This is a genomic window from Silvimonas amylolytica (genome assembly GCF_014645555.1).
Lineage (GTDB): Bacteria > Pseudomonadota > Gammaproteobacteria > Burkholderiales > Chitinibacteraceae > Silvimonas > Silvimonas amylolytica.
Window position 1 is genome coordinate 1 of sequence record NZ_BMLY01000007.1, and the last position, 57,671, is coordinate 57,671.

53 protein-coding genes (1 of these 53 running past the window's edge) are annotated in these 57,671 nt (G+C 58.5%); 29 read left to right on the forward strand and 24 right to left on the reverse strand.

Annotated features, from left to right (window positions below; all coding sequences use genetic code 11):
• The first annotated feature begins 241 nt into the window (after positions 1–241).
• A complete protein-coding gene (grxC, locus tag IEX44_RS17205) occupies positions 242–523 on the forward strand; it encodes a glutaredoxin 3 (protein WP_188696924.1) in 282 nt (93 codons plus the stop codon).
• Between the two features lie 98 nt (positions 524–621).
• On the opposite strand, the gene IEX44_RS17210 is transcribed toward grxC, so the two are convergent.
• Positions 622–1,044 (reverse strand): hypothetical protein, encoded by a 423-nt coding sequence (locus tag IEX44_RS17210; protein ID WP_188696927.1) that lies wholly within the window; start codon positions 1,042–1,044, stop codon positions 622–624.
• 393 nt (positions 1,045–1,437) lie between these two features.
• On the opposite strand from IEX44_RS17210, the gene secB reads away from it, so the two are divergent.
• From secB to IEX44_RS17230, 4 genes are all read left to right on the forward strand, one after another.
• The gene (gene secB / locus IEX44_RS17215; protein WP_188696930.1) at positions 1,438–1,917 is read left to right on the forward strand and encodes a protein-export chaperone SecB; all 480 of its coding nucleotides are present in this window, start codon (positions 1,438–1,440) and stop codon (positions 1,915–1,917) included.
• 10 nt (positions 1,918–1,927) lie between these two features.
• Positions 1,928–2,350 carry an SH3 domain-containing protein gene (locus IEX44_RS17220; protein ID WP_188696933.1) on the forward strand — a complete coding sequence of 141 codons (423 nt, stop codon included), beginning with the start codon at positions 1,928–1,930 and terminating at the stop codon, positions 2,348–2,350.
• A complete protein-coding gene (locus IEX44_RS17225) occupies positions 2,347–3,339 on the forward strand; it encodes an NAD(P)H-dependent glycerol-3-phosphate dehydrogenase (RefSeq protein WP_188696936.1) in 993 nt (330 codons plus the stop codon). Before IEX44_RS17220 ends, IEX44_RS17225 begins: the two co-directional genes overlap by 4 nt.
• A 164-nt stretch (positions 3,340–3,503) precedes the next feature.
• Entirely contained in the window at positions 3,504–5,123 is a 1,620-nt protein-coding gene (locus tag IEX44_RS17230; protein WP_188696939.1) for an inorganic phosphate transporter, read from the forward strand.
• 61 nt (positions 5,124–5,184) lie between these two features.
• On the opposite strand, the gene bioH is transcribed toward IEX44_RS17230, so the two are convergent.
• The 4 genes from bioH to IEX44_RS17250 are packed head-to-tail and all read right to left on the reverse strand — an operon-like array spanning position 5,185 to position 8,177.
• Positions 5,185–5,952 (reverse strand): pimeloyl-ACP methyl ester esterase BioH, encoded by a 768-nt coding sequence (gene bioH, locus IEX44_RS17235; protein WP_188696942.1) that lies wholly within the window; start codon positions 5,950–5,952, stop codon positions 5,185–5,187.
• Positions 5,949–7,127 (reverse strand): 8-amino-7-oxononanoate synthase, encoded by a 1,179-nt coding sequence (gene bioF / locus IEX44_RS17240; RefSeq protein WP_188696945.1) that lies wholly within the window; start codon positions 7,125–7,127, stop codon positions 5,949–5,951. The genes bioH and bioF overlap by 4 nt, the downstream gene beginning before the upstream one ends.
• A gap of 10 nt (positions 7,128–7,137) precedes the next feature.
• Positions 7,138–7,449: an AzlD domain-containing protein gene (locus tag IEX44_RS17245; protein WP_229679260.1), complete on the reverse strand. Its 312-nt coding sequence runs from the start codon at positions 7,447–7,449 to the stop codon at positions 7,138–7,140.
• Positions 7,446–8,177: an AzlC family ABC transporter permease gene (locus tag IEX44_RS17250; protein ID WP_229679262.1), complete on the reverse strand. Its 732-nt coding sequence runs from the start codon at positions 8,175–8,177 to the stop codon at positions 7,446–7,448. Before IEX44_RS17250 ends, IEX44_RS17245 begins: the two co-directional genes overlap by 4 nt.
• Positions 8,178–8,294: 117 nt before the next feature.
• On the opposite strand from IEX44_RS17250, the gene IEX44_RS17255 reads away from it, so the two are divergent.
• Positions 8,295–8,849 (forward strand): chorismate--pyruvate lyase family protein, encoded by a 555-nt coding sequence (locus tag IEX44_RS17255; protein WP_188696948.1) that lies wholly within the window; start codon positions 8,295–8,297, stop codon positions 8,847–8,849.
• Between the two features lie 63 nt (positions 8,850–8,912).
• Here IEX44_RS17255 and IEX44_RS17260 read toward each other — a convergent pair whose 3' ends face one another.
• Positions 8,913–10,130 carry a beta propeller repeat protein gene (locus IEX44_RS17260; RefSeq protein ID WP_188696951.1) on the reverse strand — a complete coding sequence of 406 codons (1,218 nt, stop codon included), beginning with the start codon at positions 10,128–10,130 and terminating at the stop codon, positions 8,913–8,915.
• Positions 10,131–10,358: 228 nt separating this feature from the next.
• On the opposite strand from IEX44_RS17260, the gene ubiA reads away from it, so the two are divergent.
• From ubiA to IEX44_RS17315, 11 genes are all read left to right on the forward strand, one after another.
• Entirely contained in the window at positions 10,359–11,234 is an 876-nt protein-coding gene (gene ubiA / locus IEX44_RS17265; RefSeq protein ID WP_188696954.1) for a 4-hydroxybenzoate octaprenyltransferase, read from the forward strand.
• 1 nt (position 11,235) lies between these two features.
• Entirely contained in the window at positions 11,236–12,066 is an 831-nt protein-coding gene (locus IEX44_RS17270) for a hypothetical protein (protein ID WP_188696957.1), read from the forward strand.
• Between the two features lie 80 nt (positions 12,067–12,146).
• On the forward strand, positions 12,147–12,878 hold the full coding sequence (locus tag IEX44_RS17275) for a YebC/PmpR family DNA-binding transcriptional regulator (RefSeq protein ID WP_188696960.1): 732 nt from the start codon (positions 12,147–12,149) through the stop codon (positions 12,876–12,878).
• A gap of 165 nt (positions 12,879–13,043) precedes the next feature.
• Complete coding sequence (locus tag IEX44_RS17280; protein WP_188696963.1) at positions 13,044–13,592, forward strand: YbhB/YbcL family Raf kinase inhibitor-like protein; 549 nt, start codon at positions 13,044–13,046, stop codon at positions 13,590–13,592.
• Between the two features lie 55 nt (positions 13,593–13,647).
• A complete protein-coding gene (locus IEX44_RS17285; RefSeq protein ID WP_188696966.1) occupies positions 13,648–14,490 on the forward strand; it encodes a helix-turn-helix transcriptional regulator in 843 nt (280 codons plus the stop codon).
• Between the two features lie 60 nt (positions 14,491–14,550).
• Positions 14,551–16,374, forward strand: coding sequence for an adenylate/guanylate cyclase domain-containing protein (locus tag IEX44_RS17290; RefSeq protein ID WP_188696968.1), 1,824 nt, complete (start codon positions 14,551–14,553; stop codon positions 16,372–16,374).
• Positions 16,371–16,925 (forward strand): SH3 domain-containing protein, encoded by a 555-nt coding sequence (locus IEX44_RS17295; RefSeq protein ID WP_188696971.1) that lies wholly within the window; start codon positions 16,371–16,373, stop codon positions 16,923–16,925. The genes IEX44_RS17290 and IEX44_RS17295 overlap by 4 nt, the downstream gene beginning before the upstream one ends.
• Positions 16,922–17,827, forward strand: a complete 906-nt coding sequence (locus IEX44_RS17300) for a M48 family metalloprotease (RefSeq protein ID WP_188696974.1) — start codon at positions 16,922–16,924, stop codon at positions 17,825–17,827. The genes IEX44_RS17295 and IEX44_RS17300 overlap by 4 nt, the downstream gene beginning before the upstream one ends.
• Before the next feature lie 106 nt (positions 17,828–17,933).
• Positions 17,934–18,470: a MarR family winged helix-turn-helix transcriptional regulator gene (locus IEX44_RS17305; protein WP_188696976.1), complete on the forward strand. Its 537-nt coding sequence runs from the start codon at positions 17,934–17,936 to the stop codon at positions 18,468–18,470.
• The gene (locus IEX44_RS17310) at positions 18,467–19,633 is read left to right on the forward strand and encodes an MFS transporter (protein ID WP_188696979.1); all 1,167 of its coding nucleotides are present in this window, start codon (positions 18,467–18,469) and stop codon (positions 19,631–19,633) included. Before IEX44_RS17305 ends, IEX44_RS17310 begins: the two co-directional genes overlap by 4 nt.
• Before the next feature lie 263 nt (positions 19,634–19,896).
• Positions 19,897–21,219 carry a methyl-accepting chemotaxis protein gene (locus IEX44_RS17315; RefSeq protein WP_229679264.1) on the forward strand — a complete coding sequence of 441 codons (1,323 nt, stop codon included), beginning with the start codon at positions 19,897–19,899 and terminating at the stop codon, positions 21,217–21,219.
• A gap of 57 nt (positions 21,220–21,276) precedes the next feature.
• Here IEX44_RS17315 and IEX44_RS17320 read toward each other — a convergent pair whose 3' ends face one another.
• The 3 genes from IEX44_RS17320 to IEX44_RS17330 all read right to left on the reverse strand — a co-directional run bounded on the left by IEX44_RS17320 (position 21,277) and on the right by IEX44_RS17330 (position 24,339).
• Complete coding sequence (locus IEX44_RS17320) at positions 21,277–22,659, reverse strand: MFS transporter (RefSeq protein WP_188696982.1); 1,383 nt, start codon at positions 22,657–22,659, stop codon at positions 21,277–21,279.
• Between the two features lie 119 nt (positions 22,660–22,778).
• Positions 22,779–23,741 carry a VTT domain-containing protein gene (locus IEX44_RS17325; RefSeq protein ID WP_188696984.1) on the reverse strand — a complete coding sequence of 321 codons (963 nt, stop codon included), beginning with the start codon at positions 23,739–23,741 and terminating at the stop codon, positions 22,779–22,781.
• A gap of 232 nt (positions 23,742–23,973) precedes the next feature.
• Positions 23,974–24,339 (reverse strand): hypothetical protein, encoded by a 366-nt coding sequence (locus tag IEX44_RS17330; protein WP_188696987.1) that lies wholly within the window; start codon positions 24,337–24,339, stop codon positions 23,974–23,976.
• 178 nt (positions 24,340–24,517) lie between these two features.
• Here IEX44_RS17330 and IEX44_RS17335 point away from each other — a divergent pair, with 178 nt between their 5' ends.
• The gene (locus IEX44_RS17335) at positions 24,518–25,975 is read left to right on the forward strand and encodes an aminotransferase-like domain-containing protein (RefSeq protein WP_188696990.1); all 1,458 of its coding nucleotides are present in this window, start codon (positions 24,518–24,520) and stop codon (positions 25,973–25,975) included.
• Here IEX44_RS17335 and IEX44_RS17340 read toward each other — a convergent pair.
• From IEX44_RS17340 to IEX44_RS17350, 3 genes are all read right to left on the reverse strand, one after another.
• Complete coding sequence (locus IEX44_RS17340; RefSeq protein WP_188696992.1) at positions 25,964–27,169, reverse strand: winged helix-turn-helix domain-containing protein; 1,206 nt, start codon at positions 27,167–27,169, stop codon at positions 25,964–25,966. The genes IEX44_RS17335 and IEX44_RS17340 overlap by 12 nt on opposite strands.
• A gap of 81 nt (positions 27,170–27,250) precedes the next feature.
• Positions 27,251–27,889 (reverse strand): trimeric intracellular cation channel family protein, encoded by a 639-nt coding sequence (locus IEX44_RS17345; protein WP_229679266.1) that lies wholly within the window; start codon positions 27,887–27,889, stop codon positions 27,251–27,253.
• The gene (locus tag IEX44_RS17350) at positions 27,879–30,224 is read right to left on the reverse strand and encodes a penicillin-binding protein 1A (protein ID WP_188696995.1); all 2,346 of its coding nucleotides are present in this window, start codon (positions 30,222–30,224) and stop codon (positions 27,879–27,881) included. Before IEX44_RS17350 ends, IEX44_RS17345 begins: the two co-directional genes overlap by 11 nt.
• Positions 30,225–30,363: 139 nt before the next feature.
• Here IEX44_RS17350 and IEX44_RS17355 point away from each other — a divergent pair, with 139 nt between their 5' ends.
• The gene (locus IEX44_RS17355) at positions 30,364–31,257 is read left to right on the forward strand and encodes an HTH-type transcriptional regulator ArgP (protein WP_188696998.1); all 894 of its coding nucleotides are present in this window, start codon (positions 30,364–30,366) and stop codon (positions 31,255–31,257) included.
• Position 31,258: 1 nt separating this feature from the next.
• Here the strand turns inward: IEX44_RS17355 and IEX44_RS17360 are convergent, their stop codons facing one another.
• Positions 31,259–31,498 carry a hypothetical protein gene (locus IEX44_RS17360; protein ID WP_229679268.1) on the reverse strand — a complete coding sequence of 80 codons (240 nt, stop codon included), beginning with the start codon at positions 31,496–31,498 and terminating at the stop codon, positions 31,259–31,261.
• The gene (locus IEX44_RS17365; RefSeq protein WP_188697004.1) at positions 31,498–31,731 is read right to left on the reverse strand and encodes a hypothetical protein; all 234 of its coding nucleotides are present in this window, start codon (positions 31,729–31,731) and stop codon (positions 31,498–31,500) included. The genes IEX44_RS17360 and IEX44_RS17365 overlap by 1 nt, the downstream gene beginning before the upstream one ends.
• Positions 31,732–32,041: 310 nt before the next feature.
• Here IEX44_RS17365 and IEX44_RS17370 point away from each other — a divergent pair, with 310 nt between their 5' ends.
• The 6 genes from IEX44_RS17370 to IEX44_RS17395 all read left to right on the forward strand — a co-directional run bounded on the left by IEX44_RS17370 (position 32,042) and on the right by IEX44_RS17395 (position 38,931).
• Entirely contained in the window at positions 32,042–34,108 is a 2,067-nt protein-coding gene (locus tag IEX44_RS17370) for a S46 family peptidase (protein ID WP_229679270.1), read from the forward strand.
• A gap of 207 nt (positions 34,109–34,315) precedes the next feature.
• Complete coding sequence (locus tag IEX44_RS17375; RefSeq protein WP_188697010.1) at positions 34,316–34,933, forward strand: hypothetical protein; 618 nt, start codon at positions 34,316–34,318, stop codon at positions 34,931–34,933.
• A gap of 403 nt (positions 34,934–35,336) precedes the next feature.
• Positions 35,337–36,728: a GntP family permease gene (locus IEX44_RS17380; RefSeq protein WP_188697014.1), complete on the forward strand. Its 1,392-nt coding sequence runs from the start codon at positions 35,337–35,339 to the stop codon at positions 36,726–36,728.
• Positions 36,729–36,761: 33 nt separating this feature from the next.
• Entirely contained in the window at positions 36,762–37,538 is a 777-nt protein-coding gene (locus IEX44_RS17385) for a 3-hydroxybutyrate dehydrogenase (RefSeq protein ID WP_188697017.1), read from the forward strand.
• Between the two features lie 38 nt (positions 37,539–37,576).
• Positions 37,577–38,284 carry a CoA transferase subunit A gene (locus IEX44_RS17390; protein ID WP_188697020.1) on the forward strand — a complete coding sequence of 236 codons (708 nt, stop codon included), beginning with the start codon at positions 37,577–37,579 and terminating at the stop codon, positions 38,282–38,284.
• Positions 38,285–38,286: 2 nt separating this feature from the next.
• Positions 38,287–38,931 carry a 3-oxoacid CoA-transferase subunit B gene (locus IEX44_RS17395; protein ID WP_188697023.1) on the forward strand — a complete coding sequence of 215 codons (645 nt, stop codon included), beginning with the start codon at positions 38,287–38,289 and terminating at the stop codon, positions 38,929–38,931.
• A 56-nt stretch (positions 38,932–38,987) separates the two neighbouring features.
• On the opposite strand, the gene IEX44_RS17400 is transcribed toward IEX44_RS17395, so the two are convergent.
• The 7 genes from IEX44_RS17400 to IEX44_RS17430 all read right to left on the reverse strand — a co-directional run bounded on the left by IEX44_RS17400 (position 38,988) and on the right by IEX44_RS17430 (position 46,121).
• A complete protein-coding gene (locus IEX44_RS17400; protein ID WP_188697025.1) occupies positions 38,988–40,166 on the reverse strand; it encodes an FAD-dependent monooxygenase in 1,179 nt (392 codons plus the stop codon).
• Positions 40,167–40,201: 35 nt separating this feature from the next.
• Positions 40,202–41,518: a Xaa-Pro aminopeptidase gene (pepP, locus tag IEX44_RS17405; protein WP_188697028.1), complete on the reverse strand. Its 1,317-nt coding sequence runs from the start codon at positions 41,516–41,518 to the stop codon at positions 40,202–40,204.
• Positions 41,519–41,609: 91 nt separating this feature from the next.
• Positions 41,610–42,104, reverse strand: coding sequence for an ureidoglycolate lyase (locus IEX44_RS17410; RefSeq protein WP_188697031.1), 495 nt, complete (start codon positions 42,102–42,104; stop codon positions 41,610–41,612).
• On the reverse strand, positions 42,101–43,108 hold the full coding sequence (gene alc, locus IEX44_RS17415) for an allantoicase (protein ID WP_188697033.1): 1,008 nt from the start codon (positions 43,106–43,108) through the stop codon (positions 42,101–42,103). The genes IEX44_RS17410 and alc overlap by 4 nt, the downstream gene beginning before the upstream one ends.
• A 493-nt stretch (positions 43,109–43,601) precedes the next feature.
• Positions 43,602–44,525, reverse strand: a complete 924-nt coding sequence (gene puuE, locus IEX44_RS17420; RefSeq protein WP_188697036.1) for an allantoinase PuuE — start codon at positions 44,523–44,525, stop codon at positions 43,602–43,604.
• 17 nt (positions 44,526–44,542) lie between these two features.
• Positions 44,543–45,274 (reverse strand): aspartate/glutamate racemase family protein, encoded by a 732-nt coding sequence (locus IEX44_RS17425; protein ID WP_188697039.1) that lies wholly within the window; start codon positions 45,272–45,274, stop codon positions 44,543–44,545.
• Between the two features lie 145 nt (positions 45,275–45,419).
• Complete coding sequence (locus tag IEX44_RS17430; RefSeq protein WP_188697042.1) at positions 45,420–46,121, reverse strand: GntR family transcriptional regulator; 702 nt, start codon at positions 46,119–46,121, stop codon at positions 45,420–45,422.
• Positions 46,122–46,448: 327 nt separating this feature from the next.
• On the opposite strand from IEX44_RS17430, the gene IEX44_RS17435 reads away from it, so the two are divergent.
• Positions 46,449–47,888 carry an NCS1 family nucleobase:cation symporter-1 gene (locus IEX44_RS17435; protein WP_188697045.1) on the forward strand — a complete coding sequence of 480 codons (1,440 nt, stop codon included), beginning with the start codon at positions 46,449–46,451 and terminating at the stop codon, positions 47,886–47,888.
• A gap of 70 nt (positions 47,889–47,958) precedes the next feature.
• Here IEX44_RS17435 and IEX44_RS17440 read toward each other — a convergent pair whose 3' ends face one another.
• Together IEX44_RS17440 and metE are read right to left on the reverse strand one after the other, a co-directional pair.
• Complete coding sequence (locus tag IEX44_RS17440) at positions 47,959–48,369, reverse strand: PilZ domain-containing protein (RefSeq protein ID WP_188697048.1); 411 nt, start codon at positions 48,367–48,369, stop codon at positions 47,959–47,961.
• 249 nt (positions 48,370–48,618) lie between these two features.
• Entirely contained in the window at positions 48,619–50,964 is a 2,346-nt protein-coding gene (gene metE / locus IEX44_RS17445; protein WP_188697053.1) for a 5-methyltetrahydropteroyltriglutamate--homocysteine S-methyltransferase, read from the reverse strand.
• A 96-nt stretch (positions 50,965–51,060) separates the two neighbouring features.
• On the opposite strand from metE, the gene IEX44_RS17450 reads away from it, so the two are divergent.
• Both IEX44_RS17450 and IEX44_RS17455 read left to right on the forward strand, forming a co-directional pair.
• Complete coding sequence (locus IEX44_RS17450; protein WP_188697056.1) at positions 51,061–51,981, forward strand: LysR family transcriptional regulator; 921 nt, start codon at positions 51,061–51,063, stop codon at positions 51,979–51,981.
• 172 nt (positions 51,982–52,153) lie between these two features.
• Positions 52,154–52,981, forward strand: coding sequence for a ferritin-like domain-containing protein (locus IEX44_RS17455; RefSeq protein WP_188697059.1), 828 nt, complete (start codon positions 52,154–52,156; stop codon positions 52,979–52,981).
• A 72-nt stretch (positions 52,982–53,053) separates the two neighbouring features.
• On the opposite strand, the gene IEX44_RS17460 is transcribed toward IEX44_RS17455, so the two are convergent.
• Positions 53,054–56,743, reverse strand: coding sequence for a DUF748 domain-containing protein (locus tag IEX44_RS17460; protein WP_444544665.1), 3,690 nt, complete (start codon positions 56,741–56,743; stop codon positions 53,054–53,056).
• A gap of 442 nt (positions 56,744–57,185) precedes the next feature.
• Between IEX44_RS17460 and IEX44_RS17465 the strand changes: the two genes are divergently transcribed.
• A protein-coding gene (locus tag IEX44_RS17465) for an STAS domain-containing protein (RefSeq protein ID WP_188697064.1) crosses the window boundary here: on the forward strand, positions 57,186–57,671 show its 5' portion. It continues 819 nt past the right edge of the window; only the first 486 of its 1,305 coding nucleotides appear in the window; its start codon is at positions 57,186–57,188; its stop codon lies beyond the right edge, outside the window.

Consider the following 57,671-nt stretch of genomic DNA (forward strand, 5'->3'; position numbering starts at 1 on the left):
AGCGGAGAAACCGAACTATACGGACCATCCCCGCACCCGTCAACACCTTCCTGCAATATTCTTGACCCATTTGTGGCAAATGACTGATCTGTAAACGATTTTGATCGCAAATATATCAAGCCAGCTATTCACCCCCCTTGTTTCGATCTATTCCACCCTCATAATCGATCATGTACCTGGCCGTTTTGCGGTCCGTTTTCTGCGCTTTTTAGCGCTTGTATATATATAGGGTTAAGAGGCGATGCCCAAAGTCTTGATGTATAGCACCGGCGTGTGCCCGTATTGCATGATGGCCGAACGCCTGCTGAGCCAGCGTGGCGTGACCAGCATTGAAAAGATCCGCATTGATCAGGAAGCCGGTCGCAAGGAAGAGATGATGGCGCGTACCGGTCGCCGCACTGTGCCGCAGATTTTTATTGGCGACACACATGTTGGCGGGTTTGATGATCTGTCTGCGCTTGATCGCGCCGGTGGCCTGATGCCACTGTTGGCAGGCGAACCCAGCGCAACGACCAACAAGTAATCTGGCTGACCGCCCTTTCGCAAAACAAAACCCCACCATGGCGGGGTTTTGTTTTTAGTGCACGAATTACATATCTATATATGTATGCGTTCCTGCCATCACACGTGCCAGGAGCCCTTCACCCACACCCAGCCACCATGACCATTAAATTGCCACACCCAATGGCCTGGTACCCAATAGTGCCGGTTTGATGGCGGCGGCGGTACTTGTTCCACGATCACGACGGGCATGGGCGGCACTGCCTGCTGCACCCAGCGGCCATGAACCCAGAACCAGTCATTGCCTTCCCATTTCCAGTGGCCCGCAACCCAACCCCACTCCGGGCCCGGCGCAGTACCGCGATCTTCATGAACAGGCGTCGGCATTTTGCGTACGACTGGCTGGGCCACCACGGTTTCCTTGACGACGACTTTTTCATGCGTGGCACAGCCCGAGAATAACCCCGCGAGACAAGCCGCAGCCAACGTCAGCGCGCCAACGCGTACCGAGCCCATTGATGTATTCTTGCCCGACAACTTCATATTGCTACTCCTCATACTTCTGGATTTGTTGTATTTGCCCCTGATCGCCAGCTTTGCAGGCTGGCGTCGTGTAGCAATCAACGGGACGGGCAAGCCCCCGTTGACGCTACTGCACGATCGGGCAGGCGGGCGGTGATGTGGCTTACCTGAGCGGTATATAGAAAACCAGTGCCGACCTATGGATCAACCCGTTGTGCCATTGATCATGATGTTGGAAGGCAAAATACCTGCAGACCGGCGACCCGCATTTCACCCGGTGCACGTTGTGGCGTTTCGTGCGATGATTTCGCCCGCGGGTGCGCTCGCAAGTCAGTGCATGCAAGACATGTATTGTTTAACGATGAATATGAATGAGTCGCGCGACCCAAGCGCAATACCAAGGAAGGAATCGCGATGAGCGAACAGAATCAAGAAGCGAAGCAACCGGTCTTCGCAGTTCAGAAAGTCTACGTAAAAGATGTCTCCCTGGAGTCGCCCAACAGCCCGCAAAGCTTCATGGAGCAAGAACAGCCAGAGTTCTCGGTACAGTTCCGAAATTCGGCAACCAGTTTTGACAACGGCTTTTACGAAGCCTCGCTGACCGCTACCGTGCAAGCCAAGGTGGGTGAGCGCACTCTGTTCCTGGTTGAAGTCACTCAGGCGGGCCTGTTCAGCATCGAGAACATTCCGGCAGAAGAAATGGACCCGCTGCTGGGCATCGGTTGCCCGAGCATCCTGTTCCCGTACCTGCGTGAAGCGGTGTCTGATCTGACCACGCGCGCCGGTTACATGCCGTTCCTGCTGCAACCGATCAATTTTGAAGCCATCTATCTGCAACAGCGCGCCCAAGCCGCCGCCGCTGCTCAAAACGATGCAGACCAGACTACCCACTAAGGCGTTCTGGATGTCCGCACTGCTGGCCATGCTGGCTGGCAGTGCGGCGCACGCCCTCGATATCCGTTCGGTTTCCCGCCATGGCGTCGTGTTGTATCAGGCGCCGCAAGAATCCAGCAAAAAGCTTTTCGTCGTCAGCCGCGACACCCCCTTTGAAGTGCTGTCCGAGACGGACGCCTGGGTGCGTGTGCGCGATCGCGATGGCACGCTGGCATGGGTACATAAAGCCGACCTGTCCACCCGACATTTTGTTCAAGCCGTGAAGCCGCTGGATGTCCGTCAGCGCGCAGATCTGGATTCTCCCGTCCTGTTGCATGCCGACAAGGACGTTCTGCTGGAACTACTCGACAACAACCACGCTGGCTGGCTCAAGGTAAAACACCGTGATGGCGTAGTCGGGTACGTCCGGATTGAAGAGGTTTGGGGCGCATGAAGTTAGCTGTATTGGGCGCAGGTGCATGGGGCACCGCGCTGGCCATCCGTTTTGCCGAACAGCACCAGGTTGTATTGTGGTGCCGAGATTCCGAGCAGGCCGCCAGTATGGCTGCCACGCGTGGTAATCCGCGCTATCTGCCGGGTATCGCGTTTCCGGCCAATCTGAGTGTAGAAGCCGACTTTGCCAAAGCGGTGGCCGGTGCCGATCTCGTGCTGGTGGTGACACCTCTGGCGGGCTTGCGCCCGACGCTGAAGGCATTGCGCGCTCTGGATCACCGTGCACCGCTTTTGTGGGCATGCAAGGGCCTTGAAGCCGGCACAATGAAGTTTCCACATCAGGTGGCTGATGAGGAAATGCCGGCCGATGTACCGCGTGGCATGCTCTCAGGCCCCAGCTTTGCGCAGGAAGTGGCACGTGGCCAGCCCGCTGCGGTCACGATCGCCGCCAATGATCCGGAATTCGCCCGCCGCACCGTCAATGCATTGAACACCAGCGTGCTGCGTCTTTATGCCAGCGACGACCTGATTGGTGTCGAAATCGGTGCTGCAGTGAAGAACGTGCTGGCTATCGCCGCAGGCATTTGCGATGGTCTTAATCTGGGTTTGAATGCTCGTGCGGCCTTGCTGACACGTGGTCTGGTGGAAATGGCCCGTTTTGGCGCCGCAGTCGGTGCGCAGCAGGAAACCTTTATGGGGCTGGCCGGCATTGGCGATTTGTTGCTGACAGCAACGGGCGATCTCTCACGCAATCGGCGCGTCGGGTTGCTGCTGGCAGAAGGCCTCAATCTGGATGACGTGCTTGCCAATCTCGGTCACGTCGCCGAAGGCGTACCCGCAGCGCGTGAAGTACTCAAGCAAGCCCAGGCGCTGGGTGTCGATATGCCGATCACCGAAGGCGTGTGTCGCATCCTGTTCGATAATGCCAAAGTGCCGGACGTCATAAGTACTTTGATGGAACGCGCCCCCAGAATGGAAAACGGCCTGTAAGGCCGTTTTTTTTCGCCCTGACCTGGCCGCTTGCCGGCCGATCTTTAACAGGGATTTCTGATCTACAACACCAGCAGTCAGCCAAACAGGCATCATCACGAATCTGCAACAAATCGTGAGTAGGTTCATGGGGTTACGTTACCCCATCAACCCGGAGATTCGTCATGTCTGACGCCACGACCGCTGACTCTGCACTGTCCGCCAGCAGTAGCCGTCTACAGCTTGAGAAAAAGAACGGCCCTTTTGCCGCTGTATTGTTTCTGGTCCTGCTGGTAGCCGGCCTGGCATTTACGACGATCAGCCTGGTTAACGACATCGACACCAGCGCGTCTCAACAAACGGGCTGGCTGCCCTATGGCCTGCTGGGCCTGGCGTTGTTGATTGCCCTGGGTTTTGAGTTTGTGAACGGCTTTCATGACACCGCCAATGCCGTCGCTACGGTGATCTATACCAACACCTTGCCAGCAACCTTCGCCGTGGTCTGGTCCGGCTTTTTCAACTTTCTGGGCGTGTTGCTGTCCAGCGGCGCAGTGGCTTTCGGGATCATCTCCTTGTTGCCAGTCGAGTTGATTTTGCACGTGGGCAGCAATGCCGGCTTTGCCATGGTCTTCGCGCTGTTGCTGGCCTCGATTATCTGGAACCTGGGGACGTGGGCGCTGGGTCTGCCTGCTTCGAGCTCGCATACCTTGATTGGCTCGATCATCGGCGTGGGTCTGGCTAACCAGTTCATGGCGGCGGGCACTACCCATACCAGCGGCGTGGATTGGGGCCAGGCGCTGAATGTGGGCAAGTCACTGTTGCTCTCTCCGATCATCGGTTTTATCGCTGCAGCGCTGTTGCTGGTAGTGCTGAAGGCGTTGGTGAAAGTACCGGCGCTGTACAAAGAACCGAAGCCGGGCAAGGCCCCCCCATGGTGGATTCGCGGCTTGCTGGTGCTGACTTGTACGGGCGTGAGCTTTGCTCACGGTTCAAACGATGGCCAGAAAGGCATGGGCCTGATCATGTTGATCCTGATCGGTATCTTGCCAACGACCTATGCGCTGAATCGCGCCATGCCACAAAAAGATGTGCTGACATTCCAGGCTGTATCGCAACAGGCATCCCACACGCTTGCCAGATACGCCAACGGTCAGGCCCCGGCTGATTTTCGCGCCGATGTCGAACGCTACGTGCAATCTCACCAGATGCAACCGCAAACCGCGGCATCAGTTGCTGCTTTGTCTGATGCGGTATCTGAACAAATTGGTCATTACGACAACCTGCAGCAAGTGCCTCATGCCGTGATCCAGAACGTGCGCAATGACATGTATCTGAACTCTGAAGCACTGCGCATCATGCTCAAGGATGACCATAGCGGCCTGAATGAAGCGGACAAATCGGTCCTGGCCAACTATCGCAAGTCGCTCGATGGCGCGACCAAGTTCATCCCCACTTGGGTGAAAGTGGCAGTCGCCATTGCATTGGGTCTGGGTACGCTGGTGGGCTGGAAGCGCATTGTAGTGACCGTGGGTGAAAAAATTGGCAAAACACACCTGACCTACGCCCAGGGCGCCAGCGCTGAACTGGTCGCCATGGCAACAATTGGTGCTGCGGATGCCTATGGTCTGCCGGTCTCGACCACGCATGTGTTGTCATCCGGCATTGCCGGCACCATGGCAGCCAATAAATCCGGCCTGCAGATGTCAACCGTACGCAATCTGGTCATGGCCTGGGTACTGACGCTGCCTGTGGCGATGCTGCTGTCAGGCTCGCTGTATTGGGTGTTCAGCCAGTTCACGCATTGAGTGTTCTGCTCACGCCAACAAAAAACCCGGCCCTGGCCGGGTTTTTCATGTGCTGATCAGCTCAGACCGACTGCAAAAACGTCCGTTGCCTCGTCACAAACTCGTCCAGATGCGATAGGAATGGCACGTGCGCGGCGCCGCGATAGGCATGCAACTGTGCACCTTTGATGTTCTGTGCCAGCCATTCACCCGCCGCAAGCGGCGTCATGGCATCCCGATCACCAAAATGCAGCATTACCGGCAGATCCAGCCCACCGATTTCCGGTCGTAAATCTGTCTCCCGCAGGATATCCAGACCGCGTTGCAAGGCAGAAGCATCTGGCTCCCCGTTGCTGAAAAGATCATCGACCAGTTCTCGGGCAATGGCTCGTGCCTCACCGCCGCCCATGGTCTGGAGCGAGATAAACCGCTTGAGTGTCCCTTTCCAGTCACCCGCCAGATTGTCGGTAAACTGCTGCAAGACGGGCAAAGGCGTGGCCTGCGGCCAGTCTTCACGCTGGGCAAAACTGGGCGAGGACGCAACAAGGCTCAACGAGCGGATTTTCTCTGGTCGCTGCAGTGCCCAGCGTGTTGCAACTGCGCCCCCCAAAGACCAGCCCACCACGTGCACCGGAAATGGAAAAGTGGCATCGACCGCCGCAACCAGACCATCCAGCGTATAGGGGCTGATGGTCGCACTACTGCCGCACCCAGGCAGATCAACCAGGGCGCAACTGAAATCACCGGCCAACTGCTCGGCTGCGCGCTTGAATACCATGCGGTTCATGGCCCAGCCATGCAGAAAGACCACGCTGTCGCCGTGGCCGAGAGAATCGAAGTAAACGCTCAAGAAAAGCTCCGGGACGAATTCACGGTGGGTAACAGATCCAGCAGATCGTCAACCAGTTGACTGACGGCTGCGGTCTCGTGCGCGGCAGACAATGTAATACGCAGTCGCGGTGTAGGCACCGTGGGTGGACGGATAGCGGCAACCCAATGTCCACGCTGGCGCAGCGCCGCTGACAACCCCAGCGCCGCCTCACTGGATGGCATCTCCAGCGGCTGGATGGCAGTGCCGGATGGCATCAGTGCACATCCAGCGCCGGTCAGGCGCGCTCGCAGCAAAGCGATATGCGCCTGCAAACGTTCACGCCGCCAGGCTTCTTGGGCAATCACGTCCACGCTGGCACTCACCGCTTCGGCGATCAGCGCTGGCGCCGCCGTTGTGTAGATATACGGCCGCGCCATATTGATCAGATAGTCGATCACGATTTCTTCTGCTGCCACAAATGCGCCAGCTACGCCGGCGGCCTTGCCCAGGGTCGCCATATAAATAATCCGGGGAGAAGCCAGCGAGGCTGCCGCCATACTGCCCCGGCCTTCTCCCAGTACGCCAAAGCCATGGGCATCATCCATGAACAGCCAGGCATCGTAGCGCTCCGCCAGTGCCAGCAGACCCGCCAACGGTGCTGTGTCACCATCCATGCTGAATACGGCATCCACCACAATCAGCTTGCGCCGGGCCTCGGTCTGGGCCAGTTGGCGCTCCAGCATGGCAAGGTCGTTGTGGGCATAACGTTTGAACGTAGCCCGGGACAACAGACATGCGTCGTTGAGTGAGGCATGGTTAAGCTTGTCTGCGAATACGGCATCTTCACGGCCAATCAGCGCGGTAATTACCGCCAGGTTAGCCAGATAACCGGTCGCCAGGGTCAGGGCAGCCGGCTTGCCAACAAAGTTCGCCAGTTTGCGTTCGCACTCTTCATGCGCGCCTTGATGTCCGCAGACAAGGTGCGAAGCGCCACTCCCTACCCCCCAGCGCGATGCCCCCGCCTGAGCGGCAGCCACAATATGGGGATGCGCGGCAAGGCCAAGGTAATCGTTACTGCAGAAATTGGTCAGGGTGACACCGTCAACAATCACCGTGGGGCCTTGCGGCGTGGCCACTACGGGACGACGCCGGTATAGATGTGCAACACGGCGTTCGGCCAGGTCGGCTTCAAGTTGCTGGAACAGGTCTGTCATGCGTCTCTCGTCAGAACAACCATTGCCACACCCCAAACACGACCAGCCCGCCGCCAATACCCCAGAGCAGATGGCGCGTGCGCCAGACAATCAGCCCGGTAACGATCGCACCGATCAACTGCGCATTGCGCCAATCCAGCGCCAGGTGATCGTGCTGAAACAACACGGTCGGCACCACAATGGCCGTAAGGACCGCCGTGGGCACGTAGGCCAGGGCCTGTTTAAGCCGGTGCGGAATATGCCCCTTGCCCAGCCAGGTACTGACACGCACCGGGTAGGTCACGGCAGCCATGCCGACAATCAAAAGTACGATGGAGATCACGACGGTTTGCCCTCCGCCGAGGCCACCGCCATGCCGACGGCAATGCCTGCAAATGCCGCCGCCATGAGCCCGAGTTTATAAGGTAAACCGTTGGCCAATAGCGCGACCGCGCCTGCACTCAACGCGGCGGCGACTTGAGAGCGACTTTTCAAGAGTGGCACAACAATACCGACAAACGTGGCCACCATCGCAAACTCCAGTCCCCAGCCTGCAATGCCTGGCACGCTTTGGCCAATGGCGATACCTACCGCAGTCCAGAATTGCCAGTTGCTGTACATGGCGCTTGCAGAGCCCATGTAATAACTGCCGACGCGCACGGGCTCACCGCTGTCGACTTTGTGATAAACAATGGCAAAGGTTTCATCTGTCAGAAACCACGCCATGAAGGCACGCAAGGGTTTGGAAATCACCTGCACGTGTGGCATCAGTGTCGCGCTATAGAGCGCGTGACGCAGGTTGACGATGAAGGTCGTGGCGACGATGACCGGAATGGATGCTCCAGAGGCCAGCAGCGTGACCGCGACAAACTGGCTGGAACCACCAAACACCACTAACGACATCATCATGGTGGCCCACACCGGCAGGCCGGCAGTCGATGCAAGCGTGCCAAAGATGACGCCAAAAGGGGCCGCACCCACCAGCATGGGCAAGGTATCGCGCGCGCCTTGCCAGAATCCGGCGGCTGGCCCGGTGGCCGCAGCCGGTACAGAAGAAACGGTATTATCCATCGCCCCGATGATAAAACGGGAAGGTGCTGCTTGTATCGGTGCAGTTGATCCGGTCAGTTGCCCGAACAGTGCATATAATGGCGCACCGGAACGTTACCCCGAACCTGTCTCTGATCCATGCCTCACCAATCCCGTTGGCATCACCCGCTGTGCATCGCGCCACGCAAACTCAAGCCGTGGCTGACCGAACGTGGCTCACTCACTGCCCGTCTTGTTGCCCACTTCCCGCGTTTTTCCGTGCGCGTGCTGCGTCAAAATGCGCGCGCCGTCCATCACGATGAACTACGCACGTTACATATCCAGCGCCAACAAAAAGCCGTCACTCGCGATGTCCTTTTGATGAGTGGCGATACGCCGCTGGTCTACGCCCACAGCGTGGCCACACGTGCAGCGACGCGACGCGGCTTTCGCCGTTTGCGGGGTATCGGCAATCGTTCGCTGGGCTCAATGTTGTTTGCCGATCCGACCATCCGCCGCAGCCCGCTGGCGTGGCGACGGGTCGATAAACGTCATCCCTTGTGGCAACAGGCGCAGGCCGCTGCAGGTCCGATGCCGCGTGGTCTCTGGGCCAGACGATCACTCTTTGCGACCGGGCCTGATTTACTACTGGTGACGGAAGTGTTTCTGCCACCCGCGTTTGATGTGCCTTTCGGTCCGAATACAATCGGCTGACCACGAAAAAATATAAAAAAACCCCGGCCTTGCGCCGGGGTTTTATTTTATGCATGAAACAGATCAATACGACAGCGTATTGGTGCCACCCGTACCCAGCGCCAGCAAGCGGTAATAGAAAAAGCTGACCGAACGCAGATCAGAGGACGTCTGCGGGTTGGAGCCGGTCCATGCCGTCCCCGTCGTCGTGCCATTGAGCGCGATGCCCCCACCGCCAACCGCCACAAATTGCGAGCCATACACCACGGAATAAAGATTCTCCGAAGTATTGGAGGTTTGCGGGTACCACGTACCCGCATCTGCACTTTGCACGATCGTACCGTTGGCCCCGACGGCCACCCACAGGCTATTGCCAGTGGCAATGCTGTAGAGATCCTGGGTCGTGCCCGAGTTCAACGTCGTCCATTGCCAGCCGTCTGTACTGGACATCAACAAACCGCCCTGACCCACGGCATAGAAAGTGCTGTTGGTGCTGTCATAGGTGATGCCGTAGAAATTGCTGGATGTCGGTGCTGCTTGCAGTGTCCAGTCGTAGGCATTGGTCGAGGTCATTACCGTGCCGTTGTCACCCACAGCCACGTAGTACGAACCGTTCTGGGTGACGGCACGCAGATTGGCTGAGGTGATCGAACCTGATGTCTGTACCTTCCAGGTAACGCCATCCGGGCTGGTGACAATGGTGCCGTTGGCTCCCACCGCGACATACACAGCGGCCAGCGATGAGGTATAGGTGGCGGCGTAGAGGTCTTCCGTGGTCCCCGTGCTCTGTGGTGTCCAGGTCGCCCCGTCGCTACTGGTCAAGGCGGCGCCCCCAGCCCCCACGGCCACGTAGGTCCCCAGGTTAAAGGTCTGGCCATAGATATTGGCGGCGGCCATCGGCGCACCATTTGTCCAGGTATAGCCAGATGCCACCGGCACTACCGAAACTGCTGCTGTTGCAGGGCCGGCCTTGTCTGAACCCGTGTTGGCGTTCATCAGGTAGGAATACACCAGACCATTGGTCAGGCCTGTCGAGACGTACGGCGAGGTCACCCCGTCAATGAGGATGCTCCCCGGCTGCGACAACACGTTCTGTACCGTGACCGACGAGGACTGCGCCCCAAACAACCAGTAATTGACATTCAGTTCCTGGTTCCAGGTAATGATGGCTGCACCATCAGCGGGCTGGACTTTGAACCCCGACGGAGCAGGCTGGTTGGAGGACGTGGAGTCGCCCGAGTTGCAAGCAGCCAGCAAAGCGCAGGTACCGGCAATGGCTACCCAGTTGAAAAGCGTGTTCACGATGAACGGATTCCCTGTTTGTTGACTCCGGCAGTGCGGAATATTCTGGATTCTGTCTGCTGCGCCGACGTGGGCCGGGCCGGCTTTGTCGGGCAGCTTTGTCATTAACGTGCCATGAAGCGAGCGGATTACACGCCCGCTTGCGGCCAGGGAAGTTCTGTACGGCTTTTCAGCGCCCCGTGCTTTGCGGCACACTGCGCGCTTGCAATAACTGCTCGCTTGCGACCCATGAATACCACTGCCAAACCATCGCGCTTGTCGCTTTATCTGAAACTGACCCGCATGGACAAACCCATCGGCACGCTACTGCTGTTGTGGCCTACCCTGTGGGGCTTGTGGTTTGCCGGCGCGGGTCACCCGGACCCACTCGTGGCAGTCATCTTTGTGCTCGGCACATTCCTGATGCGCTCGGCAGGTTGTGTGATCAATGACTACGCCGACCGCGATTTCGACGGTCATGTTGAACGCACCAAAAACCGGCCAATGGCGGCTGGGCTGGTCAGCACCAAAGAGGCGTTGTGGCTTGCCACCATCCTGGCGTTGATCGCCTTCGCGCTGATCTTGCCGCTGAATGCGCTCACCAAATGGATGTCGATCCCGGCCGTGTTTGTCGCCGCCAGTTACCCTTTTACCAAGCGTTTTCTGGCCATTCCCCAAGCCTATCTGGGCATCGCCTTCGGCTTTGGTATTCCCATGGCCTTTGCCGCGCTTACCGACAGCTTGCCTGCACTCGCATGGCTATTGCTGTTGGCCAACGTGTTCTGGAGCGTCGCTTACGACACCGCTTATGCCATGACGGATCGCCCGGATGATCTGAAAATCGGGATTCGGACCTCCGCCATTACCTTTGGCCGGTTTGACGTCGCCGCCATCATGCTTTGCCACTTCGCTTTTCTGGCGCTGATGGCACTGGGTGGCTATCTGGCCGGACGTGGCATGGCCTATGCCGCAGGTCTGGCTGCCGCCCTGCTGCTGGTACTGTTTGACCAGTACCCGCGTATTCGCGGGCGCGAACGCCAACCCTGCTTTCAGGCTTTTCTGGCCAATAACCGGATCGGTGCCGTGATCTTTGCCGGTACGGTGCTCGACTACTGGCTGCACTAAGTTGCGCGCCGATCCACGACAAGTCGCCCTGACCTTGTCTGATCTGGAGTCTGGTACAGCCCGACAATGGTACTGGCTGGAGATCGCCGCACTCTATCCAGCCCAGGCGGCCTCGCGTACAAGCCAGTTTATCTGTGCCTTGTTGCGCCGTTTCGGCCCCTTGTTGTGCTGGGCGGCGTTGCTCAAAAGCAGCGTCGAAGGCACCGGTCTGTATGCCCCGCAAATGCAGTTGTTGCAAAGACGCACTCGCCAGGTCATGCAGGATGCCGCACTCTTTACCGCCATCACGCCCATGCTGCTGGCAGGTTTTGGGCGCCTGCCTGCCACGGTGGCGTTCACATTGTGGCTGGGCGTGTTCCTCGGGCCGATATGGCTGGCGCTCAATATCCTGCGCAAGACACCCGCTCCGATCACTCCGGATATCAACGGCACCGATGAATTACCCGACCTGGCCGGCCCGGAAGACGTCGTGGGCCTGCAAGCCATGCTGGTCGCCACCGGCATTGCACCGCGCCAGGCAGGGCAATTGATCAGCCGCCTGCACACGGAGCCCCTCACCGCCTTGCCCATGCTGGGTAGTCTGTTGCCTGATCTGTCCCCGCCGCCGCCCACGCGGCGCGAGTACATTTTGAACGCCATTCGGACCTGGCTGGCCGTGACGCTGCCAGCTGCCCTGGCTTCAGCCTATCTACCACTCGTGGGCACATTGGCGTTATGTGTGCTCTGGAGTGCCCTGACTGTGGCCAGGGCCGGGCGTCGCCGCGCCGCTCTGCTGGTGCTGGTCAGCGCGTTGCTCGCTTATGGGTTTGGACGACTCTCGCACTGGTTGTAAATACCAGTGACTCTCTTGTTTACGGCCGCTGTGCTAAAATCACGGGCTATTTTCTTTTACTGTTTTCAGGAATCCGTATCATGGCCGGCCATAGCAAATGGGCGAACATTCAACACCGTAAAGGCCGTCAGGACGCCAAGCGCGGCCAGGTCTTCACGCGCCTGATCAAGGAAATCACCGTTGCCGCCAAAATGGGCGGAGGCGATCTGAACATGAATCCACGCCTGCGCCTGGCCGTGGACAAGGGCCTTGCGGCCAACATGCCCAAAGACAACATCCAGCGCGCCATTGATCGTGGCACGGGCAATCTGGAAGGCGTTGATTACGTTGAAACCCGCTACGAGGGTTACGGTATCGGTGGCGCTGCCGTCATGGTGGACTGCCTGACCGATAACAAAACCCGTACTGTTGCAGATGTGCGTCACGCGTTCTCCAAGTACGGTGGCAACATGGGTACCGACGGTTGCGTGGCGTTCCAGTTCAAGCACTGTGGTTATCTGGTGTTCGCACCGGGTACCGATGAAGATGCCCTGATGGAAGCTGCGCTGGAAGCCGGTGCGGAAGACGTCATCACCAATGACGATGGCTCCATCGAAGTCATCACCCCGCCGTACGAATTCGTCGGCATTCGCGATACGCTTGAAGCTGCAGGTTTCAAGGCCGAAATGGGTGAAGTCACCATGAAGCCGCAAGGTGATACCGAATTGGTCGGCGACGACATCATGAAGATGCAAAAGCTGATCGATGCACTGGAAAGTCTGGACGACGTCCAGGACGTGTACACCACGGCCTTGATGGACGAAGAAGAATAAAAAAGCGTTCACACCTCACCAGCAAAACAAAAGCCCGTTCGCAGAACGGGCTTTTTTGTGCCATCGATTGATCGAATCAGCACCAAACTTGCCAATTACGGAACCGTAGTCTGGTGTACACATGGGCAAACTGGAAATACCCCGCAACGTTTCCAGGAGCCCAGCATGACCTCAAAAATTGCAGCATGCCTCATTGCCAGTGGTGTGTTTATCTCCGTCATCGCCATGGCTGACCCGTTTACCGTCACCAGTCCCGACCTGCAATCCGGCGTATTCAACAACAGCCAGATCGCAGGTGCTTTTGGTTGTCAGGGTGGCAATACCTCGCCCGCTGTGGCGTGGCATAACCCACCAGCGGGTACTAAAAGCTTTCTGGTGACCATGTATGACCCAGACGCGCCGACCGGCTCTGGCTTCTGGCATTGGGTGCTGGCTAATGTCCCGGCTAGCGCCAGCAATCTGGCGCGCGGCGCCGGTAATGAGGCCACGCTGTTGCCCGCTGGTGTCATGCAAATCAGCAATGACACCGGTAAGCCCGGTTACCTCGGCCCCTGCCCGCCCACCGGTGAGACACATCGTTATGTCATTACCGTCACCGCGTTGAATGTCGATAAACTGGCCGTTGAACCGGGCGTCACACCCGCCGTAGCCGGTTTCGTAGCGCATTTTCAAACGCTTGGTCAGGCCAGTTTCACCGCGCGGTACGGCCGCTGAGCAGAACGGCCCCGACCCGCGGCGGGGCCGTTTGCAACCTCACTCAAGACAACCTATGGAACGCACCATCACTACCCGCCCTGGCATTGGTGCCAGCGCACGAATCCTGCAATACGGCGGGCTGGAGATGGCGCGCGTGCCCATTGATATGGCCATGCTGATCCTGGTCACTGCGGGCAGCAAACTGATGCGCTGGGGCAACGAGGAACGGCTGATTGCGCAAGGCCAGGCCATCATGATTGCGCCGGGCCAGACCTTTGATGTCACCAACCGGCGGCCGCATGAAGGTGTCTATGAGTCAGTCTGGCTGGCTTGGGAGCCCGCCGTGGTAACACCCTATGCCGCAGCCATGGGAGAAGTCGCCGTCGCAGATGCCTGCGTTATTGCATGCCCTGACCCCGCCTTGCTGCAATCCATCGAACATGCCCGGTCGGCGCTGGCGGATGACGCCATGCCTGCGGCCATTGCAACCCACCGAATGCAGGAAGTGTTGCTCTGCCTGGCCGTGCACGGTGGGGTTCGCTTCAAACCAGAAGCCCCCGCCACGCTCACCCAACGTGTGCGCGCACTGATCAAGGCATCCCCTGCGGATGACTGGCGTGGGCCGGATCTGGCCGCACAACTGGCGATGAGCGAGGCTACACTACGACGCAAGCTGGCCGCTGAAGGCATGTCATTGTCGGATCTCCTGGTCGACGTACGCATGTCCCTGGCGTTGATCCAGCTGCAAAGCACTGATCACCCGGTCTCGCAGATTGCGCTGGACTCCGGTTACGAGTCGCAATCCCGTTTTGCTATCCGCTTTCGCAAACGCTTCGGTTTTGCGCCCAGTGAGGTGCGCGGACACCAGCGCAACCCGGCACAGCATCAGCAGGAAAATACTTTGCGTCAGGCCTGATTGGGTCAGTGCGCTGCGCATGATATAAATCTGCGCAAGATCACAACCTGCTCCCTATCCATGTGGCAACAACGCTTCGGTTTCTGGCCAGTTCTGCTGTTCATGCTGCTGTTGATTGCCGCAGACTACGGCGGCCTGCATCTCACCCGCGAGCTTGATCATGCCGTCAATGATCGTTTGCTGGCCAGACACGCCGGCACCCGCTCGCCGTCTTCCGATATTGTCCTCATTGATATTGACCAGAAAAGTCTGACCGCACTGGCAGATGAAGCCGGCGCCTGGCCGTGGCCGCGCGCGCTGCATGCAGAGATGCTCGACGCGCTGGCACGCCAGCAGCCCAAAGCCATCATCTTCGATCTGATGTTCAACGAGCCCGACACCTTCCGGGCCGACAGCGACAAATTGTTCCAGGACACCGCGCGCCAGCACGCCGGTTTACTGTATTTACCCAGTGTGCAGATGGCGGATGGCACGGGGCCGTTATTGCGTAATCTGCCGCCCTCGCTAGGGCTGCAGCGGGCCGCAAACGCCAATGCTAATGCCAGCCTGCCCCTGCTGTTGCCGTGGGTGTTGCCACAAGATACGTGGCGCGGCGGCTTGATCAATTTCCTTGCCGATACCGATGGCATTGGCCGGCGCTACCGGCTGGAACAGCACACCGAAGGCTGGCGAATTCCTTCACTGCCCGCACAACTGGCCACCGACCAGCATTGGCCGCTACCAGCCAGCAACACCATCACACTGAACTGGACTGCGCCGCACCCGCGCGTGAGTTACAGCGATGTCTATCTGGACTTCAACAGCGAGCATCCCAAGCGAGCCGCCAATGAATTCGCCAACAAGATCATCATCATCGGCACCGCTGCCCCGGGCCTGCAAGATTTGCGCCCGACCCCCCTTTCCGCGACCTGGCCTGGCGTGGAAATTCTGGCGACGGCCATCGACAATCTTGAGCATCAGGACTGGTTGCGGCAGCCACATCGCGCGGGCTTTGGGGTTTGGGCGTTTGTGCTATGCGCACTCCTGGTCACAGGTTTTGCCCGTGGCCTGAACACGCTGGGGCTGGGTGCCGGGCTGTTGATCGTGACCGTCGGGAGCCTCGCCGCTGGCTGGCTGGCATTGGGGCAACACTGGTTGCTGCCACTCTTTGCGCCGCTACTGTTTGCGTGGATGTGCTACGTCCTTTGTGCTTTGCAAGCCTGGCTGGCCGAGAAGCGCCGACGCGAGCGCACCATGCAGATGTTCGGGCGTTTTCTGGATCCGCGCGTCGCCAGTGCGCTGGTTGAGGGCGGTGATGTTGCAGCCAGCATGCAACCGCAAACCCGCAACATCACCGTGCTGTTTTCCGATATCCGGGGCTTTACCAGCCTCTCTGAAAGCCGCCCGCCCGAATACATTGTGGCGCTCTTGAACCAGTACTTTACCCGCCAGGTCGAAGTGGTCTTCAAGCACGGCGGTACGCTGGACAAGTTCATTGGCGATTGCATCATGGCCTTCTGGGGCGCCCCGGCAGATGACCCGGATCATGCACAGCACGCCGTCGCCGCCGCCATCGATATGGCCCGCGAACTGGAAGCTTTCCGCCAGACGCTCACGGATCTGGAGGTTGAATTCGATGTCGGCATCGGGATTCATACCGGACCGGCTGTGGTGGGCTTCATAGGCGCGCCATCGCGGCTCGATTACACCGTCATTGGCGATACGGTGAATCTGGCCAGTCGCATTGAAGGACAAACCAAAGGGATTGCGCGCGTGCTGGTTTCAGAAGCCACGCGCCAGGCCTGCGGCTCTGAGTGTGAGTTTGATTTTATTGATCACGGCCAGCACCAGGTAAAAGGTCGCGACAAACCCGTACAGTTGTTCGCCCCCATGGAAAAACAATGACAACACAACCGCACCTGTTACAACTGATCAAGCCACTGGCACTGGGCGTGACCCTTTGCCTGGCCCTGGCCGGTCATGCACTGGCTGAAAACGGCGTACTGATCCGTAAATCAGATCTCAAACAAAAACCGTTTCTGGATGCCGCCACGACCGGCAGCGCTGCCAGCGGCAGCACCGTAACCATCACTAGCCGCCAGGGCGCATGGTTGCAGGTGAAAGCGGCCAGCGGCCAAAGCGGCTGGGTAAAGCTTTTGAACGTACGCACGTCAACCGGGACAAGCGGCGGTACGGTCGGCGGCACGTTGGGCACTCTCGGCAAGGTCATTACAACTGGCTCATCCGGTACCACTGTTACCACGGGGGTGAAGGGTTTGACCAATGGGGAAGTGACATCGACCCACCCTGATCCGCAGCAGTTGTCCAGACTGAACAGCTTTGCCATCAGCAGTAGCCAGGCGGCACAAAGCGCCCGGAATGCCAATCTGAGCCATAAGAACAACGTACCGGATATCAGTCCGACCAGCGCGGCCACGCAAGGAGGCGACCAATGATCCCCCACACCTTGATGACCTTGACCCTGGGTGCGGCCTGCGCGATGCCTGTGCACGCGGCCAATCTGAACGACATTCTCAACCAGCTCAATAACAACCCGGATCTGGTCAACGCCATTGGCGGCACAGTCAAGAATCTGACCAACGCCAACCGCACCATCGGCCCGCAGGAAGAAGAAGAGATTGGAAACGGTCTGGCTTCCAACATGCTGGGCGCTGCACCGCTGGTGAACGATGCCAATTTGCAGCGCTATGTGAATGATGTTGGCGTCTGGGTGGCCAGCCAGAGCGGTGCCACTGGCATTCGCTGGCGCTTTGGCGTGATCGACACCAACACGATCAACAGTTTTGCCATGCCCGGTGGCGTGGTGTTCATTACCAAGGGGCTACTGGCGCAACTGCATAGTGAGGCCGAACTGGCGTGCGTGCTGGGGCACGAGTCAACCCATGTACTGCGCCATCATCACATCCGCGCCATCCAGTCGGCTGCGGGTAAGGATGCGTTGTCCAACGCGCTGCAAGGCGTGGTCGCCTACAAGGGTAATCAGCAGGCGCAACAGATTGGTGCCAACCTGGCTTCGGGGTTTTCTGAGGTCTATGTGCGTGGTCTGGACAAGAGCGATGAGTTCGAAGCCGACATCAACGGCATGGTGCTGTGCGCCCGCGCTGGCTATAACCCTTATGCGCTGCCCGCCGTGCTGCAGACGCTGGATGCGCTCAACCCGCAGGACGGTAATCTGCAAATGATGTTCAGCACTCACCCCAGCCCGCGGGCACGGCTGGACAAAATTGATCAGGTGGTCGGTGACCGGCTGGAGCCCTGGTCTGGCGGCACGGAAAACACCCTTCGCTTTGGCGCTGCTGCCGGGCGCTACACTACCTCCAACGCCTCCAGCCGCTGATCCGCCCATCAACCGTCTGTCCCGGCAGGCAGACGGTTTTTCTGTCCGTTGCGTCACTTCATATGCATGATGCATACATCAGTGTGCATCGGGTGACGAGGGCATCATGGCGCTTCCTGTTGAAAACCTGCTGGGTGTGCTGGCCTTGCATGTAATGGATGAACTGCAAGACCTACCGGCACCCGCGCCCTTGCATGGGCTCACTACCCGCGCCGCACTCAACGCAGTCCATGCTTACCCTGGCTGTTCAATCGAAACCCTGCGGGAGGTACTCGACCTGTGCCACCCTGCGGCCGTACGCGCTGTGGCAGGTCTGGTCGAGGCCGGCCTTGTACGCAAAGATGCGGGCCGTGACAAACGCACCGCCGCGCTCAATCTCACCGAAAACGGCAAGCTGGAACTCCACCGCATCATGCGGGCCCGGGATCATATGCTGTCGCGCGTGGTCGGCCGGCTTGATGTGCCGGAACAACACCAGCTGGAACAATTACTGATCAAGATGCTCTGGCATGAAACCCGCGACAGCCCGCATTCCATGCGCTTATGCCGCCTTTGCGATGATGGCCCGTGCCTGGCCGCAGGTTGCCCGGTGGAAAACCGCGCGGCAGACTTGCCCATTCCGCTTCGGGAAATCACCTCATGACCGCCGTAAATCGCGCCGACTGGCGTGCCATCATTGCCCTGACCAGTGTGTCCAGCCTGGCGCAGATCGGCCAGTTTGGTTTTGGCTTTATGGTGCTGCCACTGTGGCTGGCCGATCACGGCCTTGATCCGGCCCGCGCAGGTTTATTTGCGTCGTTGCAGTGGGTAGGCATGCTGGTGGGGCTTGTGGGGACGCCCTGGCTCAGTGCACGCATTGGCCCGCGCTACGCGGTACTGACCGGCTTGCTGGTCGGCTGCGCCGGGTTTGCACTCATGCCGTGGTCGCACTGGCCTGCCTGGTTATGGTCGGCCTTTTTGATCGGTGCGGGACTGGGGATGCGCTGGATCGCCAATGAATCCTGGCTGTATGGGCTCGTGCCGCCCGCCTGGAGCGGCCGGGTGGTCGGCGCGCATGAAACCTTGATCTCGTTGGCTGAAATCATTGCCCCGACCCTGACCCTGATGCTGGGCAGCAATGGCAATGCGCCGTTTGTGGCCGGGATTGTCATGAGCCTGATCGCGGCGTTACCGCTATGGCTGGCGCCACAGGCAGATCATCACGATGAAACCACCACCAAGGCCGCCACGCCAGGTCAGTTGCGCTTGCCGGTCGTACGCCTCGGACTGGCTACGGCGCTGGTCGGGGGCTGGTGTGCCGGTGCGCTGTACGGCTTGTTTCCGCAATTTGCTGCAGCCCATCAGTTTTCTGCCGCGCAAACCGCAACGTTGCTCACGATCCTCGGTGTAGGCGCCATGCTCTGGCAGATTCCCGTGGGCTGGCTGGCGGACCGGGCCGGGCTGGCTAGCGCGGTGCTGGCAGCCAGCGTGACGGCCTTGCTGGCCAGTGGTTTACTGCTGGCGGGTTCAACGTTGTTCATCGGCATCGGGGTATTTTTGCTGGGGGGTGTGAGCGCCGCTTTCCTGACGCTGGCGGTGTATGCCGCAGCAACCCGTCCGGCAGGGCAAATTGCCCGTGTTATGCGCTGGATTACCGTGAGCTATACAGGCGCTTCCATTCTCGGGCCGCTGGGTGCCGGTGTCGCCATGAAAACCATCAGTAGCGATGCGTTAATCTGGCAAGAAGCCGCGCTCACGCTCGTTCTGGCCGTGACCGCCCTTTTCTACGCCAGCCGCCGCCAGACCCCGGCAAACGCGCCCGCCTGAACAACATCCAACTGCTTTTGGCGCAGGTGGCTCATACCGGCCAGGTGCACTGCCTGTGCTCAGGAATGCAGCATCGGCACCCTGATATGGATATCAGATTGTCATTGCATTGCTGTCGCATATAGTAACCATTGGGCCGGTATAACCGGAGCGCCCTGAACCCTGGTTCTGGCGAACAATGTGTACACCTCGTACCCGGTGTCCTGGCCTGAGAGGCAGTCTTGATTGTCGCCCTGGAATGCCATTGAATCCGAGGAGATCGCATGTTTAATCAGCACATGAAGGGTCAGCTGTCACAGCAAGCCAGTTTGCTCAAACAACATGAAGCGTTCCTGAAAGCACTGGATCGCTCCATGGCCGTGATCGAATTCCTGCCTGATGGCACCGTCATTAACGCCAATGATAATTTTCTGAAAGTCACCGGATACGAACGGGGCGAGTTACAAGGCAAGCATCACCGGGTGTTATGTGACAGTTCCTATGCTGCTTCGCCCGAATATGCCGACTTCTGGCGGCGCCTTGCTGCTGGCGAATACTTCAGCGGCCATTACAAGCGCATCGCCAAAGATGGTCATCGCATCTGGCTGGAAGCCACCTACAACCCGATCTTTGATGACAACCGTCAGGTCATCAAGGTCATCAAGTTTGCGCAGGACATCACCCAGCAGATTGAGCATGATCTGGCCCAAGAGAACATGCTCAGCGCCATCGACCGTTCTATGGCGGTGATCGAGTTCAACATGGATGGCACCATCATCAATGCCAATGAGAACTTCCTCAAAGCTACGGGTTACCGGCTGGATGAAATCAAGGGGCAGCACCACCGCATGTTCTGCCAGCCGGATTACCGCAACAGCCCGGAGTACGCCGATTTCTGGCGTGCACTCAATCGCGGCCAGTTTATGACCGGTCAGTTCAAACGCATGAACAAACAAGGTGGCGAGTTATGGCTGGAAGCCACGTACAACCCCATTTTCGATAGTGATCACAAACCCTATAAAGTCGTGAAGTTTGCCAATGACATTACCCTGCGCATGGAGCAACAAGAAGCCGATGCGCAAAACGCGCGCCACGCGTATGAGATCTCTGAAGAGACCGATGCTGTCTCAGAGCAAGGCAAACAGGTGATCCAGAACGCGGCCCAGGAAATGCACGACATCGCCAGCAATGTTCAGTCAGCCTCCCGACTGATCGAAGACCTGGGTTCAAAATCCAGCCAGATCAGCAGCATTGTGAACACCATCAAGGAAATCGCCGATCAGACTAACTTGCTGGCCTTGAACGCAGCCATTGAAGCCGCCCGGGCCGGCGAACAAGGACGCGGGTTTGCGGTTGTAGCCGATGAAGTACGCAAACTGGCAGAACGTACCGGTGAATCGACCACCGAAATTGCCGGTATGACCAGCAAAATCCAGGAAGGCACACGTTCGGCCATCCAGAGTATGGAAGCGTGCGTCAATCAGGCGAACGATGGCGTGAACCTGGCCAATCAGGCAGGAGATGCGATCATCCGCATCAGTGAGGGCTCTAAACAGGTGGTCCGGGTAATCAGGGAATTTTCATCCGTCAAAACCGCACGCCTCTGAACCCCGTTAACCAATAAAAAGCCCCTCTGAGAGGGGCTTTTTTATTGCAGAACTGATTCAGGAGCGCTGCGCCATTTCCGCACCCGCATCATGGGGCAAGCGGCGAGTTACCGGGATCGACAAAATCGAGAAGAACCCGACCACCACAAACGCGGGCCAGAAGTCTGACTCCGTAATATGGACGTGCCCTTGCAGATGATTGGACAGTTGCAGCGTCATCCCCGCAATGATCACCCCAAGACCCAGCGACAATTGCTGGACCACACTGGCCAGGCTGGTGGCACGGCCCGCATCTTCACTGCGAATATCCGCGTAGACGATTGAGTTCAGGCAGGTGAACTGCAAGGACGGAAAGAACCCGCCCAATACGACAATAGCCAGGATCAGCCAGATGGGCATGGCCGACGTGAACAACCCGAACGACGCCAGCGCCAGCCCCGCAAGCAAGGCGTTGCCCATCAACACATTGCGAAACCCGTAGCGCTTGAGTACACGCGGCCCGATGCTCTTCATGAACAACGCGCCGAAAGCCGAAGCACAAGTGATCATGCCCGAGTGAAACGCACTCATCCCCATGCCTTCCTGCAGCGCCAGCGGCAGCAAAAAGGGCACAGACCCCAAACCAATGCGGAACAGCGAACCACCCAGCACGCTGGCGCGAAAGGTGGGAATCTGCAAAAAGCGCGGATCAAGCAGCGGACGGCTGGCCTGTGCAGCACCTTTGAAATACCACACCATGATCACCACCCCGACGATCGTCATGGCGACCGCCCAGCCAAGCGGGACCAGATGACTGCCCAGCAAGGCCAACCCCAGCATGGTGAGCGAACTACCCAGCGCAGAGGTGATAAAGCCGGGCACGTCCAGCGGGTCCTGGCTGTCTTCGCGAGTGTTGGTGATAAAGCGCCCAGCCAGATACAGCCCCAGCAGACTAACCGGGATGTTCACCAGAAAAATCCAGCGCCAGTGAAAATACGTAGTGATAAAACCACCGAGCGGCGGCCCGATCACCGGGCCGAACAGCGCTGGCATGGTCAGGTAACCAATGGCTTTCACCAGATCCGCCCGTGGCACGGCCCGAAAAATGATGATACGCCCGACCGGAACCATCATCGCGCCGCCCATGCCTTGCAAAAACCGCGCGCCGACAAAAGCGGCCAGCGAACTGGACACCGCACACAACAGGGAGCCGGCCATGAAAATGCCAATGGCTGTACGGAACACCGTACGTGCGCCAAAGCGGTCTGCCACCCAGCCACATACCGGGATGAACACACCCAGGCCGACCACATAAGCGGTCAGCGCAAGTTTGAGCGTAATGGGGTTCTGGCCGAGGTCTCGCGCCAGGACGGGGAGCGAGGTGGAAATCACCGTGGCATCCATGTTTTCCATGAATAGCGCACAGGCAACAATCAGCGGAATAATAAACGGGCGGGACATGCGTGAAACCGGAGGCACCACCTTGTAAGTGGTGTCCCGCATTGTACCGATCGAACTGATATTTCAGCGTAACAGGCTGTAAGCAGACAACCAGGGCACAGCGCTGTGGCGACGCGCGTTCAGGTCGTGGCAGGCGTGGCCGGGTGCAAGAGTTCTGGTAGCTCGGCCTCGAACCAGGCTTCCAGTCCACCAGCCAGCGGCAGCGTGCGCGTCCAGCCCATACCTCGCAGTTCACGGGCGGCAGCGACCGCAGTGACATCGTTTGGACAGCTGCAATAAACCACAATGTCTCGATCCGGCAGCAAGATGGATGCCGCTGTGCCGATCTCTCTCAGAGAAATCGTATAAGCACCGGGCAAAGTCCGCGGATCAAGCAGGCGGCCTTCGGCCGAACGCACGTCGATGATCACTGGATCACGCCCGGCGGCCAGATCAGCCCGCAGTTGCTCAACAGAAATGCGCGGCATGTTGTCTGATTGTTCGGCGGCACGGCGACGGCGGATCACCCGGCCAACCAGATAAATCACCACCAGTGCGGCCAGCGACCAGACCGCGCCTTCGCCCAGCTGGGCCAGAACGCTCAGGACCAGATCAAGCTCATCGCTGAACAACGCGCCAAGGCCAAGGAACACCACCGACCAGAACAGCGACGCAGCGATATTCCATTTGAGGAAAGAAAACCAGGACCAACCCAGCGCGCCCGCCAGCGGTGGTGCTACCGCAGAGATACCGGGGACAAACTTGGCAGCGAACAGCGAAATACCGCCCCATTTAACAAAGAGGGTTTCGCTCTGCCGCACACAGACATCCGCCGAGAGGGAGACTTTACAGATCACACCCAGCACGCGACGTCCCAGGCGGCGTCCTGCGATAAACCAGACCATGTCGCCCATTGCACCGCCCAGGGTCGCGGCCAGCAACAGCGCCAGCGCGAACTCCCCGGACGCCACAGACAGGGCGCCCACCATCACCAGCAAGGGCGAAGCGGGCAGGGGCAAGCCGGCGCGCGAGACCAGCGTCACCAGAAACGTCAGCGGCAAAGCGTAGTGCTGGGTCAGACCCAGCAAAAGATGCAAATCCATGTTTGGCACAGTGGGTGTTGGCGCGACGGGCACGCACAGGGTTTTAGCGTCGATTATTCAGGGAATTGAGGGTGAAAAGACGCGATGCAAGAGGCATATCCGACTATTGGCAGAGTAGCCCGACTACCTTCTGGCTGCAATGCAGCACTTTGCGTTTTGTCGTGTTGCTACCACGCAAGCAAAAACCCGCCAGGCGGCGGGTTTTGGTTAACTGGACATATAGTCAAGAGACTCAGCGCTCGCCGACCCATGCCGTTTGCTGACGACGGCGAGACAAGGCAGCCCGGATCAGTCCGCCGATACGCAGCAACCCGACCATCCACGCCGGGCGCTCGGGCACGATAAACCCGACACAGCGTAACTGGCCGCTCTCTGCGGCGTACAACGTGGACCACCCCTCTTCTTGCAGCGTATAGACGTCACCGCTGTCCAGGTAGCGCGGCATCTGCATGACTTCTTCTGCCAGCCAGCGCGGGGCTTCCGCCAGATGCACGCGGCCAGAGAGGACGTGCAGTGCCATCCCGGGGCGGCCATGAAACTGGAAGGTCTGGCCGTTGAGCATTTCAATGGTGAGAAAGGATTCAGGCAAGCGTGGCATGCTGGTGACCTCCGGCGGGTGGGATATGTCATACAGGTTATCGAGGCCACCAACCCGCCAACAGGCACACGCACGGATTCTGTTCTGCACAACAAGCCCAACAAACTGCATCTGTTACGATGCAGTCCAGAAAAATCTGTATCTGTTATGGGTCAGGCCCCAGGCACAGAATGAGCCCATGGACCAATTCCCGCTCTATCGCCAGCTTGCCAGTCATTATCGTCAGGCCATTGAGGCCGGCACTTTGCGTGCGGGTGAGCGCATGCCTTCCGTGCGTACCTTGATGGAACGCCACGACGTCAGCCTTTCTACCGCGTTGCAAACCTGCCGCTATCTGGAAAGTCAGGGAATCCTGGAAGCACGCCCGCGCTCGGGATACTTTATTTGCCACAAATCGCGCAGCGCCCTCGCCCGCGTTCCTGAACCGCGCATTGTGCTGCCTGATACGGCACAGTATGCCGGCATCAACGAGAAAGTCTCTGCCATTCTGGCCCGGGCAATGAGTGCCAATGTGCAGACTAATCTGGGTGTTGCTTGTGGCGCGCCGGAGCTCTACCCAAACGAGCCGCTGCGCCAGGCGGCCGTGCGCGCGTTGCGCCAGCACCCGGAGCTTTACGGCCGTGCGGTTCCGCGCAACGGTCATGCCGGTTTGCGCAGTGTGCTGGCCAAGCGCGCCATGCATGCGTCAATGAACCTCACTGCTGATGACATCGTGGTCACCCACGGTTGTACCGAGGCGCTCAATCTGGCCATTCGCGCCGTCGCGCAACCGGGTGACATCATCGCCGTAGAGTCCCCGACCTTCTACGGCGTACTGCAGATTCTGGAAAGCCTGGGCATGCGCGCGCTGGAAATCCCGACCAGCCCGGAAACCGGGATCTCGCTGGAGGCGCTTGAACTGGCAGCGCAAACCTACAGCAACATCAAGGCGGTTGTGGTGGTGCCGCATCTGCAAAACCCGCTGGGCGCCATCATGCCGGAGGCCCATAAAGACCGGCTGGTGACCTGGTGTGAGGCCAATCGCATCGCGTTGATTGAAGACGACACTTATGCCTTGTTGACGGATGACGATACGCCGCTGCCAGCACTGAAAAGTCGCGATCAGACCGGCAATGTCATTCACTGTGCCAGCCTGCACAAGACGGTAGCGCCAGGTATGCGCGTGGGCTGGATGAGCGCAGGCAAATGGCGCGGCCGCGTAGAGATGCTCAAGTACGCGCATTCCCGACCCAACGAGGCGCTGTCGCAATTGGTCGCAGCCAGTTTTCTGGGCTCTGGTGCGTTTGATCGCCATTTACGCCGCCTGCGTACCCATCTGTTCACCCAGCGTCAGCAAGTGGCGCAGGCCATTGCCGGGTATTTCCCGGCCGGCACACGCCTCACTGTCCCGGCGGGTGGTTTTGGCTTGTGGGTAGAGTTACCGGATCGTCGAGACTCTCAAGCCGTGTTTGAAACTGCGCTGGACCAGGGCATCCGTGTCGCACCGGGCGTGTTGTTTTCCAACTCGACCCGCTTTGCTTCGTTCCTGCGGATCAGTTGCGGCACTCCGTATAACAGTGAGCTCGATCAGGCCGTACGCAAGCTGGCGCGTATTGTCGAAAATGCGCCAGCCCTGGCCACGCCTTCAGTCGCCTGACGGTGCCCGAAATGCTGCGGGGACTTTGTCATAACGGACCTGCGGCGTGCCGTGCCAATCGGCGCAACGCTGAATGGCGCGCTGAACATCAGCCACCAGACGCCCACTGACGCGCACGCCGTCTTCCAGATACAGACTTTTGATTTCGAACACGCCTTGCGCACGATGCGCCTTTGCGTCCAGCCGCCCCACCAGCTTGCCCCGGCTCAGGATCGGCAAGCAAAAGTAGCCATATTTGCGCTTGGGCGCAGGCGTATAGCATTCGAGCGTGTAATCGAAACCAAACAGGGCCGTAGCACGCTTGCGATCCCACACCACCGGATCAAACGGCGATAACAACGTGGTCACGGTTGACGTGAGCTCACCGGCATTGGCCGCATCCATCAACCCCGCCTGGTGCTGATGGACCCATGCCGGTTGCTTGAAACCCGGGACATTCACCGGGACCAGTTCGCCTGTTTCCTCAAGCGTGTGCAGCTCTTTCAACCACGACACCTTGCGCAAGCGGTAGTAGTCAGCCACCCAGTCGGCGCGCACTACACCCAAGGCCTGGCAAGAACGGCGGATCAGTTCACGTTGCACCGAGGCAGGGTCAGGCAGATCACGGGCGTCATTCCAGTCGGGCAACACGCGCTCGGCGAGATCGTACACACGGTGAAAATTGCGGCGCTCGCTCACCATCAATTCACCCGTGGTGAACAAGACTTCCAGGTGACGTTTTTCTGGTTTCCAGTCCCACCAACCATTGCTGGTACCCTGCTCACGCACAAAGTCAGCCGAGCGCACCGGGCCATTGATACGGATTCTCTCGATGAGCGCATCGATGTCTGCTTGATGTTGCTGGTGCCAGTTGGCCGCGTATTTCCAGCCCATCCCGGAGGGATCGAGCATGCGATGACGCATCAGGCCATAGTCCTCAATGGGCAGAAAACAGGCTTCGTGTGACCAGTATTCAAACAATCGCCGTTCGGCCAGCAGTTGCTCCAGCCAGGCTTGATCATAGGGCCCCAGCCGACTGAACAGCACCAGATACGGGCTACGTGCGACCACGCTGATGGTATCGATTTGCAATTGCGACATGCGGCCAATCGCACCAAGCACATCTGCTTTGACGGCTTTGCGCCGGGGTGGCGTCAGTAGCCCCTGGGCATTCAGGTGAAGGGTACGGGCTGCGGCAAGCGAGAGCGTCTGCACGGTGGGTCGGGGCTCAATATTGGACTGCCGCTATTCTATGCCGCGAATGCGGACAGATTCCGCCCTCATTGATATGACTGGTTATTCAAAGCCACGGATCCCTTCACCAGAAAACCCGGGCAGTTCCCACTTGAAACGAATAGCCAGCGCGCGAAATACACAACCAGTGCCTAGTGCCACCAGTAGCGCCTCGCCAGGATCAGCCCCCAGCTTGTGCAGCCCAACATAAATGGCACCGGTCACCAGCGACACGCTGGCGTACATCTCCCGCCGCAGCACCAAGGGGATTTCATTGCACAGAATGTCGCGCAGCACGCCGCCGAAGATGCCGGTAATCATGCCAAATACAATTGCGACCGCCAGGTGCACACCCACGCCCAGTGCGATATCGCACCCCAGAATGGAAAAGGCGACCAATCCAAGGCCATCGACCAACAAGAACAAAATGCGCAGCCGGTGTACATGGCGCGCCAGCAAGGCGGTCACAAGGGCGGCAGTGATCGTAAACGCGAGGTACTGGGGGTGAGCCACCCAACCCAGCGGATAATGCCCCAGCAACATGTCACGAATCGACCCACCGCCCAACGCCGTCACCGTACCCACGAGACACAAGCCAAACAGATCCATACCGCGTCGCATGCCCATGATGGCACCGGACATGGCTTCAGCCACAATCGCAACCAGATAGATGTAATGCAGCAGCATGGCTTCAGTCGTCATTGGAGAACATCTGGATAATCGCGTCGCGTTCAGATTGGTCCCGGGCCGCGTTCGATACCGACGATGCCTCGCCAACCGGTGACGTTCGTGCGCACTTTAGCGCACTGCGAATAAAACCGTGTGCATCATCAAGACACGTGCCCTGCGCGTACTCGGCATACACGTAGTCATCCATGGTTTGGGTTACGCCATCTGGCACCGGGCGCTCCAGCCGCGGGCGGCCAGCCACTGCGGTTTTCATGTAATCCACCCAGACCGGCAAAGAGAGCGTGCCGCCGGTGCGTTTACCCAGGCTGCGTGGCTGGTCGTAGCCCATCCACACCACAGTGACGAGATCCCCGCCATAGCCTGCGAACCAGGCGTCCCGGGCATCGTTAGAGGTGCCGGTTTTACCTGCCAGATCATCACGCCCCAGTACCAGCGCCCCGCGTCCCGTTCCTTCATGCACCACCGAGCGCAACAAGCTGTCGACCATCCAGGCATTGCGTTCAGACACGACGCGCCGGCCCTGCGGCTGCGCGGGTTCAGTGATCAGTACCTTGCCTTGCCGTTGACGCACTTGTTTGATCAGACGAGGCGGATGCAAAGTCCCGCCATTGGCGAACACGCCATACGCCGCCGCCATTTGCGTTGCGGTGACCGAACCCGAACCCAGCGCCAGCGGTAATGACGGAGGGTTGCGAGCAGCATCAAACCCAAACTGCATGGCGTATTGCTGTGCATATTGCGCGCCTGTTGCCTGCATCAGCCCCACGGCCACCAGGTTTTTGGAGCGCGCCAGCCCCCGTCGTACCGTGATAAAACCTTCATAGTTATCGCCGTAGTTTTTCGGCCGCCACGGCTGAGCGCCAGTGTCCTCCCGGCCCAACTGGCGCTGGGTATCATCGACCAGCGTACCTGGAAAATACCCCTTTTCGATGGCCGCGCCATAAATGAAGGGCTTGAAGGCGGAACCAGGCTGGCGGTACGCCTGCAGCGCGCGGTCATACTTGTTGCGGTCAAAATCAAAACCGCCAACCAGCGCCTCGATATCACCCGTCGTACTATCCAGCGACACCAGCGAGGCCTCCATGAGCGGCAAGGAAATCAACTGCCAGCGTGGCTTGCCGATATCCCGGGCGTACACGATGGCGCCGCGTGCCAGTTTGCTGGTCGCCGCACTTTTGTCGGTTGTCAGTTCCAGCGGTGAACCATCTCGTTGCACCGCATTAAGTACGTCGCCCTGCCGACCAGTCACCAACACAGCCAGCACGTCGCTGCCGCTATCAGCAGTATCTGCAAGCAGTGCACGCGTCGTCCTGGCGTCAGGCCCGTCTTGTGGCAACGTCACCGTTTTGACCGCCCCGCGATAACCGCTCGCCGCCTGCAAATTCAGTAAATGTGCCCGCACCACGGCGTCAGCATGTTTTTGTGCCGCCAGATTGATCGTGGTCGTGACGTCCAGCCCAAGCGAATAAGCTTGTTCGCCATAACGGGCTATCGCCCATTGACGCACGGCTTCTACCGGCCAGGCTGCCTCGCGGATCGCGGCGTGATCCGGCGCCAGTTGCAAGGGCTCGGCCAGCGCGCTCTGGTAATCGGCCGCACTGATATATCCTAGTTCCAGCATGCGTTTGAGGATGTACTGCTGCCGCTGCTTTGCCCGCTCCGGGTTGTTGGCCGGGTTATTGGCAGACGGTGCCTTGGGCAAGCCTGCCAGCATGGCCGCCTGCGCCAGCGTGATCTCGCCAATCGGTTTGCCAAAATAGATGTTCGCGGCCGCCGCAAAACCATAAGCACGTTCGCCCAGATAAACCTGATTCATATACAGCTCAAGCAAACGGTCTTTGCCGTATTCCTGTTCCAGCTTGAACGCCAGCAACATCTCGGTCATTTTGCGCGTGAGGGTTTTTTCACGCGTCAGATAAAAATTACGCGCAACCTGCATCGAAATTGTACTGGCGCCCTGCCCATGATGCCCGCTGACCACGTTGGCCACAGCGGCGCGCGCCATGCCGCTGAAATCGACTGCGCCATGCTCGTAATACCGGGCATCTTCAATGGCCAGCAAAGCCTGCTGCATGCGTTTGGGGATAGCCGACAGCGGCAGCACGTCGCGCCGTTCTTCACCATATTCGGCCAGCAGTGTTTTGCCATCATTGGCGTAGATGCGCAGGGGTTGTGCCGCCTGATAGACCGCCAGCTCCTTGATGGAGGGCAAACCTTGCCATACTTGCCATAACCACCAGCCCGCCGCGCAAGCAAGTACCAGCGTCAGGCCCAGCAGCAACCCTGTGCCCAGTGCTAAACAGCGTAGCCAACGACGTGGAGGACGGGGTGAGTTGGATGAATTCATATGTTTTTCCAGTCAGACTCGCCGGATTATCAGAAAAGTGATGATCTTTGATGAACCAGGTTTAAGATATATCCGCTACCCTTAAAAATTCTTCATTGAGACACTGTTCACAATCCCGTAACACACCCAGGAACGCGCAGTGAGACTTGATCCCAAGCAGACAGAAGCATTGTTGACCGTCATCGAGACCGGCAGTTTCGAGCAAGCCGGTGCACGCTTGCATGTCACGCCGTCTGCGATCTCGCAACGCGTCCGGGCGCTGGAAGAAGAAATGGGCGCCGCGCTGGTCATTCGTAGCCGACCCGTGCGTGCCACCCGCACAGGCCAACGCCTGCTACAACACCTGCGGCGCGTCATGCTGCTGGAAGAAGACCTGGCCTCTGATCTGGCAGAACAACGGCACGCGCCTTTGTCTGTAACCATCGCCGTCAACGCCGACACGCTGGGCACATGGTTTTTCCCTGCGCTGGCTGAGTTACTTGCACACGAACAAGTGCTGCTTGATCTCATTGTGGAAGACCAGGATCACACCTATGACGTGCTGGAAACCGGCATGGCCACAGGTTGCGTCAGCACTGAACCGCGTCCGATGAAAGGCTGTTTTGCGGATCCGCTGGGCATCATGCGCTACCGCATGGTAGCCAGCACCACCTTTGCCGAACGCTGGTTTCCCGAAGGACTGACCCGCGCTGCCGCACGTACGGCACCGGTCGTGGCCTATACGCGTAAAGACGCGTTGCAGGCCAATTTCCTGCAAGACCGTCTGGGCCTGACGCCAGGCGCCTATCCGTGCCACTACGTGCCTGGGTGCGATCCGCACTACACGGCCATCCGCTATGGCATGGGTTACGGCCTCGTACCAGAACTGCTGGTTCGCAAGGAACTGGCCGAGGGCACGCTGGTTGATCTGGCGCCAGCGCACCCGGTCGATCTGGCGTTGTTCTGGCATGCCTGGAAAGTCCAGTCCCCGCGCATGGAAATCATGTCTCGCCGGATTGGTGAATCCGCAAGGCAATTGCTGGCAGTGCGTTGAGTCAACGCGGTGATTGCGACACCTGCCCCGCCAGCACGTGGCCCGGTCGTGGCCGCAAGCCATGGCCGTCACCTGGATGTGCAATCGGCTGCGCAGAACGGCCGGAGGTGCTGATCAACCCCGCTACGGCATTGAATGCCAGCAAGCCACTGAACGCCGCACTGGCGACAAAGACCAGCCAGAAGCCCAACGGCCCCGTTCCGCCTTTTTTCATTTGTTCCGCATGAATCGGCTCAGTCATCATTGCCCGCCTGCTTTCAGAAACGAAAGGGAGGCTTGCGCAGCCTGCGTGGCGGTTTCCAGTGTATCCGGCGCGGTCAGCATGCCCGCACTGTGACTCGCGGAAGCCATGCTCACAGCGGCGTCAATCTCCAACTGGGCTGTATTGAGACGATCCGAAATATCGAGCGCGGCGTAAGTGGCAAAACCGGCAACGATAGCGGCAACAAGCAGGATGGCAGCTGTGCGTTTCATGGTGGTGATCTCCGTTCTGTATCTAGTTTTGGCAGCAACCCGTTGGTGCTGCGAACAAGACACAGTGTGATCACTTATGCCGACAACATGAATATTGCTAAGCATTACTTGGTAATACAAAAAATAACTTCATAAGCAAATGACGGCAGATGGACTGTTGCGTAGTCATTTCTTGAAATCTGCATATTGGTCATTGGCGACAGACACGTAACAATCTACACAGGCATGACCTATGCCAACCGGCCCTGTCCTGCCACCCGAGACGGTTTGCGGACCTATCCACCGCCTTCCTGACAAGAGAGAGAAAATCTTGCGCAAATTATTGGTTTTGAGCAGTTTCCTGGTGCCCAGCTTTGGGCTTGCCGCTGAGGGAATGTGGACGCTGGATCATTTGCCCGTGCAGGCTATCGAGCAACAGTACGGTTTTACCCCGGACGCGGCCTGGACCGACAAGGTCATGCACGCCTCAGTGCGGATCGCCGGTGGCTGTTCAGCATCTTTTGTCTCGCCAACTGGCCTTGTACTGAGCAACCACCACTGTGCGCTGTCCTGCGTTGAGCAGTTATCCAGCATCAAGAAAGACTTTGTGAAAGACGGCTTTCTGGCCGCCACACCCGCACAGGAAGTACGCTGCCCGGAAATCGAACTGAACCGCCTTGACCGCATTAGCGATGTCACCAATGAGGTGAAAACCGCCACAGCTGGTTTGTCTGGCGCACAGTTCCGCGATGCACAAAACGCCATCAAAGCCAGGCTAACTGCCGCTTGCGTAGGCGACAACAAGACCACAACCCGTTGCGACGTGGTCGACTTGTATCACGGCGGGCGGTACGACCTTTACCAATACCACCGCTATCAGGATGTCCGCCTGGTGTTCGTACCGGAAAAATCACTCGGTTTCTTTGGTGGCGACCCGGACAACTTCAATTTCCCGCGCTATGCCATTGATATGTCGTTGCTGCGCGCCTATGAGAACGGCAAGCCGGCGGTTGTGAAGGATTACTTCCCGTTTAACCCGGCCGGCGCACAGGAAGGTGAATTGACGTTTGTCATTGGCAACCCGGGACGCACGCAGCGTCTGTTGACGGTGGCACAACTGGAGACCCAGCGCGATATCAGCCTGCAACACTTGTTGCTGAACATGGCGCAACTGCGCGGCATGCTCACGCAATATAGCGCCGAAAGCCCGGAAAAAGCCCGCATCGCCGCCACGGATCTGTTCTACGTCGAGAACACCTACAAAGGCCGCCTGGGTCAGTTGCAGGCGCTGCAAGATCCAGCGTTGATCGCGCAAAAACAGCAGCAGGAACAAGCGCTGCGCGCCTTTGTGGCTAAAGATCCAGCGCTGTCAGCCAGGGTGAGTGGGGCCTGGGATGCCATCGCCAAGGCGCAAACGGTCTATCGTGACATTGAACCGGATTACCAGACCAAGGAAATCGGCATCGGGTTTAACAGTCAGTATTTCAAGATTGCGCGCATGCTGGTGCGTGGTGCGGATGAGCGTGCCCGGCCCGATGAACAACGCCTGGCCGAATTCACCGAAGCCGCGTTGCCCCAACTGGAACAACGTCTGTTTTCAACCGCCCCGCTGTACCCGGATTTTGAGCGTGTAAAACTGACCGCATCGCTGACCAAGCTGCGTGAAATCCTGGGTACCGATGATCCATTTGTGAAGCAGGTACTTGGCAAACAATCGCCCGAAGAAGTCGCCCGCCAATGGGTTGCCGGCACGCGTCTGGGTGATGTCGCCCAGCGGCAGTCCTTGTGGCAAGGCGGCAAAACCGCCATAGCGGCCTCGACGGATCCATTCATCATGCTGGCCAGGCGTGTTGATCCCGCCGCACGCGCGGTGCGCATGAAGTATGAGGACGATGTCGAAGCGGTCGAACAAAAGAATGCAGAACTGATTGCCCAGGCCCGGTTTGCCCAACTCGGTGACAAAACCTATCCGGATGCGACGTTCACCATGCGTCTGTCTTACGGCGAAGTGCGTGGCTGGTCAGAACGCGGCCATGAGGTCCCCCCGTTCACCCATTTTGCCGGTCTGTATGACCGTGCGACAGGTGCTGAGCCCTTCGCGCTGCCACCCACCTGGATTGCGGCGCAAAGCCGCCTGAACCCGCAACAGCGCATGGATTTTGTCACCACCAATGACATCATCGGCGGCAACTCTGGCAGCCCGGTGATCAACCGGCAGGGGCAGATTGTCGGTCTGGTATTTGACAGCAACATTCATGCACTGGGTGGCGCGTTCTATTACGACCCGGTCAGCAACCGGACGGTTGCCGTCCATAGTGGCGCCATCTTGCAAGCGCTTCAGTATGTGTATGGTGCGGATCATCTGGTCCAGGAGTTGACGGTGCCTGACATGCATTAAGTCGTCGGCGCCCGACCGTCTGCTGCAAAAAAAAAGGCATATCGCGTCTGGCGCGGTATGCCTTTTATCGTTTTGGGGCGTTAGGTACACAAGTGATACAAATCTGGCATGCCTGGACAAACGCCAGATACAAGCATCTGTTGCAATGCCATTTTGTGGCCTTCCGTCCAGGCCAGCCTGACCGCAGCAACGAAAGGAGACGCGCCCATGACCAGCAGCATCTCATCAAGTAACTACACCTCGATTTCCAGCCTGTTGGGGAGCGCCGCTGCCAGCGGCACCACCAGCAATACATCCTCCACGGATTCACTACTCGATACCGTGCTGGCTGCAGAAGAAGCGGCCACGTCCAGCACCGCCAGCCCCAGCACGACAGTGACGCTAGGCAGCAGTAACAGCAATACGGATGCGACGACCTATAACTCTGCCGGATTGTTGACCGAACTAAACCAGATCATTGAGCAGAATACGCTCAGTGATCCGCTGCTCAGCGGTGACTCTGGCAGCGGCACGGATGACTTGTTCTCGTTGCTATCTGGTGCCAGTGATACTGCAAATAGCACGCAATCCACGCTTGATTCGTTGATCTCGCAACTGGAAGGCAATAGCGGCACAAGCGCCAGCAGCACGAGCGACGCGGGCACGACCAGCGCCAGCACAACTGCCGCCAGTGGTGCCACCAGCAGTAGCAACGCAGCCTCGTCGGGTACAGCCACATCCGTAGATAGCGAATGGGCACAGATTCTCGCCGCCAATCCACAGGCCGCAGCGCAGGTCACCCAAGCCTCGACAGACGAAGCGTTGATCAACTCCTTGTTACTGTAACTGCCCCCGCCCCGGCGACCAGGTAGCACCTGCTCAACCACTACCAGATTTACAGAAACCACTGACACGGCCACCCATCAAGAGGTGGCCGTGTCGCATTCGGGGAGCACCAGCCCCATCGTTTTGTCTTAGATATGAGAAATCGTCCACAAATAGAGACAAAATTGATATTTCCCGCCTACCCCGGTTGATCTCTCTCAACTTGCTGCGACCGCACATTCACAATCAGGCGTCTACGTTTAGAGACAAACGCCTCACCAAACCGGCCACAACCCGCATTTCGTAGTCAATTTCAAGCTGGTACAGAATCTGCTAGATCCTTGTCACGCAGTCTTTGCGTGCAGGCCGCCCAAGGCGCCTGACTCATAAATGGCTTTACCAAAAAAGCCACTGGAGGAGTTACATGGCTCTGCTGATTGTTCTGGCCGCACTGGCCTTGCTGATGTACACCGCATACCGCGGTTATAGCGTGATCCTGATGGCGCCGATCTGCGCGCTGGCCGCTGTCTTGCTCACTGACCCGACCCTGGTCGCGCCGGTGTTCAGCGGCATCTTCATGGAAAAGATGGTCGTCTTCGTCAAACTGTATTTCCCGGTGTTCTTGCTGGGGTCTTTGTTTGGCAAGCTGGTTGAAATGTCGGGGTTTTCCAAGGCCATCGTCAACGCCGTGATCGGCTGGATTGGCCGGGAAAAAGCCATCGCCGTGATTGTGGTGGTCTGCGCGCTGCTGACTTATGGGGGTGTATCGCTATTTGTGGTGGTGTTTGCGGTCTACCCGTTTGCCGCCGAATTGTTCCGCCAGGGCAATATCCCCAAGCGTTTGATTCCGGGCGTGATTGCGCTGGGTGCGTTCTCGTTCACCATGGATTCGCTGCCCGGTACGCCGCAGATCCAGAACATTATTCCCACAACCTTCTTCAAAACCACGACCTGGGCCGCGCCGTGGCTGGGGACGATTGGCGCCCTGTTCATCTTTGTGGTGGGTCTGTTGTACCTGAACTATCGCCGTCGACACCTGATTGCGGCGGGTGAAGGTTATGGCACGCAATTGCACAATGAACCCGCACCGGTAGATACCCGTAACTTGCCTTCGCCCTGGCTGGCGATTGCGCCGCTGGTGTTGATTGGCGTCGTCAACTTTGCGCTGACCCGGCTCATCCCACTGTGGTACGGCACCAGCCACACGCTGGCCTTGCCCGGTCTGGCCAAGCCGGTCACAACAGCGATCCCGTCAGTGACTGGAATCTGGGCGGTTGAAGGCGCACTGCTGTTTGGCTGCCTGTTTGTGCTACTGACTGCCTTTGGTGCCGTACGCACCAAGGTGCAAGAAGGCAGCAAACAGGCGGTCGCCGGGGCTTTGCTGGCCGCCATGAACACGGCATCGGAATATGGTTTTGGCGGTGTGATTGCCGCATTGCCCGGTTTTATCGCCGTCAGCCATGCGCTCTCAGCCATCCCCAATCCGCTGGTCAACGCAGCCATCAGCGTCAGTACGCTGGCCGGGATTACCGGCTCGGCCTCAGGCGGGATGAGTCTGGCGCTGGCGGCCCTTTCAGAACAATTCATCGCCGCTGCCAATGCCGCGCATATTCCTATGGAAGTCCTGCATCGCGTGGTCGCCATGGCCTCGGGCGGCATGGATACGCTGCCGCACAACGGCGCCGTCATCACGGTTCTGGCCGTCACCGGCCTCACCCACCGCGAGTCTTATCGCGACATCTTTGCCATTACCGTCATCAAGACGCTGGCCGTGTTCTTTGTGATCACCGTGTACTACCTGACCGGTCTGGTCTGACCGTCGCCGCTGTTGCAACAAGGAGCTTTACCCATGACAGACCTCAAAGGCAAAACCGCACTCATTACCGGATCAACCAGCGGCATTGGCCTTGGCATTGCACAAGTGCTGGCCGGCCACGGCGCCAACATTATCCTTAATGGTTTTGGCGATGTACTGGCCGCGCAGCAAAGCGTCACCCACCATGCCGGCCGTGTCGGTTACCACGGTGCCGACTTGATGAAGCCGCAAGAAATCTCCGATTTGATGACCTACGCACAGAGCGAGTTTGGCGGCGTGGATATCCTGGTCAATAACGCGGGCATCCAGCATGTAGCCAGCGTGGAAGACTTTGCCCCCGAGCGTTGGGACGCGGTGATTGCGCTTAATCTCTCCGCCGCGTTTCACACCATGCGCCTGGCAATCCCGGGCATGAAACAACGCGGTTGGGGGCGGATTATCAATATCGCCTCCACCCATGGGCTGGTGGCTTCGGCCCAGAAATCCGCCTATGTCGCAGCCAAGCACGGCATTGTCGGTCTGACCAAAAGCGCCGCCCTGGAACTGGCGCAGACTGGTGTGACCTGCAACGCCATCTGTCCGGGCTGGGTAAAGACCCCGCTGGTAGAAAAGCAGATTGCCGACCGTGCCAAGGCAACGGGCATCAGCGTGGAACAAGCCTCGCGCGATCTCTTGCTGGAAAAACAACCCTCCGCCGAGTTTGTCACTCCACAGCAACTGGGCGAACTGGCGCTGTTTTTATGCAGCGATGCAGCGATACAAGTGCGCGGGGCCGCATGGGCCATGGATGGCGGATGGACGGCGCAATAAGCGCCACCATCCGATAAAACGAGGAGCACCTTCACACAATGAACAAACTCTATCCCGATGCAAAAACCGCGCTGGCAGACATCGTCGCCCATGGCCAGATCATTGCCGTCGGCGGCTTTGGTCTGTGCGGCATTCCAGAAGCCCTGATCGCTGCACTGCGCAATTCTGGTGTGCGTGACCTGACGGCGATTTCCAACAATGCGGGCGTTGATGGCTTTGGCCTTGGGCAACTGCTGGAAACGCGGCAGATCCGCAAAATGATCTCCAGCTATGTGGGTGAAAACAAAGAATTCGAGCGTCAGTACCTCTCCGGTGAACTAGAGCTGGAATTCACCCCGCAAGGCACCCTGGCTGAAAAACTACGCGCTGGTGGTGCAGGCATCCCGGCGTTTTTCACGCCCACCGGTTATGGCACCCTTGTGGCCGCTGGCAAGGAAACGCGCGAGTTCAACGGCAAGATGTACGTCATGGAAACCGCACTGGTCGCGGATGTCTCGCTGGTCAAAGCATGGAAAGCCGATAAGGCGGGCAACCTGGTGTACCGCCGTACCGCGCGCAACTTCAATCCTAACGTCGCCACCGCCGGCAAGATCACCGTGGCCGAAGCGGAAATCATTGTCGAAACCGGCGAGCTGGACCCGGACGAGATCCACACCCCTGGCATTTTTGTGCACCGGCTGGTGCATAACCCGCACCCGGAAAAGCGCATTGAACAACGCACCATCACCGCTGCGAAGGAGGGCTGAGCATGGCATGGACCCGCGATGAAATGGCCACCCGCGCCGCTGATGAACTGCGCGACGGTTTTTATGTAAACCTGGGCATCGGCCTGCCAACCCTGGTCGCCAACCACGTCCCGGCCGGGATTGAAGTGTGGCTGCAGTCTGAAAACGGTCTCTTGGGTATTGGCCCTTTTCCGACCGAGGATCAGGTCGATCCAGACCTGATCAACGCCGGCAAGCAGACCATTACCACCCTGCCTGGCTCTGCGACATTTGCCAGCGCTGATTCATTTGGCATGATCCGCGGCGGCAAGATCAACCTGGCCATTCTGGGCGCCATGCAAGTGAGTGAGTTTGGCGATCTGGCCAACTGGATGATCCCGGGCAAGATGGTCAAAGGCATGGGCGGTGCGATGGATCTGGTTGCAGGCGTGGGCCGGGTGATCGTGTTGATGGAGCACGTGGCGCGCCAAAAGGACGGCACGACTGAACTCAAGCTGCTGCCCAAATGCACCTTGCCGCTAACCGGTGTGGGCGTGGTAGACCTGATCATTACCGATCTGGGCGTACTGGCAGTGACGGATGAAGGGTTGGTGGTAAGAGAACTGGCGCCCGGGGTAACACGACAGGAAGTACAGGATGCGACGGGCGTGACAGTGAAGTTTGGTTAGTGCACCAATAAAAAGGGCGGCATTGCCTGGCAAACCGCCCTTTCTATATCCGGCACTTACTTCACTCCGTACACCAGCCGCCGCGTGAATCCGCGCCGCAATGGTCCGATCTGATCCAGCGCCAGCATCCCCAGACTACGGGCATGCTTCATCAGTACATTGGGCTGTTCAAACAGCGTAATGAGGTTATCTGTAAACGCGGTCACCGAGCCCGCATCCTTGCGCCGCAAAGTTGCATACCGCTCCAGCATGCTGGTCTCGCCCAATGTATGCCCCGGCATGGTCGAGATCACGTCGGCCAGTGTCGATGCGTCCCGCAAGCCCAGATTCAAACCCTGGCCGGCAACCGGGTGCAAGGTCTGCGCTGCGTTGCCAATCATCACCATGCGATCCGTCACTACCGAATCCAGCGTTTTCAGCGCCAGTGGCCAGCTGCGCCGCGCGCCGACCGCGGTAAAACCGGGAACTCGGCCAGAGAAACGGTTAGCGACCGCGGTCATGAAGGTTTCGTCATCCAGCGACAGTCGGGCTTCGGCTTGCTCTGGCGTTTGCGTCCAGATCAGCATGTAGTCATCGCCATAGGGCAGCAGTGCCATGGGGCCGTCATCGGCAAAGCGTTCATACGCCACGTTGTTGTGCGGCACCGTCGGCGTCAGCGTGGCCAGAATGGCGTGCTGGTTATAAGACTTTACCGTTTGCTGTACGCCGTCGATCTCGCTCACCAACTTGCCGCCATCGGCCAGAATGACCAGACGTGCTGTCATGCTGACGGCACCCGTTTGCGTCGCCAGTTGCAGTTCGGCAAAGCGCGACAGGCTGCGAACGCCAGTCACACGCGTACCCAGCGCCAATTGCGCCGGGCCGGTGGCCAGTTGTTCCAGCGCCAGTCTGGCCAGCTTTTCATATCCCACCACATAACCCAACGCTGGCAGATTAAGTTCATCTGCCGTCAGTTCAGTGCGGCCGATCGAGCCTTGCTGCGAAACATGCACGCGCTGAATGGCCGTGGGCGCCAGCCGTTCCTGCCACAGCCCGGCTTCCAGCAGGTTCTGGTAGCTGGACCACGACAACGCCAGTGCGCGCGGGTCGGTAGCACCGTCGTCAACGCTTTGCCGTGCTTCGATAGCAATGGCTTTGCGCCCCTGCCGCGCCAGCCGCTGCGCCACCAGCGCACCCACCGGGCCGCCTCCAACAATGGCGATATCAACGTGGCAAGGCAGGTGACGGACGATCATGTTCTGGTTCCGTTGTAATGGGGAAGGTCGTTGGTTCAGGCTGCACGAGCCATGATGGCTTCAATATCGGCCACGGTGCGCGGGCAATCATCAGACAGGATCAACGGGCCGGTTTCGGTCAGCACGATGTCGTCTTCGATGCGCACACCAATGTACTCATATGCCTTGGGCACATTGTCCGCCGGCCGAATATACAAGCCCGGTTCGATAGTAAATGCCATGCCAACTTCCAGCACACGGTCTTCGCCATCAATCTTGTAGCGGCCGGCGTCATGCACATCCAGCCCCAGCCAATGGCCGGTGCCATGCATATAAAACTGGCGGAACGTCTTGTTCTCAATGGCTTCTTCCGCCGTGCCGGTCAGAAAACCCAGCTCGATCAAACCCGCCGTCAGCGTTTTGACCGCGGCATCATGCATGGCGCTGTAACGATTGCCCGGTTTGGCCTGTTCCAGCGCGGCGGCGTGGGCGGCCAGCACCAGTTCATAGATGGTTTTCTGTTCTGGCGTGAAGCGACCATTGATGGGGAAGGTGCGGGTGATGTCGCTGGCGTAGCCTTCGATTTCGCAACCGGCATCAATCAACAGCAGGTCGCCATCCTGCATCAGGCGATCGTTCTTGTCGTAATGCAGCACGCAGGCGTTCGGGCCGCTGGCGACAATCGAGGTATACGCCGGGAAACGACTACCGCTGCGGTAGTACTCGTGCTGCAATTCAGCCTCGACCACGTATTCGCGAATACCCGCTTTGGCGGCCTGCATGGCGCGGATGTGTGCCACGCTGTTGATCTTGCCTGCGCGGTGCATGGCGTCGATTTCGTGGGCGTCTTTGAACAGACGCATTTCGGCGACGATCTCTGCCGCATCAACCACTTCGGTCGGCGCAGTCACGCCGGTGCGCGATTGCGCGCGTACGCCATTGATCCAGCCCGACAGACGTGCATCCCAGGTGGCATCAGCACCCAGCGCAAAATACACACGCGGCTGGTTCTTCAACAGGTTGACGATCTCGGTATCGAGTTCGTCAATGGTGTAGGCCTCATCAAAACCAAACTCGGCTTTGGCCGCTTCAGGTCCGTAACGAAAACCGTCCCAGATTTCCCGGGTTTCGTCTTTGGGACGACAGAACAGCACCGCTTTGGATGTTTCTTCACCGATCACCAGTGCGATCACGGCCTCCGGCTCCTGGAAACCGCTCAGATAATAAAAGCTGGAGTCGTAGCGAAACGGGAACGTGGAATCGGCATTGCGGGTTTGTTCTGGCGCGGTGGGCAGAATCAACACGCCAGGGGCGAGTTGCTCAAAAAGGCGCTGGCGGCGGGAAGAAAACTGCTGCAAAGAAGCGGATTGCATCGAAACTCCATGAAGCGGGCGTTCCGGATCACGGGCGCACGCATTTATTGTGTTGTTGATGCATGCATTATACCGGCAAGCGCGCCACTGCTCAGGCCGGGATCACACCCTGTGGCGCCAGCACGATTTCATCGCAATTGCCGCCGGGGCCAGCGCGGTCGATCACCAGAAAATCACTGACCGCATGCAGCGCCAGCAAAGGGTGATGCCAGGTGCCTGGCGCGTAGTTCACGCCCTGATCGCCGCGCGCCAGAAACACCCGGACATCGGCCACCGACACGCCCTCCCCCGGCCGCGCAACCGCCACCAGATACGGCCGGCCAGAGAGCGGCATAAAGGCCTGGCTACCTTTGGGATGCCGCTCCAGCATGACCAGCGCAAACGGCAAACTACGCGGCTGGCCGCGAAAGATACTGACGATGGCGTGACCTTGCGGATCGGTAGCGATCGTCATCAGGTCATGAAAACGTTCGGTATTGCCGCCATTAATGGGGAAATGCCGGGTGCTGTCAGAGGCCTCAATCACATCGCCAAACGGCGCGAATGCCTCCGCCGTCAGCGGTTCAACCGTCAGCACCACGCTCATCGCGCCACCTTGCCCCAGATACGTAGCCGCGACACACCGCCATCCGGAATGATATTGAGCCGCACATGCGTCACCGGCCCCAGCGCAGCAATGCCATCGGCAAAGGTGTGGATCGCATCCATCTGCAGTTTGCGTTCATCCAGCAGCACGGGCCAGAACATACTCTGCGTAATGATGGATTGATCCGTCCCGCCGTCCATGCAGGCGGCCTGGATCATGCAGCGATCCGGGTAATTGCCTTTGAAATGAGCGGTATCGACTTCGATGCGCTCCACAACCCCCGGCGCGCCCAGGGCGAGAATGCACCAGTCATTGCCAGGCTCGCGGCGACGGCGGGTTTCCCAGCCATCCCCCATATTGATGCCGCGCCCTGGCAGCAAGAGATTGGATGCCGCGCCAAAGTGCGCATCATTGAACGCCACCGCACGGCCACCATTTTCCAGTGCAGCCAGGTCATACACTTTGCCCGGCTCATCAAACGCACCGACTGGCTGACCGTACACACGCAGACGGGCGATACCGCCGTCCGGGTAAATGTGGATGCGCAGATGTGTATATGCGCTTGAGTCGGTGGCGGGCAGATAGTGGTGACTATTGCCAGAGAGGCTGGTGGAGGTCAGCACCTCAGTCCACTGCGCATTGGCCAGCACGGCTGGATCATCGCTGATGGCATCCGTGCCTTCAATCGACACGGCGGGTGCGTAGTTACCGGTGAAGTGGCTGGTATCCACATCAAACCCCGCAAGCACGCCCTTGCGACCGAGCTTGATGATGGACCAGTCATGCCCCATCACTCGCTTGCGACGGGTTTCCCAGCCATCCATCCACTTGCCGTTGTCGTCGTACTTGCCGGGGACGAACACAGCCGGTTCAGGGTTAAGCATGCGGGACAGTGGGGCGAAGAATTCATCGCTGGCCGTGATGGGCAGGGCCCCCAGGCGCGGGTCGGCCAGATTGATGCTGGTTTTGGTCCAGGTGGGGAGTGTGGAGGTGTCGGTGGTCATGGATGCGGGGCCTGGGTTGTTGAGTGGCTTTGTTTTGTTTTAGCGCCTGCGGCGCGGTTGGTTAGAACTGGATTCCGGCTCAGGGCCGGAATGACGATGTAGTGGGACGCAAACAAATCATTCTTGCAGGCAGACGGTTTGGCTGTTGCAGTTGCTGTTGTTTTTGACTTGCCTCCCCCTTGACCGCGCTGAGCATCGCAGCGGGGCCTGGGGTTTTGGCGGAAGGGTGTTTGAGCGAAGCGAGTTCCCTGAAGCCAGCCGGGCACCGCGAGAAGCGCAAGGAACCCGAAGGGCGCCGTCGCAGGGGTCGTTTTTCTTTGGGCACTTTCTTTGGGGCCGCCGAGGTTGGCGATCCAAAAGAAAGGTCCTTGCTGTCGGGCAACCCCCGACATTCAAAACACCGCGCCGCAGGCGCTAACAACAGGTTTAAGCAACCACGGTGGATTGTCGCTACCGCTCCGAACCCACCCTACAGCCACCATCGCAAAAGCCCTCATCCACCAACTGGATGCACCTCCCGCCAATGCCGCGCCACATCCACCCGGCGACAAACCCAAACCCGATCATGCTTCTCAATGTGGTCCAGAAACCGCTGTAACGAGCGCATTCGCCCCGGTCGCCCCAACAGGCGGCAATGCATGCCAATACTCAGCATCTTCGGGCAGTCCTCCCCTTCCGCATACAGCACGTCAAACGCATCGCGCAGATAGGTAAAAAAGTCATCGCCCTGTGAGAACCCTTGCGGCAGGGAAAACCGCATGTCATTGGTGTCCAGCGTATACGGCACAATCAAATGCGGGGTTTGCTCACCATTGGTTTTGGTCACTGTCGTCCAGAACGGCAGGTCATCGCCGTAATAGTCCGAGTCATACAAAAAACCGCCGTAATCGGCCACCAGCCGCCGGGTATTGGGGCTGTCGCGGCCGGTGTACCAGCCTACGGCACGCTCACCGGTCAGGCGCTGGATGATCTCCATGCCGATGCGCAGGTGCTCGCGCTCTTCCGCCTCGGGCATGTCTTGATAGTGAATCCAGCGCCAGCCGTGGCAGGCAATCTCGTGGCCCAGTTCGACAAACGCTTGCGTCACTTCCGGGTTGCGTTCCAGCGCCATCGATACGCCAAACACGGTCAGTGGCAGGCCGCGTTTTTCAAATTCGTTCAGAATCCGCCACACGCCAGCGCGCGAACCGTATTCGTAGACAGATTCCATGGATAAATGCCGATCCGCAAAGGACGGCGGGTTGAAGAGCTCACTCAAAAACTGCTCAGAACCCTTGTCCCCATGCAGCACGCAGTTCTCACCGCCCTCTTCGTAATTGAGCACAAACTGCACGGCAATTTTCGCCTTGCCGGGCCACTGCGCTTGCGGCGGGTTGCGGCCGTAGCCAATCAGGTCACGCGGGTACGCTTGCGTCATGAAACGGTCCGGAAAGGTCAGCGGGAATAACGGGCAAATTCACCGGTAAATGGTTTGGCGGGTGGCGCGGCCAGATCGCCAAATTTGCTGGTCTGCAGTTTCAGTGTAACCAGTGATTCGGCCAGCGCCACCGCTGCGGCAACGCCTTCCACCACCGGCAGGCCAATGCTGGCAGACAAGCGCGTGGCCAGATCGGCCATGCCACCACACCCCAGCACAATGGCGCCGATCTGGTCTTCGTCCCGCGCGCGAATGCATTCTGCTTCAATTAACCGGTAAGACGCGTCTGCCTCATGTTCCAGTGCCAGGACGGGGATTTCTGCCGCGCGCACTTTGCGGCAGCGATTGCCCATGCCGTATTCATGCAACAGGCGCTCGGCCATGATGCTGGTGCGGCTCAGTGTGGTGACGACCGAAAAGCGCGTGGCGATCAGGCTGGCGACGTGAAATGCGGCCTCGGCAATGCCAATCACCGGGGCGTTGGTTAACTCGCGTGCAGCGTATAGACCGGGGTCGCCAAAACACGCGATCACATAGGCATCTGTGCCTGCAGCTTCACCCGCGCGGATTTCTTCACACACACCGACGGCCGCGATGGTTTCATCAAAGTGGCTTTCTATCGTGATCGGGCCGCTGGCCGGGTTGACGGCAATGATCTCGGTGCCCGGCCGCGCGGCATTGAGTGCGGCCACGCCCATCTTGTCGGTCATGGCGGCGGAGGTGTTAGCGTTGATGATGCGGATGCGCATGGTGGTGTCCTGGTCGATAAACATTGACGCCGTGAGGGCGCACACAAAATCCCGCGAAGCGGTTCTGACAAGGCGCGTGCCTGCGGAAAGTGCGAACAGGCACGCCAGGTTCAGGCAACCCGGTCAGCAGGGTTTTGTGGGTATCTCATGCAAGACCTGTGCCACGCCTTTTGGCGATACTGCCCAGAATGGCCTTCAAGTCAGGCTCGGCGTCTGCGCTGGCAAACGAACAACTGCGCTCCACTTCCAGCAAATGCTGCTCCATCCACAGTACGGCGGCGCCGGCATCACGCCGGGTGATCAGGTCCAGAATCTGCTCGTGTTCACTGTGGCGGCAAGACACCGCAATCGGGGCACCGTAAGTGGCAATGATCAGCGAAGATCGTGTCACCAACTCCCGCAAAAAATGGGACAACGTGTCGTTATCTGCAATGCGGATCAGCGCCAGGTGAAACTCGCCGGATAGTCTGATCGCCGCCTGCCGGTCGCCGGCCAGTTGCGCGGCGTCTTCTTTGTCCATGATCTCGCCCAGTGCCTTGATTTGCGCGGGGCGGGCATGCGCAATGACCTGCGGCAGGGCCGCGCATTCAATCATGCGGCGGGCGGCGAATACCTCGCGTGCTTCTTTGACGGAAGGCTGCGCGACTGAGGCGCCCTTGTTGGGAACAATCTCCACCAGTCGTTCATGCGCCAACCGTTGCAGTACCTTGCGGATGCCGGTGCGCGACACGCCAAAGGTCTCCGCCAGATCATCTTCTGGCAAGCGCGTGCCAGGCGGCAACTGGACTTCGAAAATGGCGGTGTGCAGATTCTCGTAAATGGCTTCGTCGCGTGTTCTGCCAGACATGTTTTAACCCTTGTTGATGCCAGTTTCTGGTGCGCCTTGCACCAGTTTGATTCAATTTTGTATTCGTTTTTTCTTATGATTGTATACAAAATTTATTCCATTTGGATGACCAGCATCGTAGCACCACCCTGACATAGATCGCCAATATGCGTGTTATATGACGCATTGATGTCACCCTGGAACGCTTCTTGCTCAACCACTCCTGCAGACCCGTCTAATTTCGAATGACGCAGTACAAGGGTCGATGCATCTGATTGTATACAAAATGCGTTGCATGCGGCCCTGGCCCCATGCGGCATGGCAATTCAACAGGTCAGGAGTCATTCAATGTCTGAGCAAATCCCGGCCGGTTACAGCAACCGGCTTTACAACGAAGATCTGGGACCGCTGAAAAAGCAGGACTGGAACTGGTACAACATCTTTGCGTTCTGGATGTCCGATGTGCACAGCGTGGGCGGCTACGTGTTTGCCGGCAGTCTGTTCGCGCTGGGTCTGTCCAGCTGGCAGGTGCTGGTGTCGCTGCTGGCCGGCATCTGTCTGGTCAATCTGTTTGCCAACTGGGTGGCCAAGCCCAGCCAGCAAGCCGGCGTACCTTATCCGGTGATCTGCCGGCTGGCGTTTGGCGTGTGGGGCGCAAATATCCCCGCGGTGATCCGCGGGCTGATCGCCGTGGCGTGGTACGGCATTCAAACTTTTCTGGCCTCCAGTGCGCTGACGATTGTGCTGGTGCGCTTCTTCCCTGGCCTTGAGTCACTCAGTCACAGCCAGTTTGCCGGTCTGTCTTATCTGGGATGGATGGGCTTCATGACCATGTGGGTGTTGCAGGCGATCGTGTTCTGGAACGGCATGGAGACCATCAAGAAGTTCATCGACTGGGCAGGCCCGGCGGTCTACATCGTGATGGCCGCGCTGGCCGTATGGATTGTCATGAAAGCCGGCCCAGGCAAGATCACACTGAATCTGGGCGAAGTGAAGTACCACGGCCTGGCCGTGATCGGCCCGATGATCACTGCCATTGCATTGGTTGTGTCGTACTTCTCCGGCCCGATGTTGAATTTTGGCGATTTTTCCCGCTACGGCAAGTCGTTTTCAGAGGTAAAACGCGGCAATTTCTGGGGTTTGCCGATCAACTTCCTGGCGTTTTCCATTGTCACGGTCGTGATCACCTCAGGCACGATTCCAGTCTTCGGCCAGATGATTACCGACCCGATCCAGGTGGTCGCAAAGATCGACAACACCACGGTAGCCGTACTGGGCGCGTTCACTTTTGTCACGGCCACGATCGGTATCAATATCGTCGCCAACTTTGTGTCACCGGCATTTGATTTCTCTAACTGCAATCCGGGCAAGGTATCGTTCCGGACTGGCGGTTTCATTGCGGCGATTGGTTCGGTGTTCATCACTCCATGGAACCTGTTCAATTCGCCCGACGTCATCCATTACACGCTCGACACCCTGGCGGCGTTCATCGGCCCATTGTTTGGTATCTTGCTGGCGGACTTTTACCTGGTGCGCGAACAGAAGATCGAAGTGGAAGATCTGTACAAAGACGGCCCGAGTTCTGCCTACTGGTATGACGGTGGCGTGAACAAGCGCGCGGTGATGGCCCTGGTCCCATCCGTGGCAGCCGGTTTGCTGATCACCTTTGCCGGGATCAAATCGCTGGCCGACTTCAACTGGTTTATCGGCTGCGCGCTGGGTGGCGTGGCCTATCTGGCCCTGATGAAAGCGCCGATGCCAGCCCGCGCGGCACGGCAGGTGGCTTGACGTGACACTCTGAAAACAAAACACCCCGGCGTGCCGGGGTGTTTTGTTCGGGATTAAACCCCAGGCGCGGTTAGCGCAATGCGCGCGCCTGCGAGGGGTAGCGCTTGACCAGTTCATCAATCAATCGGGTTTCGGCCGCTTTGTCGGTGTCCGTAAATTGCAGCCCGAGCCGGAAGCATTGTGATGCTCCATCGTGCACGGCATAGATCACGCGCACTTCCAGCTGCAGAAACTGCATCACGCCGCCCTGCGCCACCGGCATTTGAGGCGGAACTTCCAGAAAAAGCTCACCCGTCCAGCCGACCGGCAAGTTGTGTTCGCAATGCATGGCCATCCCGCCCGCGGCGATATTCACACTGCGCCCGTGCCGTTTCAGGTTGCCGCCAACCAGCGCGGCACGCCAACGCACCGGAACGCGCACGATCCGTTTCTGGTTGCTATCAAGGTTGGGGTCTCTGGCGTAGGCGAGGACTGAGTCCATAATCTTGCTTTTGTTATGCGGTTATATGCGGGAACGCAAAGAATTCTAACCGGTTTTATGATGGGACCCTCGACTACCGTGCGGGGGTGTTGGAACTACGACACGCCCCACTTTCAACACAATGCCGATGACATTTTTACTTTCTTGATCATGGACTTGACTGCAAGAAAACCCCGATCAAAACCCGCCCCTCCCATGCAAAAGCCCGGCATTTGACCGGGCTTTTCTTTACATCACCAACAAACAAACTCAGTGCGCACAATCGCAATTGCCGCTGTGCTCATGGGCTCGATACGGGCTGTTGTCCGCGGCCAGCTTACCGTCGCGCGCCAGTTCAGCCCGGGCGCGGCGGGTGGCATCGAGCATGGTCGACAAGGCCGCCTCGGTTTCCGGCCAGCCACGCGTCTTCAGGCCGCAGTCCGGGTTGATCCACAAACGCTCAGCCGGCACCACTTCAGCAGCCTTGCGGATCAAACGCAGCATGTCATCCACTGGCGGTACGCGCGGGCTATGAATGTCATACACACCCGGGCCGATCTCATTGGGGTACGCAAACTCCCCAAACCCGGCCAGCAGCTCCATGTCTGAGCGCGAGGTCTCGATCGTGATTACATCGGCATCCAGCGCGGCAATGGCCGGCAAGATGTCGTTGAACTCGGAATAGCACATGTGCGTGTGGATCTGGGTTTCATCCTCGACGCCACTGGCCGAAACCCGGAATGCCTGGCCCGCCCAGTCCAGATACTTGAACCAGTCCCGCTTTTTCAGCGGCAGACCTTCGCGAAAGGCCGGTTCATCAATCTGGATCACGCGGATACCCGCTTGTTCCAGATCCACGACTTCGTCACGGATGGCCAGTGCAATCTGCGTGGTGATCTCGCTACGCGGCAAATCATTGCGCACAAAGGACCATTGCAGGATGGTCACCGGGCCGGTCAACATACCTTTCATGGGCTTGCTGGTCAGACTTTGCGCGTACTGGCTCCACGCAACCGTCATGGGGGTCGGGCGGGAAACGTCGCCAAACAGGACCGGTGGCTTGACGCAACGGCTGCCATAACTTTGCACCCAACCGTTGCGGGTGAACGCAAAGCCAGAGAGCTGCTCGCCAAAGTATTCGACCATGTCGTTGCGCTCTGGCTCGCCATGTACCAGTACATCGATACCGAGTTGCTCTTGTTTCTCGACAACCAGACGGATTTCAGCCTGCATCGCCGCGCGATAATCGGCCTCCGGCAGGTCGCCGCGCTTGAAAGCGGCTCGGGCAGCGCGGATTTCTGCCGTCTGCGGGAAGCTACCAATCGTGGTCGTTGGCAAAGGTGGCAGGTTCAGCCAGGCCTGCTGTTTTTGTTGGCGTACACCAAACACCGAGGCACGCTGGGAATCCCGTGCCTGCAGGGCCGCAACCCGGGCCTTGACCGCCGGTTGATGAATACGGGTAGAACTGCGGCGCGACGCCTGGGCGGCGTCCGATGCGGCCAGTATTGCGCCGATGCTATTGGTCCCTTCAGTCAGGCCACGCTTGAGGTTGGCCACTTCAGAGAGCTTCTGGCGGGCAAAGGCCAGCCACGATATCAGTTCACGATCGAGTGCGGTTTCGTGCCCTAGATCAACCGGGCTGTGCAGCAAGGAAGAACTGGAGGCGACCCACAATTTGTCGCCCAGTTGCGCCCTGGCATGCTGCAGCGTAGCCAGCGATGCCGTCAGGTCATTCGCCCAGATATTGCGGCCGTCGACCACGCCCAGCGACAAGACTTTGTCTGCAGGCCATGTGGCAAGGAACGCATCCAGTTGTTGCGGCGCGCGGACCAGGTCCAGATGCACGCCCGCTACGGGCAGGCTGGCCAGCAGTGCGGCATGATCCGCCACGCTTTCAAAATAAGTACCCAGCAAGATCTTGAGGCCAGCCTGAGAGAACTCACGGTACACCGGCGCAAAACCCTCTACCCAGGCTTGGGGCAATTCCAGCGCCAGGATGGGTTCATCGATCTGAACCCACTCCACGCCACGCGCAGCCAGCTTTTCCAGAATACGACGGTAGGCCGGTACAACGCGCCCGAGCAAGGAAAGCGTATCCAGACCCGGCGTCTTGCTCTTGGCCAAAAACAGGAAGGTCAGCGGGCCAATCAACACCGGCTTGACGTTGTGACCTTGCGAGCGCGCCTCATCCACTTCATAGAAAAACCAGTCCACGCCACCATCAAAACGGGTCTCGGCATCCAGTTCCGGCACCAGATAGTGGTAGTTGGTATCAAACCATTTGGTCATTTCCAGCGCGGGTTGTCCGGCATTGCCACGGGCCAGTTCAAAGTATTGCTTGAGCGTGAGCTTTTGAGCGTCAAAGCCAAAGCGCGCGGGGATCGCGCCTAGCAAGACCGAGGTATTGAGCATCTGGTCATACCAGGCAAAATCCCCGGCTGCGACAAAATCCAGACCCGCTTCACGCTGCCAGGCCCAGTGCGTGCGGCGCAAATCAGCGCCAGTTTTGGTCAGCGCCGCTTCATCAATATCGCCACGCCAGAATTTTTCTTGTGCGAACTTCAGTTCACGCTGCGCGCCAATGCGCGGAAAACCCAGAACATGAGCCTTGGTCATGATTTTCTCCTTATCCATGAATTTGGCTTGTCATCATGAACGCGACGCGACTATGATTCAAATTCAAAATATTCACCAATATCATGAGAGTTAATCATGCAATCGCTGCTGGAACTGCGACACCTGAAAACGCTGGCTGCCATCCATGATCACAAGAGCATCACGCGTGCGGCGGAAAGGCTGCATCTAACGCAATCAGCAATCTCACATCAGTTGCGCTTGCTGGAAGATCACTACGGTGTGCCACTGCTGATCCGTAAGGGCAGTTCGCTGGCCTTCACGCCAGCAGGCGAAAAACTGTTATTGCTGGCGCAAACCGTGATGCCGCAAGTCAACGCGGCCGAGCGTGATATCGCCAAGCTGCGGGAAGGTGAAGCGGGTCAGCTACGTATTGCCGTTGAGTGCCACACCTGTTTTGACTGGTTGATGCCGGCGATGGATATTTTTCGCGAGCGCTGGCCGGAGGTGGAACTGGATATTGTCTCTGGCTTTCATGCCGATCCGGTCGGGCTGATTTTTGAAGACCGCGCAGACCTGGCGATTGTGTCCGAACTGGAACCCGAACCGCGCGTGGTGCATCACCCTTTGTTTGTGAGTGAAATGATCGCGCTGGTCGCGCGCGATCACCCGCTGGCCACCAAACCGTGGCTGGATGCCGCCGACTTTGCCGGCGAAACGCTGATCACTTATCCAGTCCCTGACGACATGCTGGATCTGATCCGCAAAGTGCTGCGCCCGGCCGGCGTGAACCCGCCCCGCCGTACGACCGAGCTGACAGTGGCGATCTTGCAACTGGTGGCCAGCCGGCGTGGCATTGCTGCACTGCCACACTGGAGCGTACAACCCTATCTGGAGCGCGGCTATGTCGTCGCCAAACCAGTGACCGAACAGGGTCTGACCAGCGAACTTTATGCCGCCGTTGCGGCCGAACGCGCAGAAGTGGCGTATTTGCAGGAGTTCGTGAGCATCGTGCGTACTGTCAGCGCAAACGAACTACCTGGCGTGACGCTGTTGTAGGAATAAACCGGTATGTAAAAAGTCAGATTCGCTCTTCGCAAAGCAGCGGCGTTTCCATTAAAAAAAGAGTGTCATCCCGCACTGCGGGAAAACGTTGATTGCATAAAGCTTGTGCAAATCGCCCACCGAAAGCCGCTGTATACCCTGCAGCCGGCTCGTCAGGAGAAGGCTCATGACACAACCCGCTGCCGACAAACTTGCGTGGAATGTCCAGGAAATCGACCTGTCACAGGTCGATCTGCCACGGATCCGGAACAATGAAAATTTGTTCTACCTCTTGATTGCGTCGTCGTTCATTGAGAGCGGCGCCGATCTGTACACCAGCAATCTGGTGGACTTCTTCTCAGGTGATCCTGAGGTCAGCAGCTGGTTGCAAAGCCGCTGGGAAAAAGAAGAAATGCAGCATGGCCAGGCGCTGCGTGCATACGTAGAACATGTCTGGCCAGAATTCCCCTGGCAGGCCGCGTTTGATGACTTCTTCAAGGAATACGCGACCTTGTGCGTGGCCGAAGAACTTGAACCCACCCGCGCGCAAGAACTGGCAGCCCGCTGCGTGGTAGAAACCGGCACCTCCAGCCTGTATCGTGCCATCATGAGTTGTACCGATGAGCCGGTACTGCGTCAGATCACCGATCTCATCCGCCGCGATGAAGTCACCCACTACAAGCACTTCTACCACTTCTTTTTGCGCTACCGCGAGAGTGAATGCCTGACGCGCCGCAAAACACTCGGCACGTTGTACCGGCGCCTTCTGGAGTTGCGTAACAGCGATGCAGAGATCGCGCTGCGTCATGTATTCAATCACCATAATCCGACCGCATCCGGGCGCTATCGGCATGAGATCAATCAACGGGTCAGCGGGATGATTCGCCGCAATTTGCCGGTGGACATGACCATCAAGATGTTGCTCAAGCCCTTGCTGCTAAAGCCGAATGTGCAAAAAGCTTTGCAGTGGCCGCTGCTGGGCGTGACGCAGGTGTTTTTGCGCATGCCCATTTAAATACGCAGCCTTCCTTCCAAAAAAGACGGGCGCCTTATACAGGCGCCCGTCTTGTTGTGTGCGAACGGTGATTTAGCCCAGCTTGAATGCAGCCCGCGTTCTGGGGCCACCATCTTTGGGTTTTTCTACGCCGCCGCCATCCACACGTGGCTGGGTGACATACAAACGGGCCGCGTCCACACCGTGTTGTTGCAGGAAATTCTTCACCGCCAGGCCTCGGTCCCCTGCCAGCTGGCGCAGGTCGTTATCACTCACCGGCAGTTTGGTATACAGCTGTTTTTCCATTTCCTCGGTGGGCAGGGATTTATCCATCCCGATCATGTTGGTTGGCTTGTCCGGGAATTTGGCTTGCTTGTAAACACGCGCCAGCAGTTGCGGGTACTCCTGCGGCGTGATTTCCAATGCAGATTCATCAGTCACGGTTTCGCCGTGCTCGGTCAATTGCCGCGCCTTGATCGCCTTCATGCGTGATTGCACCATGTGTTTGCGCAGCCCTTCCAGATCCAGCGTCGGGTCAGACCAACCCGTGATTTCCATCTTGATGGCCGGGCGATCGTTCAGCGCTTTTTCCAGTTTGGCGAGGCTATCTTGCGCCTGGCTATCCAGGACTGCAGAGCCAGGTTCAAACGGCGCATAAGCAAACTGGGGACCGCCGCCAAAGGCACTGGCCAGCAGGTCAAACGGTGCGGTAATGGCTTTTTCCAGCAGGTTCACGATCACCTTGATGATCAAGCCGCCAACGCTGAACTGCGGGTCATCCAGCGAGCCGGCAATAGGCAGGTCCAGGTTGATCTGGCCGTTATGATCGGTGAGCAAAGACAGCGCCAGTTTGACCGGCAACTTGGTCGCGTCCGGGCTATTGGCCTTGTCACCCAGGGTGAGTTGATCAAGCTGGATTTTGTTCTGCGCTTTCAGTTGGCGGTCGGCAATCTGATAGTGCACATCCATCGACAGCTTGCCTTTCTCGATGCCGTAACCGGCGTATTTGGCCGAATAGGTGGAAGCCGCCGACAACTCATAGCCTTTGACCGATGCGTTGATATCCAGATACAGCTGTTGCGATAGCGGGTTGAGCTGACCGCTCACGGCCACGGGTGCAATCCGGTCCACACTGCCTTTGATGTCCACTGCCGCACGGGCGTCCTGCGCAGAAGACAAACCGGTGATCGTGCCGCCCATATCAGTCAGATTGGCGGTGTAGTTCGGCTTCACAAAATTGTCGGTGTAATTGATATTGCCGCCGGCCAGTTTGATGGTGCCAATGCGAATGGGCGGCAAGGGTTTGGCAGGTGCTTTGACCGGCGCAGAGGCAACGGCGCCTGGTTTGGGGGCAGGCGTGGGTGTCGGGGTCACTGCCTGCGGTGCAGAAGCGTTGGCTTCGATATTGGTCAGTGACACACGCTGGCCACGTGGCTGGCCTTGTTTGATCACGATATCGGCCAGGTTCAGGTGACCGTCCGGATACAACACCAGGCGTGAGTAGAAGTTCTGCAGGGCAACAGTTTTGATGTCCACTCGCATGGGTTCAAAGCGCGCGTCAATACCGCTGACATCCAGCGATTTCCATTTGAGGAAGTCCTCACCGGTGACTTTATCCAGCGAATACAAATCACTGATCCGGATATTGCCCTTGTAGCTCCCGGTGAATTTGGGTGCGGTACCAAAGACCAGATCACCCTTGACCGAGACCTTGATGGTCGGCACCGTCACATTCAGCCATTGCGAGAAATACGCCTGGCCGTAACCGACATCGACATTCTGTAAATTGAGTTTGAGCTTGCCGGCGGCCGGCGTATTGGCCACCGAACCCGACACGTCGTACTTGCCGCCCTTGCCACCCTGCGCTTGCAGTTTGACCTCCGTGGGCGTCGCTGAGGGGTAGTCGATCGGCCCGGTCTGCAAAGACAGGCTCTTGAGGGTCAGCGGTGGCAGTTTGGGCAACTGATGATCGACAAAGCGAGAGGTGTAGTTACTGACGGCGATACCACTGGCCGTGACCCGCAGCGGCTTGGCCGGAGCACTGGTTTTAGCGCTTCCCGCATGGGCGGAACCGGCTGGCTGTGGTTTGATAAAGTGAGTCCAGTCGATCTGGCCGTCAGTCCCGCGTGAGGCGTTCCAGACCGGGTCAGCCAGCGCCACTTGCCCCAAATGGTAACGTTGCTCTGCCAGATCCAGCGTCGCACCGGTCAGCGAAAACTTGCCAATCTGGGCGCTGCCTTCCTTGCTATTGAGCAGATTAAGCCGAACGTTGTTGAGCGCGGTATCCATGCCCTCTATGCGCAAGGCACCGCTGTCGTCGTAATGCAGCTTGCCGTGCCAGTCCAGTGTCCCGTCGGTAATGGCTGCATTGATATACGGTGCCACGTAGGGCTGGTATCGCGCCAATGCCAGCGCATCAATGCTGATCTGACTGTCGACAACCAGCGGTTGCAGGGTCAGCGTCCCTTCCTGGCTGATTTTTTCTCCGGCGGGCGTGCTGGCGACCAGCTTGATCGTCGCCGGCTGTTTACCGGCCAGTGCCAGGTGGTCAACCGTGATATCCAGCGGGCTGGCAGCCGTGCTGAATGCGGGCTTGACCATATTATCCTGCCAGTCCACATGCGACTGCCGCAGCGCGATATGGCCCACGGCCACATCCGGTGGCGCACTCTTCTCTGCGCTCACCGGTTCACTCGCAACCGCGCTGGCTGTTTTTGCCTGTGCCTTTTGTGCAGATTTGTCTTGTGCCTGCAGCGCGGCCAACCAGTTAAGCTTGCCATCTGCAGCACGCGTCACCGTCACATGCAAACCCTCAGTCTCGACACTTTGCAGGTGATACACGTTAGCCAGCGGCCGAACATCCGCCAGCACGGTGTTCATCCTGGGGAGCGACAACAGCGGCTGACCCTGTGCATCGGTCAGACTCACATCCCGCAACCGGGCAGAACCAGTCAGGCGCAACTGTGGTTCGTTGTTTTCCTGGCGAAACACAAGTTGCAACTGGCTATCAAACTTCGCAGCGGGCAGTCGCAAGCCCAGTTCAACCGGTACATATTGCAAGTAGGATGGAATATCGAGACCATCGACCTTGAGATCGACCGTGGTCTGACGGGTGTTTTCAAACGGTGTGGTTTTCCCGCGAATATCGAACGGCGAGCCATTGAGCTTGAAAGCCAGATGCGGCTCAACCACTGTTTCGACAAACACCGGCAGGCTTGAAATGAACGGAATACCCAGATTGATGGCCGTGACCTGGTTCGTTTTGTTGACCACGCGATCATCAAAATCGATACGTCCGTTATTCAGGCTGATGTTGTACAACGCAAACCGCGGCGTGCCTTCATCTTTTTTCGGCTGCGGCTGGGCAGAAGATGTGAGCAGATCAGACCAGTTGTATTGCTGACCGGATACACGCTGAACCCAGACATAAGGTTGATCCAGCGTCAGTGCTGATAGCACCGGGCCGCGCCGCCAGACGGATGCCCAGTCCAGATTTGCCGTGATATGGGCTGCCGATAACACCGTTTTGTTGTGTTCACGCACATCCAGACCATCCAGCCGCGCTTGTAGCGTGAACGGATTGAACGCCATGCCGGCAATGGTGGTTGGCCTATGCAACGCGCTGGTGAGCGCTTTTTCTATTTGCGGTCGCGCCAGCCACGGCAAGAGCAAAAACCCGATAATGGATATCGCGACCAGAAATATCACCAGCCACGTAAGCCAGCGCATGATACGGCCAGGGGCCTTGAGAAAATGGGTCATCCTTGCTGGCAGAGCAGGCATTCAGGGCAATTCCGTAGAGGGCTGGACCGAAATTCAGGCTATGGTTACTAAATGGGCGGCGATTGTATGCATCGAGCCGCATCTAACTAAGGTATAGGCGTATTCTTACGGCTGGGCCAAGTGAGACCGGAGGGAGCAAATATCACTGACAGGGGTGCCTTGTACGCCGCTGATACAAACCAAACCGGCATTCTGGCAGTCCAGACTTGTAAGCAGGCTTCCCGCCAACGAGCCTTACCGCTTAAAATCATGATTATCGGAAAGATATGTGTTGGGCATATTTGAGTGCCCATCACATGCATTGAACCTGGCCGGCTTTGCAAATGTCATTACCGGGCGGCCATTATGGTGGGGCCGCCAAGCTTGTGCCATGTCGTATTTCACTTGATCGGGCAGTGCTTAGACCCGACCAGATTTTGAATTCAAACCCGGATTAATCAACGTGGTTTTTTCGTTTTTCAAGAAAAAAGAGGGTGACGGCAAGCCGGAACCGCAGCAAAGCGGCCCGGTGACCTCACCACGCGCGCCCGCTCCCGCCCCGGCAACGGGTGCGCCTGCGCACGCCGCAACTGCCCCGGCCAGCGCGCCGGCACCAGCAACAGCGCCCCCCAAAGCACCGGCCGCACCCGGCAAGGCGCCTGCTGTCGCGGCACCCGCACCAGAGCCATCCAGCTATAACCTGCAGGAACTCACCATTGAAGTGGCCGATAGCGGCACGCACCTGACCGCGGAAGAAGAAGAAGCCGTGGTGCTGTATGCCAATGGTCAGACTGCTGCTGCTGCGACCGGTCTGCGCAACGCCCTGCAAGGCATCACCGGCCAACGCCGGCATGAGAGCTGGGCGATGCTGTTCGAGCTCTATCAGCAACTGAACAAACGTGCCGAATTTGATGAACTGGCATTGATGTACGTCGTGGAATTTGAATCG

Bases quoted from the DNA above. Each gene is read 5' to 3' on its own strand.
- IEX44_RS17210 (WP_188696927.1), bottom strand. From the start codon at position 1,044: ATGAAGTTGTCGGGCAAGAATACATCAATGGGCTCGGTACGCGTTGGC.
- IEX44_RS17290 (WP_188696968.1), top strand. From the start codon at position 14,551: ATGTGGCAACAACGCTTCGGTTTCTGGCCAGTTCTGCTGTTCATGCTG.
- IEX44_RS17325 (WP_188696984.1), bottom strand. From the start codon at position 23,741: ATGGATTTGCATCTTTTGCTGGGTCTGACCCAGCACTACGCTTTGCCG.
- alc (WP_188697033.1), bottom strand. From the start codon at position 43,108: ATGACCACCGACACCTCCACACTCCCCACCTGGACCAAAACCAGCATC.
- IEX44_RS17410 (WP_188697031.1), bottom strand. From the start codon at position 42,104: ATGAGCGTGGTGCTGACGGTTGAACCGCTGACGGCGGAGGCATTCGCG.
- IEX44_RS17450 (WP_188697056.1), top strand. From the start codon at position 51,061: ATGCAATCGCTGCTGGAACTGCGACACCTGAAAACGCTGGCTGCCATC.
- IEX44_RS17310 (WP_188696979.1), top strand. From the start codon at position 18,467: ATGACCGCCGTAAATCGCGCCGACTGGCGTGCCATCATTGCCCTGACC.
- IEX44_RS17305 (WP_188696976.1), top strand. From the start codon at position 17,934: ATGGCGCTTCCTGTTGAAAACCTGCTGGGTGTGCTGGCCTTGCATGTA.
- ubiA (WP_188696954.1), top strand. From the start codon at position 10,359: ATGAATACCACTGCCAAACCATCGCGCTTGTCGCTTTATCTGAAACTG.
- IEX44_RS17275 (WP_188696960.1), top strand. From the start codon at position 12,147: ATGGCCGGCCATAGCAAATGGGCGAACATTCAACACCGTAAAGGCCGT.
- IEX44_RS17295 (WP_188696971.1), top strand. From the start codon at position 16,371: ATGACAACACAACCGCACCTGTTACAACTGATCAAGCCACTGGCACTG.
- IEX44_RS17350 (WP_188696995.1), bottom strand. From the start codon at position 30,224: ATGAATTCATCCAACTCACCCCGTCCTCCACGTCGTTGGCTACGCTGT.
- IEX44_RS17250 (WP_229679262.1), bottom strand. From the start codon at position 8,177: ATGGATAATACCGTTTCTTCTGTACCGGCTGCGGCCACCGGGCCAGCC.
- IEX44_RS17320 (WP_188696982.1), bottom strand. From the start codon at position 22,659: ATGTCCCGCCCGTTTATTATTCCGCTGATTGTTGCCTGTGCGCTATTC.
- IEX44_RS17365 (WP_188697004.1), bottom strand. From the start codon at position 31,731: ATGAAACGCACAGCTGCCATCCTGCTTGTTGCCGCTATCGTTGCCGGT.
- pepP (WP_188697028.1), bottom strand. From the start codon at position 41,518: ATGCAATCCGCTTCTTTGCAGCAGTTTTCTTCCCGCCGCCAGCGCCTT.
- IEX44_RS17395 (WP_188697023.1), top strand. From the start codon at position 38,287: ATGGCATGGACCCGCGATGAAATGGCCACCCGCGCCGCTGATGAACTG.
- IEX44_RS17330 (WP_188696987.1), bottom strand. From the start codon at position 24,339: ATGCCACGCTTGCCTGAATCCTTTCTCACCATTGAAATGCTCAACGGC.
- IEX44_RS17400 (WP_188697025.1), bottom strand. From the start codon at position 40,166: ATGATCGTCCGTCACCTGCCTTGCCACGTTGATATCGCCATTGTTGGA.
- IEX44_RS17455 (WP_188697059.1), top strand. From the start codon at position 52,154: ATGACACAACCCGCTGCCGACAAACTTGCGTGGAATGTCCAGGAAATC.
- IEX44_RS17435 (WP_188697045.1), top strand. From the start codon at position 46,449: ATGTCTGAGCAAATCCCGGCCGGTTACAGCAACCGGCTTTACAACGAA.
- IEX44_RS17360 (WP_229679268.1), bottom strand. From the start codon at position 31,498: ATGACTGAGCCGATTCATGCGGAACAAATGAAAAAAGGCGGAACGGGG.
- IEX44_RS17385 (WP_188697017.1), top strand. From the start codon at position 36,762: ATGACAGACCTCAAAGGCAAAACCGCACTCATTACCGGATCAACCAGC.
- IEX44_RS17280 (WP_188696963.1), top strand. From the start codon at position 13,044: ATGACCTCAAAAATTGCAGCATGCCTCATTGCCAGTGGTGTGTTTATC.
- grxC (WP_188696924.1), top strand. From the start codon at position 242: ATGCCCAAAGTCTTGATGTATAGCACCGGCGTGTGCCCGTATTGCATG.
- IEX44_RS17375 (WP_188697010.1), top strand. From the start codon at position 34,316: ATGACCAGCAGCATCTCATCAAGTAACTACACCTCGATTTCCAGCCTG.
- metE (WP_188697053.1), bottom strand. From the start codon at position 50,964: ATGACCAAGGCTCATGTTCTGGGTTTTCCGCGCATTGGCGCGCAGCGT.
- IEX44_RS17225 (WP_188696936.1), top strand. From the start codon at position 2,347: ATGAAGTTAGCTGTATTGGGCGCAGGTGCATGGGGCACCGCGCTGGCC.
- IEX44_RS17335 (WP_188696990.1), top strand. From the start codon at position 24,518: ATGGACCAATTCCCGCTCTATCGCCAGCTTGCCAGTCATTATCGTCAG.
- bioF (WP_188696945.1), bottom strand. From the start codon at position 7,127: ATGACAGACCTGTTCCAGCAACTTGAAGCCGACCTGGCCGAACGCCGT.
- secB (WP_188696930.1), top strand. From the start codon at position 1,438: ATGAGCGAACAGAATCAAGAAGCGAAGCAACCGGTCTTCGCAGTTCAG.
- IEX44_RS17425 (WP_188697039.1), bottom strand. From the start codon at position 45,274: ATGCGCATCCGCATCATCAACGCTAACACCTCCGCCGCCATGACCGAC.
- IEX44_RS17230 (WP_188696939.1), top strand. From the start codon at position 3,504: ATGTCTGACGCCACGACCGCTGACTCTGCACTGTCCGCCAGCAGTAGC.
- IEX44_RS17430 (WP_188697042.1), bottom strand. From the start codon at position 46,121: ATGTCTGGCAGAACACGCGACGAAGCCATTTACGAGAATCTGCACACC.
- IEX44_RS17460 (WP_444544665.1), bottom strand. From the start codon at position 56,743: ATGCCTGCTCTGCCAGCAAGGATGACCCATTTTCTCAAGGCCCCTGGC.
- IEX44_RS17285 (WP_188696966.1), top strand. From the start codon at position 13,648: ATGGAACGCACCATCACTACCCGCCCTGGCATTGGTGCCAGCGCACGA.
- IEX44_RS17390 (WP_188697020.1), top strand. From the start codon at position 37,577: ATGAACAAACTCTATCCCGATGCAAAAACCGCGCTGGCAGACATCGTC.
- IEX44_RS17380 (WP_188697014.1), top strand. From the start codon at position 35,337: ATGGCTCTGCTGATTGTTCTGGCCGCACTGGCCTTGCTGATGTACACC.
- IEX44_RS17440 (WP_188697048.1), bottom strand. From the start codon at position 48,369: ATGGACTCAGTCCTCGCCTACGCCAGAGACCCCAACCTTGATAGCAAC.
- IEX44_RS17220 (WP_188696933.1), top strand. From the start codon at position 1,928: ATGTCCGCACTGCTGGCCATGCTGGCTGGCAGTGCGGCGCACGCCCTC.
- IEX44_RS17255 (WP_188696948.1), top strand. From the start codon at position 8,295: ATGCCTCACCAATCCCGTTGGCATCACCCGCTGTGCATCGCGCCACGC.
- IEX44_RS17345 (WP_229679266.1), bottom strand. From the start codon at position 27,889: ATGACGACTGAAGCCATGCTGCTGCATTACATCTATCTGGTTGCGATT.
- IEX44_RS17300 (WP_188696974.1), top strand. From the start codon at position 16,922: ATGATCCCCCACACCTTGATGACCTTGACCCTGGGTGCGGCCTGCGCG.
- IEX44_RS17315 (WP_229679264.1), top strand. From the start codon at position 19,897: ATGTTTAATCAGCACATGAAGGGTCAGCTGTCACAGCAAGCCAGTTTG.
- puuE (WP_188697036.1), bottom strand. From the start codon at position 44,525: ATGACGCAAGCGTACCCGCGTGACCTGATTGGCTACGGCCGCAACCCG.